Origin of the sequence: Paraburkholderia sp. BR10923 (assembly GCF_040948765.1) — a bacterium.
GTDB classification, from domain to species: Bacteria; Pseudomonadota; Gammaproteobacteria; order Burkholderiales; family Burkholderiaceae; genus Paraburkholderia; species Paraburkholderia youngii.
In genome coordinates this window covers 1-42,371 of sequence record NZ_JBFPKO010000040.1, presented here as the reverse complement: position 1 = coordinate 42,371, position 42,371 = coordinate 1, and the positions used below count along the sequence as shown (strand labels likewise).

The 42,371-nt window shown below is 61.5% G+C and carries 37 protein-coding genes; 21 read left to right on the top strand and 16 right to left on the bottom strand.

From position 1 onward, the window contains the following. Nucleotides 1-126, top strand: a 126-nt coding sequence (locus tag AB3X94_RS37865) for an Hsp20/alpha crystallin family protein (RefSeq protein ID WP_368612921.1), incomplete at its 5' end; no start/stop codon positions are given. A gap of 137 nt (nucleotides 127-263) precedes the next feature. After that, complete coding sequence (locus AB3X94_RS37860; protein WP_176111096.1) at nucleotides 264-824, top strand: Hsp20/alpha crystallin family protein; 561 nt, start codon at nucleotides 264-266, stop codon at nucleotides 822-824. 495 nt (nucleotides 825-1,319) lie between these two features. Here the strand turns inward: AB3X94_RS37860 and AB3X94_RS37855 are convergent, their stop codons facing one another. The 3 genes from AB3X94_RS37855 to AB3X94_RS37845 all read right to left on the bottom strand — a co-directional run bounded on the left by AB3X94_RS37855 (nucleotide 1,320) and on the right by AB3X94_RS37845 (nucleotide 5,091). Continuing rightward, nucleotides 1,320-1,817 carry a ferritin-like domain-containing protein gene (locus AB3X94_RS37855; RefSeq protein WP_368614220.1) on the bottom strand — a complete coding sequence of 166 codons (498 nt, stop codon included), beginning with the start codon at nucleotides 1,815-1,817 and terminating at the stop codon, nucleotides 1,320-1,322. A gap of 1,009 nt (nucleotides 1,818-2,826) precedes the next feature. Further along, nucleotides 2,827-3,444 (bottom strand): TetR/AcrR family transcriptional regulator, encoded by a 618-nt coding sequence (locus AB3X94_RS37850; protein ID WP_368614219.1) that lies wholly within the window; start codon nucleotides 3,442-3,444, stop codon nucleotides 2,827-2,829. A 183-nt stretch (nucleotides 3,445-3,627) separates the two neighbouring features. Further along, on the bottom strand, nucleotides 3,628-5,091 hold the full coding sequence (locus AB3X94_RS37845; protein WP_368614218.1) for an efflux transporter outer membrane subunit: 1,464 nt from the start codon (nucleotides 5,089-5,091) through the stop codon (nucleotides 3,628-3,630). 95 nt (nucleotides 5,092-5,186) lie between these two features. Between AB3X94_RS37845 and AB3X94_RS37840 the strand changes: the two genes are divergently transcribed. The 4 genes from AB3X94_RS37840 (at nucleotide 5,187) to AB3X94_RS37825 (ending at nucleotide 11,018) form a co-directional block, all read left to right on the top strand. Beyond that, nucleotides 5,187-5,804: a TetR/AcrR family transcriptional regulator gene (locus tag AB3X94_RS37840; protein ID WP_368614217.1), complete on the top strand. Its 618-nt coding sequence runs from the start codon at nucleotides 5,187-5,189 to the stop codon at nucleotides 5,802-5,804. Nucleotides 5,805-5,885: 81 nt separating this feature from the next. Next, entirely contained in the window at nucleotides 5,886-7,001 is a 1,116-nt protein-coding gene (locus AB3X94_RS37835) for an efflux RND transporter periplasmic adaptor subunit (protein ID WP_368614216.1), read from the top strand. Then, entirely contained in the window at nucleotides 6,998-10,138 is a 3,141-nt protein-coding gene (locus AB3X94_RS37830; RefSeq protein ID WP_176111090.1) for an efflux RND transporter permease subunit, read from the top strand. Before AB3X94_RS37835 ends, AB3X94_RS37830 begins: the two co-directional genes overlap by 4 nt. 73 nt (nucleotides 10,139-10,211) lie before the next feature. Further along, nucleotides 10,212-11,018 carry an oxidoreductase gene (locus tag AB3X94_RS37825; RefSeq protein WP_368614215.1) on the top strand — a complete coding sequence of 269 codons (807 nt, stop codon included), beginning with the start codon at nucleotides 10,212-10,214 and terminating at the stop codon, nucleotides 11,016-11,018. Between the two features lie 15 nt (nucleotides 11,019-11,033). Here the strand turns inward: AB3X94_RS37825 and AB3X94_RS37820 are convergent, their stop codons facing one another. Continuing rightward, a complete protein-coding gene (locus tag AB3X94_RS37820; protein WP_176111088.1) occupies nucleotides 11,034-11,204 on the bottom strand; it encodes a hypothetical protein in 171 nt (56 codons plus the stop codon). Nucleotides 11,205-11,551: 347 nt separating this feature from the next. Between AB3X94_RS37820 and AB3X94_RS37815 the strand changes: the two genes are divergently transcribed. Then, nucleotides 11,552-13,228: a methyl-accepting chemotaxis protein gene (locus AB3X94_RS37815; RefSeq protein ID WP_368614214.1), complete on the top strand. Its 1,677-nt coding sequence runs from the start codon at nucleotides 11,552-11,554 to the stop codon at nucleotides 13,226-13,228. Nucleotides 13,229-13,421: 193 nt separating this feature from the next. On the opposite strand, the gene AB3X94_RS37810 is transcribed toward AB3X94_RS37815, so the two are convergent. From AB3X94_RS37810 to rbsK, 4 genes are read right to left on the bottom strand one after another with little or no spacing between them, the layout of a single operon-like run. After that, on the bottom strand, nucleotides 13,422-14,519 hold the full coding sequence (locus AB3X94_RS37810) for a LacI family DNA-binding transcriptional regulator (RefSeq protein ID WP_368614213.1): 1,098 nt from the start codon (nucleotides 14,517-14,519) through the stop codon (nucleotides 13,422-13,424). 58 nt (nucleotides 14,520-14,577) lie between these two features. Continuing rightward, on the bottom strand, nucleotides 14,578-15,537 hold the full coding sequence (locus AB3X94_RS37805; protein WP_176111086.1) for a dihydrodipicolinate synthase family protein: 960 nt from the start codon (nucleotides 15,535-15,537) through the stop codon (nucleotides 14,578-14,580). Nucleotides 15,538-15,575: 38 nt separating this feature from the next. Continuing rightward, nucleotides 15,576-16,895 (bottom strand): MFS transporter, encoded by a 1,320-nt coding sequence (locus AB3X94_RS37800; protein WP_368591925.1) that lies wholly within the window; start codon nucleotides 16,893-16,895, stop codon nucleotides 15,576-15,578. Between the two features lie 53 nt (nucleotides 16,896-16,948). Then, entirely contained in the window at nucleotides 16,949-17,902 is a 954-nt protein-coding gene (rbsK, locus tag AB3X94_RS37795) for a ribokinase (RefSeq protein WP_368614221.1), read from the bottom strand. Between the two features lie 620 nt (nucleotides 17,903-18,522). Between rbsK and AB3X94_RS37790 the strand changes: the two genes are divergently transcribed. Both AB3X94_RS37790 and AB3X94_RS37785 read left to right on the top strand, forming a co-directional pair. Then, entirely contained in the window at nucleotides 18,523-19,386 is an 864-nt protein-coding gene (locus AB3X94_RS37790) for a class I SAM-dependent methyltransferase (protein WP_368614212.1), read from the top strand. Between the two features lie 433 nt (nucleotides 19,387-19,819). Then, nucleotides 19,820-20,626 (top strand): hypothetical protein, encoded by an 807-nt coding sequence (locus AB3X94_RS37785; protein WP_312883674.1) that lies wholly within the window; start codon nucleotides 19,820-19,822, stop codon nucleotides 20,624-20,626. Nucleotides 20,627-21,173: 547 nt separating this feature from the next. Here AB3X94_RS37785 and AB3X94_RS37780 read toward each other — a convergent pair. After that, nucleotides 21,174-21,566: a hypothetical protein gene (locus AB3X94_RS37780; RefSeq protein WP_368614211.1), complete on the bottom strand. Its 393-nt coding sequence runs from the start codon at nucleotides 21,564-21,566 to the stop codon at nucleotides 21,174-21,176. Nucleotides 21,567-21,743: 177 nt separating this feature from the next. Beyond that, a complete protein-coding gene (locus AB3X94_RS37775; RefSeq protein ID WP_368614210.1) occupies nucleotides 21,744-22,577 on the bottom strand; it encodes an NAD-dependent epimerase/dehydratase family protein in 834 nt (277 codons plus the stop codon). A gap of 157 nt (nucleotides 22,578-22,734) precedes the next feature. On the opposite strand from AB3X94_RS37775, the gene AB3X94_RS37770 reads away from it, so the two are divergent. After that, on the top strand, nucleotides 22,735-23,748 hold the full coding sequence (locus AB3X94_RS37770) for a LacI family DNA-binding transcriptional regulator (protein WP_246392254.1): 1,014 nt from the start codon (nucleotides 22,735-22,737) through the stop codon (nucleotides 23,746-23,748). Nucleotides 23,749-23,762: 14 nt separating this feature from the next. Here AB3X94_RS37770 and AB3X94_RS37765 read toward each other — a convergent pair whose 3' ends face one another. Further along, nucleotides 23,763-25,040 (bottom strand): MFS transporter, encoded by a 1,278-nt coding sequence (locus tag AB3X94_RS37765; protein ID WP_368614209.1) that lies wholly within the window; start codon nucleotides 25,038-25,040, stop codon nucleotides 23,763-23,765. A 496-nt stretch (nucleotides 25,041-25,536) separates the two neighbouring features. Here AB3X94_RS37765 and AB3X94_RS37760 point away from each other — a divergent pair, with 496 nt between their 5' ends. After that, entirely contained in the window at nucleotides 25,537-27,687 is a 2,151-nt protein-coding gene (locus AB3X94_RS37760) for a hypothetical protein (RefSeq protein ID WP_368614208.1), read from the top strand. Between the two features lie 846 nt (nucleotides 27,688-28,533). Beyond that, the gene (locus tag AB3X94_RS37755; RefSeq protein WP_368614207.1) at nucleotides 28,534-29,226 is read left to right on the top strand and encodes an alpha/beta family hydrolase; all 693 of its coding nucleotides are present in this window, start codon (nucleotides 28,534-28,536) and stop codon (nucleotides 29,224-29,226) included. Nucleotides 29,227-29,628: 402 nt separating this feature from the next. Here the strand turns inward: AB3X94_RS37755 and AB3X94_RS37750 are convergent, their stop codons facing one another. Both AB3X94_RS37750 and AB3X94_RS37745 read right to left on the bottom strand, forming a co-directional pair. Beyond that, nucleotides 29,629-30,585 (bottom strand): MFS transporter, encoded by a 957-nt coding sequence (locus tag AB3X94_RS37750; protein WP_368614206.1) that lies wholly within the window; start codon nucleotides 30,583-30,585, stop codon nucleotides 29,629-29,631. A gap of 577 nt (nucleotides 30,586-31,162) precedes the next feature. Then, the gene (locus AB3X94_RS37745) at nucleotides 31,163-32,488 is read right to left on the bottom strand and encodes a hypothetical protein (protein WP_368614205.1); all 1,326 of its coding nucleotides are present in this window, start codon (nucleotides 32,486-32,488) and stop codon (nucleotides 31,163-31,165) included. Between the two features lie 433 nt (nucleotides 32,489-32,921). Between AB3X94_RS37745 and AB3X94_RS37740 the strand changes: the two genes are divergently transcribed. The 5 genes from AB3X94_RS37740 (at nucleotide 32,922) to AB3X94_RS37720 (ending at nucleotide 35,061) form a co-directional block, all read left to right on the top strand. Then, the gene (locus AB3X94_RS37740; protein ID WP_368614204.1) at nucleotides 32,922-33,260 is read left to right on the top strand and encodes a YggL family protein; all 339 of its coding nucleotides are present in this window, start codon (nucleotides 32,922-32,924) and stop codon (nucleotides 33,258-33,260) included. A gap of 9 nt (nucleotides 33,261-33,269) precedes the next feature. Then, complete coding sequence (locus AB3X94_RS37735) at nucleotides 33,270-33,464, top strand: hypothetical protein (protein ID WP_176111075.1); 195 nt, start codon at nucleotides 33,270-33,272, stop codon at nucleotides 33,462-33,464. A gap of 36 nt (nucleotides 33,465-33,500) precedes the next feature. Continuing rightward, nucleotides 33,501-33,656 (top strand): hypothetical protein, encoded by a 156-nt coding sequence (locus AB3X94_RS37730; protein ID WP_176110687.1) that lies wholly within the window; start codon nucleotides 33,501-33,503, stop codon nucleotides 33,654-33,656. A gap of 476 nt (nucleotides 33,657-34,132) precedes the next feature. Then, complete coding sequence (locus AB3X94_RS37725) at nucleotides 34,133-34,555, top strand: HU family DNA-binding protein (RefSeq protein ID WP_368614203.1); 423 nt, start codon at nucleotides 34,133-34,135, stop codon at nucleotides 34,553-34,555. Between the two features lie 5 nt (nucleotides 34,556-34,560). After that, nucleotides 34,561-35,061, top strand: coding sequence for a ferritin-like domain-containing protein (locus tag AB3X94_RS37720; protein ID WP_368614202.1), 501 nt, complete (start codon nucleotides 34,561-34,563; stop codon nucleotides 35,059-35,061). Between the two features lie 205 nt (nucleotides 35,062-35,266). Here AB3X94_RS37720 and AB3X94_RS37715 read toward each other — a convergent pair whose 3' ends face one another. Further along, complete coding sequence (locus AB3X94_RS37715) at nucleotides 35,267-35,530, bottom strand: hypothetical protein (protein WP_176111072.1); 264 nt, start codon at nucleotides 35,528-35,530, stop codon at nucleotides 35,267-35,269. Nucleotides 35,531-36,241: 711 nt separating this feature from the next. Here AB3X94_RS37715 and AB3X94_RS37710 point away from each other — a divergent pair. Together AB3X94_RS37710 and AB3X94_RS37705 are read left to right on the top strand one after the other, a co-directional pair. Beyond that, entirely contained in the window at nucleotides 36,242-37,384 is a 1,143-nt protein-coding gene (locus AB3X94_RS37710; protein ID WP_368614201.1) for an ATP-binding protein, read from the top strand. 193 nt (nucleotides 37,385-37,577) lie between these two features. Beyond that, nucleotides 37,578-38,261, top strand: a complete 684-nt coding sequence (locus tag AB3X94_RS37705; protein WP_368614200.1) for an ATP-binding protein — start codon at nucleotides 37,578-37,580, stop codon at nucleotides 38,259-38,261. Nucleotides 38,262-38,495: 234 nt separating this feature from the next. Here AB3X94_RS37705 and AB3X94_RS37700 read toward each other — a convergent pair whose 3' ends face one another. Next, nucleotides 38,496-38,963, bottom strand: coding sequence for a response regulator (locus tag AB3X94_RS37700; RefSeq protein WP_176111069.1), 468 nt, complete (start codon nucleotides 38,961-38,963; stop codon nucleotides 38,496-38,498). Nucleotides 38,964-39,428: 465 nt separating this feature from the next. Then, the gene (locus AB3X94_RS37695) at nucleotides 39,429-39,653 is read right to left on the bottom strand and encodes a hypothetical protein (protein ID WP_368614199.1); all 225 of its coding nucleotides are present in this window, start codon (nucleotides 39,651-39,653) and stop codon (nucleotides 39,429-39,431) included. A 148-nt stretch (nucleotides 39,654-39,801) separates the two neighbouring features. On the opposite strand from AB3X94_RS37695, the gene AB3X94_RS37690 reads away from it, so the two are divergent. Both AB3X94_RS37690 and AB3X94_RS37685 read left to right on the top strand, forming a co-directional pair. Then, the gene (locus tag AB3X94_RS37690) at nucleotides 39,802-41,058 is read left to right on the top strand and encodes an MFS transporter (RefSeq protein WP_176111067.1); all 1,257 of its coding nucleotides are present in this window, start codon (nucleotides 39,802-39,804) and stop codon (nucleotides 41,056-41,058) included. A gap of 175 nt (nucleotides 41,059-41,233) precedes the next feature. Then, on the top strand, nucleotides 41,234-41,701 hold the full coding sequence (locus tag AB3X94_RS37685; protein WP_368614198.1) for a PRC-barrel domain-containing protein: 468 nt from the start codon (nucleotides 41,234-41,236) through the stop codon (nucleotides 41,699-41,701). Nucleotides 41,702-42,371 lie beyond the last annotated feature (670 nt).

Here is a 42,371-nt window from a genome sequence, read left to right as displayed (position 1 = left end):
TTCTCGATGAACGCCGACTTCGATGCGTCGAAAATCGAAGCCAATCTGAAGGACGGCGTATTGAAGCTGACGATACCGCGCCGCGACGAAGCGCGACCGCACCGGATCGAGGTGCGTACCGACTGAAGTCGGCCGGGGGAGGGACAGCAGTAGCAAGAAGCTGGATGCTGTCCTCCGGCCACCGCCTTTCGGCTGTCGAGTCGAAGCGATCGCGGCGCGGAGACCGGAATCCCGCTTCGTCGCTGATAGGAAAGGAGCACACGATGAACACTGATCCGAAAAAATGGAACCCCTTCAAGTTCCTTCGCGGAGGCGCCCGCAAATCCGATGCGGACGACACAGACGGTCGGCGCGCGGATGAGTGGCGGGCCGCATGGCCCGATATTCCACGACTATCTCTTCGCGAACCGTGGCGGGCCGTGGAGGAATTCTTTCGTGATCCATTTGCAGGCGGTGGTGCGTTTGAACGATGGTTTGGCGACTTCAGTTCGTCGCGCTTCCAGCCGCGCATCGACGTCGTCGACGAGGGGCAGGTGCTTCGCGTTACTGCAGAACTGCCCGGGATGGGACGCGAGGACTTGAACGTGAGCGTCGAGGAAGGGGCAATCGTGCTGCGCGGCGAGAAGAAGCAGGACGTGCGCAGCGAGGAAGATGGATGCTACCGGTTGGAGCGAGCCTATGGAAGCTTCGTGCGCAGAATTCCGATGCCGGACAATGCCGACCCGGACCACGCATTGGCAAAGTTTGACAACGGCATTCTTACATTGACCGTGCCGAAAACGGAACCGGCACGGTCCGCTAGTCGAACCATCGATATCGGTTAGCACCGACGCCAGAATTGCCCGGCCGCGGGTGACTTTCTGGCTGGCCGGGCCGTTAGCTCAATTGGTAGAGCAGTAGCGGTCTGTGCGCGATCGGGAAGCAGCGTGGCTTTACGAAAACCGTGCGTTGTTGAAAACCGCGGGCGATTCTTCACGCGCGTCGAATCCGTGAGTATCTTGACGCATGAGGGGTACACGCAAAGCGGCAGCTTGCGCTTATCAGATTCCACTTGTCGCGTCGATGTCGAATCGTCGCACCAGCACATATTCCGCAAATTGCGCATCGCTGTCGTGCAACGCCAGGCATAGAAGAAGGCCTGACCTGTCCGCGACGCGAATCGTCATGTGGATCAGCATCTTTGACCTGTTCGCTTGCCACGGGGAAGGGGAGCATCCGACCCACGGACGAATGTGATTGGCATGACTCGAAGGTAAATCACAAGATGGCGAGCACAGGCAGACCATTCGATCGGTACGCCTGCGCTGTGTCCTCATGGTTTACTGTTGCATAGCCTCCTTGTTACCGGCCCTTTCCGCAAACTCGGTAAGCTTGAGGTCCGTCGCCTTTTCTTCGTCCAGCGTCTCTTTCAGCAGTTTCACGGCTTCGGTGAAACCCAGTTGTTTGCCAATGGCGCACAGACTACCGTAGGTAGCGATCTCGTAGTGTTCGACCTTCTGCGCGGCAGCCACGAGGCCCGCATCCAGGACCGGACCTTTTTCAATCTCGTCGATCAGTTCCTGTCCTTCTTCTATCAATCCCTCCATCGCGATGCACTTCATTCTCTTCAGGCGGATGTCGCAGGTTTCCACCACCTCGTCGATCCGTTCGACCTGTCCTTGCGTTTCTTCAAGATGAGTCTTGAATGCGTCGCTCAGCGCCGGGTCGGAAGCGGCGCGGGACAGTTTCGCCAGCGCTCGCGTCAGTTGCTTCTCCGCGCTATAGATATCGGAAAGCATGTGCACGAACAGATCATCGACCGTCTTTCGCTGTGACATTTGTGAGCTCCTAAAAGGTTGTTCGGAGCCCTTAGCGGCGCAACGAGTATGCCCGAGACCGACCGACACCCATCCAGACCGGCTGCCGCAAGTGGATCGTGAATGGTCTCGCCGCAGCGACGTTTGCTGGACTCTCGGTATGTCTTCGCACAGGTGGAGAGTGCCGCATTCCCTGACCATCGCGAACACCGAAACATCTGTGGTCTACCGTGGAGGTCGCAAAAACCGCGCAACCGTGCCGGCAAATGCATCGGCTGCAAAGTACACCGACCCATAGACGGGGTGCTTCGGTGTCGAAATAGCCGATGTCGGTGAAGCGAAAGACCTGGCGATTGTTCACGTAGTCCTGAGGGCGGCGCTCAACCTCCACGCGAGCGTGGTAGTGAAAGCCTCTCTTCTCGGGTAACGAACGAATCACCCACTCCCGATGCGTCACCTGCCATGATACGTCGGTCATTCTGACTTATATGGACGCCTCCCCGATTGCCAGGTGCGACCATTCTCCGTAGTAAGTGGGTCTTCTACGCGGCGCAAACCGCGCAACCGGGTTGATACGTTCGACCATGAGCCATTAGCGCTGGAACCCGCATCAGTCGCGTCGCACGTCGTTCTCGCGACTCCATGCGGCGGGCCGATGTTCGATCGTCGTCATGTCCGCCGCGGCTTATGATTTCCACGAGCCGACGCTCATTGGCTGCAGTCATAGTCCTCTTTGGCCTCTACGCTTCGATGCATGTTTCGCAAGCAGTCCATGTGCCTCGGCGGTTCGCGTATGCCTGTCCGAAAGACGCGGTCAACGGCGCACACGCGTGCGCGGATTGTCGGCCACCCTCGAAAATAGGGACGTTTGCGCGGGATGCTTTCCTGGCTAGCACCCAGCGTGCGGGAGAGGTTACTGAAATCCAACTCGATTACGTCTGGTTCATCGTACGCGTAGATTGTTGTTTCGTGTCGTCGGGTACGGATTGATCATCCAGCTAGAACGGACCTTGCGCCAATCAAGGTTCACTCAGAACGATGGACTTGTGAACATTCTCGTAAGGATGTTGCTCACAACCGCTTCGGCTGAAGTCTTCGACAGCTCGTTGGGCATGGTAACGGTGAAATAGAGGACGTCGTCCATCAATGCGATCGTGGCAAGTGCCTGGGCGGCACAGGCGCCTGGCACTTGCATGTTGACGTGCTTGCAGAACTGCTCGATGAAGGAGGCGATCATATCGCGCTTTTCTAGCCAAAGGACGTTTATCTGTTGTCGGAACTTCGCGTCACGCATGGCATGCAGGCGTGCCTCGGCCCACATGACGTAGTTGTTGTCGTCGCGATAACGCTGCGCGTATAACAAGGTGAGCTGCTTTCGCAGGTCCTGGCTGGACGAACCGGCCTCTAACAGCTTCCGCAAGTTTTCCTGGATGTTCTGGTGATCGAGACGGAGCAGTTCGACGAACAGGTCGCTTTTGCTGTCGAAGTTCGAGTAGAACGCACCACGGGTATAGCCGGCCCGGGCGGCGATATCCTCTACGCTCGTGGCGGCCAACCCATTCCTGGCAATGCTCAAGGCCGCTGCATCGAGCAGGCGCTTGCGGGTCTGCTTGCGGGTTTCTTCCCGGGTCAATCGTTTGCGTGACATACGATAAGGCGGTGTAGACGAAACGCTGCGCTTCCAATTCTTGATGGCAAGTGACTGCAGGGACCTTTCGACAGGTAGCCGCTCCGCTGCGCGGGCGAAGCGGAGTCCTCATCAACGGCCATCGCAGAACAAAGATTGCGAAATTTCCGGCGCCGCTTTGCGTGCTTTCGGCGCGTGCGCTAGCTACCTGGTGGCGACCGTCGCTTCGGATTCGCTGGGTTGCCAACCACCCCCGAGTGCCTTGAAAGCAGCGACTGCTGCGCGCGCTGACTCCGTTTGTGCCTGCACTCGCGCATCGGAAGTGCGTAGCAGGCTGTCGTCGGCCTGCAGGACTTCAATCAGACTGACCACGCCTTTTTGATAGGCTGCAAACGAGGCAGCTCTTGCGCGGCCGAGCGAGTCCACGCCCTGCGTGAGCGCAGCAGCCTGTTCCTCGCGCTTGACCAGTGCCGAAAGAGCGTTCTCCACGTCCTCAGTCGCATGTAATGCGGCAAGCCGATAGGCAGCCAGCATCTCGGCCTCCTGACCCTTAGCCTGGCTGATCTGCGCATTGATCCGGCCGAAGTCGAACAAACGCCAGCGCAGACCCAGCACGCCGGCGGCCTGGCTGGCGCCGCTCGAGAACAGATTGCCGCTGGCCACGGATGTCGCGCTGCCGATCAGTCCACTGAGGGAGACCTTGGGGTAGTACTCGGCGATGGCCACTCCGATACGTGCATTCGATGCGGCGAGGTGTCGCTCGGCCACGATCAGGTCTGGCCGCCGCCTGAGCAACTCGCGCGGCGATCCGGTGGCTCCGATCTGCGGGGGGACGGGGATGTCGCCAGCTTCGAGCAACTCGGCCCGATGTACGCCGGGCTGCGCGCCGAGCATCACATCCAGTGCGTTCATGGCCGCGTCGAGGCCCGTCTCGAGGACCGGGACCGAGGCCTGGACCTGGGCAAGCGCCCCCTCGGCCTGTCTTACCTGAAGCTCGGCTGCCAACCCCTTGCCATACAGAAGGTTGATGGTGGAGAGCAGATCCTGCTGCGTCTGCACCTGTCGCCGCGCGACGTTCAGACGGGCTTGCAATCCGCGGATGCTGATATAGATGTCGGCGGTCTGTGCCGCCACGGCCAGGCGTGTGGCCGCGGCGCCGGCTTCCGAAGCCTCGTACTCAGCGAGCGCCGCTTCCCGTCCACGACGCAGGCCTCCGAACACATCCAGTTCCCAGCTCGCGCTGAGATTGGCTTCGTACTCGTTGCCGTAGCGGTCGAAACCGGGCGTCGAGTTCAAAACTCGCCCGAGGGGCGTTTCAACGGACTGGTAGACCCTGGCTGCCTGGCCGCTGACATTGCCGGAAGGCAGCAGCGCGGCATTCGCCGCCCCAAGTGCTGCACGTGCCTGGGTGACACGAGCAGAAGCTTGCGCGAGGTCAAGGTTCTGCTCCAGCGCAAGCGTGACGAATCGCGTCAGTTGCGGATCGCCAAACGCCGTCCACCAGGTGACGAGGTCCGCAGTGGCCGTTGCATGTCGCTGATCGACCGCTGTCTGGCCCATGAACCGCTCCGGCATCGGTACATCGGGCCGAACGTAATCGGGACCTACCGCGCAGCCTGCCGAAAGGCTGGCGACGATAAGCATGGCAAGGGTGCGTTTGGGCAGCATGAGCTTCTTCCGGGCGACGAGGACGAGTAAAGGTGACTATAATACAATGTAGTCACTTGTTGTCGGTTTTTGGGGGCGGCGGTAAGCTAGGAACCATGAAAAATGCAGCCACCTATCCCATTTCGGCCCGCGGCCCAGCTGACCATGACGTGCGCGATCAGATCGTTGCCGCGGCCACCGAGCACTTCAGCCGGTATGGCTACGAGAAAACGACCGTCTCTGATCTCGCCAAGTCCATCGGCTTTTCCAAGGCGTATATCTACAAGTTCTTCGAGTCCAAGCAGGCTATTGGCGAGATGATCTGCGCGAACTGCCTGCGCGAGATCGAAAGCGAGGTCAGAGCTGCCGTCGAAGAGGTCGACCGGCCGCCAGAGAAACTGCGGCGGATGTTCAAGGCGATCGTCGAGGCGAGCCTTCGCCTGTTCTCCCAGGACCGCAAGCTTTACGAGATTGCAGCGTCGGCCGCCACCGAGCAATGGCAGGCGACGCGCGCCTATGAAGAGCGCATCCAGAAGCTGCTCCAGGACGTCCTCCAGGAGGGGCGGCAAAGCGGGGACTTCGAGCGCAAGACGCCGCTGGACGAGACCGCGATGGCGATCTACCTCGTTTTACGCCCGTACCTCAACCCGTTGATCCTGCAGCACAGCTTCGATTACACCGAGGAGGCGCCGGCGAAACTGTCCAGTCTGGTGCTCCGCAGCCTCTCACCTTAACGCGCACCATTTGTGACCGTTGACTATATTGGTCACTAGAACCATAATGCGATCCATCATCCTTTCGTCGATGGGTCTTTCATGCTTGCGCGCCGCCTCGCTACCTCAGCCGTCGTCTTCGCCTTGCCGTTTGCGCTGGCCGCTTGCGGCGCAAAAGCACCGCCCGATCCGCGCACGGAGGCGCCGCTGGTGCGTGCCGCCATCGTTCGGGACGCACCGCCTGCCTCGCGCTCATTTACCGGAACCGTAGCCGCCCGGGTGCAGAGCGACCTGGGGTTTCGGGTCTCCGGCAAGGTGCTCGAGCGGCTGGTCAACGCCGGGCAGAGCGTCAGGCGCGGCCAGCCGCTCATGCGCATCGACCCCGTCGATCTGAAGCTGGCCGCGCAGGCGCAGCAGCAGGCCGTCGCTGCCGCGCGGGCACGGGCGCAGCAGACGGCAGAGGATGAAGCGCGCTACCACGATCTGCGCGGCACGGGCGCCATTTCCGCCTCGGCCTACGACCAGGTCAAGGCCGCGGCCGATGCTGCCAAAGCCCAGCTCAGCGCAGCCGCAGCCCAAGCCGACGTCGCGCTTAATGCGAGTCGCTATACGGAGCTGGTGGCCGACGCCGATGGTGTCGTCATGGAAACGCTGGCGGAGCCCGGGCAGGTCGTCAACGCCGGGCAGACCGTGGTGCGCCTGGCTCACGCAGGACGTCGCGAGGCCGTGATCCAGTTGCCGGAAACCCTGCGCCCTGAGGTCGGTTCCGTCGCGCAGGCAACGCTCTTCGGCAAGCAGGACGTCACGGTTCCCGCCGAATTGCGGCAACTATCCGATGCTGCGGACCCGCTCACCCGCACCTTCGAGGCTCGGTACGTGCTCGACGGCACGCTGTCCGATGCACCGCTAGGAGCAACGGTCACCATCCAGATTCCGGATGCGCGTCGTTCCGTGCAAAGCGCGCTGAAGGTGCCGCTTGGCGCCCTCTTCGATGCTGGCAAGGGACCGGGAGTATGGGTCGTCGACGGCGAGCCGCCAAAGGTCTCCTGGCGGGCGGTCACGGTCGAGCACGTGGATGACGACGACGTCCGCATCAACGGCCCGATCAAGCAAGGCGACCGGATCGTCGCGCTCGGCGCGCATCTGCTACGCGAAGGTGAACTGGTCCGTGTGGCGGGCCAGGCTCCCGTGACCGCAACCGAGGGAGCCCGTCCGTGAGCGAAGGTCGTTTCAACCTTTCCGCGCTCGCTGTGCGCGAGCGCTCCATCACCCTGTTCCTGATCTGCCTGATCTCGCTGGCCGGACTCGTTTCATTCTTCAAGCTCGGCCGTGCCGAAGATCCCGCCTTCACGGTCAAGGTGATGACCATCATCACTGCCTGGCCGGGGGCCACCGCGCAGGAAATGCAGGACCAGGTCGCCGAAAAGCTAGAAAAGCGCATGCAGGAGCTGCGCTGGTACGACCGTACGGAGACCTACACAAGGCCGGGCCTCGCCTTCACGACCTTGACCCTGCTCGACAGCACACCGCCTTCGGAAGTGCAGGAACAGTTCTACCAGGCCCGCAAGAAAATCAGCGACGAGGCAGGCAACCTGCCGCCTGGTGCGATCGGGCCGATGGTCAACGACGAATACGCAGACGTCACCTTCGCGCTGTTTGCGCTCAAGGCCAAAGGCGAACCGCAGCGCCTGCTGGTACGCGACGCCGAGACGCTGCGCCAGCGGCTGCTGCACGTGCCAGGGGTGAAGAAGGTCAACATCATTGGCGAGCAGGCGGAGCGGATCTATGTCGAGTTTTCGCATGACCGTCTGGCAACGCTGGGCGTCAGTCCGCAGGACGTGTTCGCCGCGCTGAACGGCCAGAATGCGCTGACGCCCGCCGGCTCGGTGGAGACCAGGGGCCCGGAGGTGTTCATCCGCCTCGACGGCGCGTTCGACGCGTTGCAGAAGATCCGCGATACGCCCGTCGTGGCGCAGGGACGCACGCTGAAGCTATCGGACATTGCCACCGTCACGCGTGGCTATGAAGATCCGGCGACGTTCCTGATCCGCAACAACGGCGAACCTGCCCTGCTGCTGGGCGTCGTGATGCGCGACGGCTGGAACGGCCTCGACCTGGGTCGCGCGCTGGACCGCGAGGTGGGCGCGATCAACGGCGGGCTGCCGCTCGGCATGAGCCTGACCAAGGTCACCGACCAGGCCGTCAACATCAGTTCGGCGGTCGATGAGTTCATGGTGAAGTTTTTCGCGGCCCTGCTGGTGGTCATGCTGGTGAGCTTCGTGAGCATGGGCTGGCGCGTGGGCCTGGTGGTTGCCGCGGCCGTGCCGCTGACCCTGGCGGTGGTCTTCCTGGTGATGCTCGCAACTGGCAAGAACTTCGACCGCATCACGCTGGGATCGCTGATCCTGGCGCTGGGCCTGCTGGTGGACGACGCCATCATCGCCATCGAAATGATGGTGGTGAAGATGGAAGAGGGCTACAGCCGCGTTGCCGCCTCCGCTTATGCCTGGAGCCATACCGCGGCGCCCATGCTCTCCGGCACGCTGGTCACGGCGGTCGGCTTCATGCCCAATGGCTTCGCCCGATCCACTGCGGGCGAGTACACGAGCAACATGTTCTGGATCGTCGGGATCGCGCTGATCGCATCGTGGGTGGTCGCCGTGGTGTTCACACCTTACCTCGGCGTCAAGATGCTGCCCGACTTCAGGAAAGTCGAAGGCGGCCACGACGCGCTTTATGACACGCCGCGATACAACGGTTTCCGTCAACTGCTGAAGCGCGTCATTGCGCGCAAGTGGCTGGTCGCCGGTTCGGTCGTGGGCCTCTTCGTGCTGGCCGTCCTTGGCATGGCGGTAGTCAAGAAACAGTTCTTCCCGATCTCCGACCGCCCTGAAGTGCTGATCGAGGTGCAGATGCCGTATGGCACGTCGATCGCCCAGACCAGCGCCGCCACAGCGAAGGTCGAAGCCTGGCTGGCGAGACAGAAGGAAGCGAGAATCGTCACCGCCTATGTCGGTCAGGGCGCACCGCGGTTCTACTTCTCGATGGGACCGGAGCTGCCCGATCCATCATTTGCCAAGATCGTGGTGCGCACGGACAACCAGGACGAGCGCGAGGCACTCAAACAGCGGCTGCGCCAGGCAATCGCCGATGGGCTTGCCCCTGAGGCGCGCCTGCGCGTCACGCAACTCGTATTCGGCCCGTATTCGCCGTTCCCGGTTGCTTACCGGGTCACGGGTCCGGACCCGGACAAGCTCCGCGGTATCGCGGAGCAGGTTCAGCAGGTGATGGATGCGAGCCCGATGATGCGCACCGTCAACACCGACTGGGGCACGCGCACGCCCACGCTGCACTTCACCTTGCAGCAGGACCGGCTGCAGGCCGTGGGGCTGACATCGAGCGCGGTCGCGCAACAACTGCAATTCCTGCTCACCGGCGTGCCTGTCACCGTCGTCCGCGAGGACATTCGCACGGTGCAGGTCATCGCGCGTTCGGCCGGCGAGGTCCGGCTCGACCCGGCGCGGATCGGCGACTTCACGCTGGCTGGCGCCAACGGCCAGCGCATCCCGCTGTCGCAGGTGGGCAAGGTCGACGTGCGCATGGAGGAACCGATCATGCGCCGGCGCGACCGGATGCCGACGATCACCGTGCGCGGTGACATCGCCGATGGCTTGCAGCCGCCAGACGTATCGACGGCGATCACGAGGCAGCTTCGGCCCATCATGGACAAGCTGCCGGACGGCTACCGCATCGAACAGGCTGGCTCGATCGAAGAATCAGGCAAGGCGACGACAGCCATGTTGCCGCTCTTTCCGATCATGCTGGCGGTCACGCTGCTCATCATCATCCTGCAGGTGCGCTCGATCTCCGCGATGGTCATGGTCTTTCTGACCAGCCCGCTGGGACTGATCGGTGTCGTGCCAACCTTGATCCTTTTCCGGCAGCCGTTCGGAATCAATGCGCTGGTCGGCCTCATTGCGCTATCGGGGATAGTGATGCGCAACACGCTGATTCTGATCGGCCAGATTCACCAGAACGAACAGGCCGGGCTGGCTCCGTTCAATGCCGTGATCGAGGCAACCGTGCAGCGTGCGCGACCCGTGATCCTGACCGCGCTGGCGGCGATCCTGGCGTTCATCCCGCTGACCCATTCGGTGTTCTGGGGGACGCTCGCGTATACGCTGATCGGTGGCACTTTTGCAGGAACGATCCTGACCCTGGTGTTCCTGCCGGCCATGTATTCCATCTGGTTCAGGATTCGGCCGGGCGATACGACTAATCTGCGCAGAGCCAGGCATGAGCAGGCGCAGCCTGCGAAAGAAATGCCGCAGGATGTGCTCGCTGCCAGGCAATGAACCTTGGTTGCAAGATCAATCGGAGCGGCTGATCCGCTATTTATCCCATTCACCTGCATCGAACGGAACTGCCATGTCGAATTCTAAAGTCGTCGTTGTTACTGGTGTGTCGTCGGGGATCGGACGAGCCACCGCGGAGAAGTTTGCCAGCCGGGGTTGCCGGGTATTCGGCACCGTACGCAACGCTACAACCGCGCAATCGATACCCGGTGTTGTGCTGGTCGAGATGGATGTCCGTAACGACGCCTCAGTGGAACATGCAATCCAGAGCGTCATCGCGGAAGCCACGCGCATCGATGTGCTTGTCAATAGCGCGGGCGTGACGCTGCTCGGCGCGACGGAAGAAACGTCGATTGCCGGGGCTCAGTCGCTATTCGATACCAACGTTTTCGGGATTTTGCGCACAACACGCGCGGTACTGCCGCACATGCGCTCGCAACGTTCGGGAAGAATCGTCAATGTGAGCTCAGTGCTGGGCTTCCTTCCGGCTCCGTACATGGGGCTCTATTCAGCATCCAAGCATGCCGTCGAGGGAATGTCTGAAACCTTGGACCATGAGGTGCGTAAATTAGGAATCCGCGTGGTGCTTGTCGAGCCTTCCTATACCAGGACCAATCTGGATCTCAATGCACCGCATGCGGCTTCCAAAATCGCAGCCTATGACGATGAGCGCGCCATCGTGTCCCGCGCGATTCAAAAAAATGTCAATGAGGCGCCGGCACCTGATGGCGTCGCAACCACGATTGTCGATTCCGCGTTGTCCGCATGGAGAATGAGGCGCACTCCAAAAGGCCAGGCTTCTCTCCTAAGCAAATTGCGTCGCTTCATGCCTGCCGGGCCCGTCGACGCAAACCTGAGAAAGACATTTGGACTCTCGTGAAGTCGCCTACCGATTTCACGTCGCAGCAGCCAGGTTGAAACGCGTCGCTCGCCGAGCCGGACCACTCGCGGCCACCGCGACATCGAGGAAGACGGTGCGCTCGGAAGGATTGGCGAACGGTCTGGCCTCAGAGCGGTCTTCCTCGTCAGCGCGGTGATAGACGACGTCGTGACCTCGCAAACTCATGTCTGGACTGCCAACCGAATTTAAAAATCGCTTTCGCGAATATCACGATTGATTTACAACGCCAGAGAAAATTGGTGTGGTCTCCTATATTCGCCGATCCTATTTTGTCTGATAAAAACGCGCTTAAACCATATCTAATTCCCGATAGAACAAATCAATATCGCGCCAACGTTTGCGCATTCGATAGGCGGGGCAATCCTGGCTTCAGTTCATTAAGTCTGCCGCCGTAAATGCATATGCGAGGCGCATCAGTTTTCACGGGCGCGGCCGCATACCGGTGCGTGACTCGGGCATCAAGAACGATCGCCCGCATTTACGTGTCTTTCCGTCGAAAATGGAAGCGAAAAATGATCCTGAATAACTTGTCTGTGAAGACAAAGCTTACGGTGGCTTTCGGAGCACTGGCCGTTGTTGTACTGATCGTTTCAGGACTCGCTTTGAAGGAGCTGAACGACGCGAATGACCGCTTTTCCGGCTACATCAATGGTATTAACGCACGGGCCACGGTGGCTGAAGGGGTCCGCACCGCAGTTGATGATCGTGCCGTGGCGGTGCGCAATCTGGTGCTGGTCACCACGCCTGAGGACATCGAGCTGGAAAAGGCCGCCGTCATCGACGCTGAACGCAGAGTCGAGGCTAACCTGGAAAAGTTCAATGCCATGGTAGCGGGCGCTTCCGACATGAGCGACAACGCACGCAGACTCGCGGCCGAACTTCCCAGGATCGAGGCGCTTTACCGCCCCGTGGCCCTGGAAATCAACAGGCTGGCGGTGAGTAATCAGCGCGACGCGGCGATTGCGGCAATTGATACCAAATGCAGGCCACTGCTTTCGGCTCTGATCAAGGCGTCCAACGAGTACGAGGACTTCACCCGTGAACGCGCACAACAAATGGTCCGCCAATCGAGCGATCAATTCGCGACTCAGCGGAATCTGCTGATTGCAATCTGTCTGGCTGCGCTCGTGCTGGCGGTCGTGGCAGGTGCAGTCATCACCCGCAGCTTGCTACGCGCTTTGGGCGCCGAGCCCGTGGCACTGGTCGAAGTGACGCAGCGCGTGGCCGGCGGCGATCTGAGCCCGGTGCTGGGGGCGAACAGTGCGCCGACCGGAAGCGTGCTCGCCTCGATGGGCAAGATGCAGGCTAGCCTCGTTCACCTGATCGGTCAGGTTCGTACTTCCGCCGACAGTATCGCGACGGGTTCGAGCCAGATCGCGTCGGGCAACGTGGATCTTTCCACGCGCACAGAACAGCAGGCTGCGTCACTGCAGGAAACTGCGGCAAGCATGGAGGAGCTGACGTCAACGGTGAAGCAGAACGCCGAGAACGCACAGCAGGCGAGCTCGCTCTCGGCCAACGCATCCGAAGTGGCGGGACGGGGCAACCAGGTCGTTGGCGAGGTGGTCGATACGATGAGCGAAATCAGGACGAGTTCCACCAGAATCGCGGATATCACCGGGATCATCGAGGGGATCGCCTTCCAGACCAACATCCTCGCACTGAATGCCGCGGTGGAGGCCGCCCGTGCAGGCGAGCAGGGACGTGGGTTCGCGGTGGTCGCGAGCGAAGTGCGCAGCCTCGCTCAGCGCTCGTCCAGTGCCGCGAAGGAGATCAAGGATCTGATCAACGCGTCCGTGCAGAAGATCCAGAATGGGTCGTCGCTTGCCAACGAGGCGGGGAAGACAATGGCGGAGGTGACACAGGCCGTGGCGCGGGTGACCGACATCATGGGAGAAATCGCAGCCGCGTCGACCGAGCAGAGCCGCGGGATCGAGCAGGTCAATCAGGCGATTACGCAGATGGACGAAGTGACGCAGCAGAATGCCGCGCTGGTGGAGGAAGCGGCGGCGGCGTCGAAATCGCTCGAGGATCAGGGCAGGCAGCTGAACCAGGCGGTTTCGTTCTTCCGTCTGGATTCCCAGGCCGCTGCGCACGCAACGGGCGGAGCTGCTGCCCCGGCAAGCGTCCCGGTAGCACGGCTGCGGACCGCGCCGCGAGCACCCCGGAATAGGGCAGCCTACACGTAACGTTGCGCTCGGGAGGCGGTAGATGTTGGCGAGATGCGGCTCGTGCGCAACCAAAAAGAGCGAGCCGCGGTACTTCTGAACCGATCGAATCCAGGCATCGCTGTAATGCGACGATGGTGCTGTTCGATCAGATTATCGAGCTACTTCGAAGAGCGCGCCTCCGTGCCCCTAGGCTGCAGGACATCAACAACACTCATCCCACGCACGGCCCGGTTGACCCGCGCACTTTCAATTCCACCGGCACGGCATACCCTTGTCGCGTCGGTCGTCCATCCAGCGCATCGAGCAGATGCTTCGCGGCGACCGTGCCGATCTCGCGCGTGTCCACATGCATCGTGGTCAGTGGCGGCCGCGCTTCGCGCGCGATCGCGAGATCGTCGAAGCCGGTGACCGAAAGCTGCTCGGGTATCGCGATGCCGAGTTCTTCCGCCTCCCGTAAGACGCCCAGCGCAATATGATCGTTGCCGCAGATCACGGCGGTTGGACGCGGCCCCGGTTGTTGCCAGAGCGCGCGCAACGCCCGCCGCCCAAAATCGAGCGTGGATTCACCCTCGATCAGATGCTCCGGCCGAACCGCGAGACCATGACGTTCGAGCGCGACGCGAATTCCCGCGAGCCGCGCCTGCACGCGGTCGTTATCCCGCGTCGGCTGGATGCAGACCGCGAATGACCGGTGGCCGAGCGCGACGAGATGCTCGGTGATCTGCTCATAGGCCGCGCGGTTGTCGAAGCCAATGCAATCGTGGGGGCTTCCCTCGCGCCACGCATAGAGCACGACGTAGGGCACGCGCCACACGCGCAGCGCTTCGAAGAGTTCCGGCGGATGCGCTTCGCCCACGACCGCGATAGCCTCCACGCCACGCGCGAGCATCGCGTGAACCTGAGAGAGCGCTTCATTGGGGTTGTAGTTCGAACATCCTAGAAAAAGCGTGATGCCGCGCGCGGCGAACTCCGCCTGCATGCCGCTCACCTGCGAGGCGAAGACCTGATCGTCGAGCGTGGGAATCACGATGCCCGCAATGTGACTGCGGGTGGACGCGAGCGCGCGCCCGGCCGCATTCGGAAACCAGTTCAGCTCCAGCGCGGCCTGTGCGACGCGCTCGCGCACGCTGTCGGACACCTTGCCGGGCTCGTTGTAGACGCGCGATACCGTCGCCGTGGACACGCCCGCGCGTTTTGCGACATCCGACAGGACAGGGCGGCCCGCGCCGCGGCGGGCGCGCACGCCGGCCGAACGTCCGGTCGGCGACGGTTCTTCGAGAGTGGAGGCGGAGTCAGAGGAGCGAGGCATCAACGGTGTGATTCGAAAAGAACGCCCGTCATCTTACCCGCGGCGGGGTGACGGATGGTCAAAACCCGGCGGCGATGCGCGAACGGAAATGCTCGGTGCCTTCGACGATTCGGTCGAGCACCGCGTCGAGCGCCCAGAAGCGCTCGCGCACGTCGTAGTCGATTGCGCGGCAACGAATCGACTGAAAAGTGCCGATCCGCTGGTGATACATCTTCGCGAGCGCCGGATAGCCGAGCGCCTCCGACACCGCCGCGAGTACGAGAAAAGTCGAAAGCTCGTGTGCGAGCGCCGGATTCTCGTCGGCGCGGTTGCGCAACCAGTTGTACAGGTCCGGATGAAAGTTCGTGAACACACCGTTGAAACCCGCCGAGCCGGCTTTCATCGCGTCCCACGCGATCGCGGCATTCGCGTTCAGGATCTTCAGGGGCGAGCCCTTCGCCAGCGCGACGCGGCGCTTCACGGTGTCGAGATCGCAGCTGACGTCCTTCAGCATCACGAAGCGGCCGGTATCGATGCACATCTTGAGCTCGTCGTCGGACAGCAGGCGCCGGTAAGGAGCGGGGCACTCGTACAGCCCCAATGGAATGTCGGAAGGAAGGCGGCTCATCAGGCGACGCAGGTTCGCCGTGAACGCTTCGGTGCCTTCGCGGCGCGGATCGAGCCGGTTCGTCACCAGCACGATGCCGTCCGCGCCCGTCGCCGCGGCCGCGTTCAGCTCCTCGGCTTGCGCCTCCGGATCGTCGCTGATATGGCCTGAGACCACGACCGGCGCACGGCCGGCGACGCGCTCGACCACGAAGCGGCCGAGCGCGGCGCGTTCGTCGAGGCTCAGGAATTGCATTTCGCTCGACTGGGCGACCGCGAAGAGCGCGTCCGAGCCATGCGCGAGATACCACTCGATCAGTCGTTCGAGCCCGGCATAGTCGATGGTCCCGGCGTCGTCGAAAGGCGTCAGCATGACGGGAACGATGCCTTCGATCGAGCGCGTCGAGCGCGGCAGGGAAGTGGGGAGGGTCATGTCGGTGTTGTCCTCTTGAGAATTGAAAATGACGCTTCTCAGGCGTGAGCGCGAGCCGGCGTACCCGGTTCGGTCTCGAACTCGATCGGCTTGCGCACGAGGAAGAGATAGCTCATTGCGCCGACGAAGGCGATTCCCGCGGCCGTCAGCAAAGCCGGCACGAAGGACCACGCCTGCGCGATGTAGCCCGTGAGAATGGGCGCGAGTGCGCCGCCGAGAAAGCCGCCGAAGTTCTGGATGGCGCCGAGCGAGCCGACGCGGTTGGCCGGTGCGGCTGCGGTTGCCAGTGCCCATGAGCAGGCTGATGCTGCATTGGCGAGAAAGATCACGACCGAGATGCAGACGATGGCGATCGTATTGCTTTCGACGAGTGCGGCCGGCACGGTGAACGCCACCATGCCGAGCATCGCGATGACGACCGCGTTGCGCCTGCTCGCCACCGGCGAGGCGCTCCTCTTCGTGATGAGGTCGGAGAACCAGCCTGCGCAGAGCGCGCCGAGAAAGCCGCAGAAGAAGGGCACCGAGGCCGCGATTCCCGTGTGCATCAGAGTCATGTGGCGCTCTGTCGTCAGGTAGCCAGGCAGCCAGGTCAGATAAACCCAGTTCAGATAGACCGAGCCGAAGAAGCCGATCAGCATCCCCCAAGTCGTGACGTTCGAGAACAGCGCGCGCCAATCGGCAAAGCTGAGCTGCTCGGCAGGCTTCGTCTGCGCGGCGTCGCCTTTGAGGTAGTGCAGTTCCTCTGCAGTGAGCGCAGAGGGGTTTGGATCACGATAGATAGCGAGCCAGATCACCGCAACCGCGAGACCGAGCGCGCCGGTAACGATGAAGGCCCAGCGCCAGTGAAATTCCACGACGAGCACCGACAGGCACAGCGGTGCGAGCGCCGTGCCGAGCGGCGACGCGGAATTGAAGATGCCGGTCGGCTTGCCTCGCGCACGCAGCGGAAACCAGTTGCTCACGACGCGCGCCGCCGACGGAAACTGCGGCGACTCGCCGATGCCGAGCACGATGCGCGCGACGACGAACCAGCCGAAGGTGGACACGATGCCGCCCGCGGCCTGCGCGAGCGACCAGATGATCAGGCCGACTCCGAGCAGCCTGCGCGGTCCGATGCGATCGACGAGGCCGCCGACCGGCAGTTGGAAGAGCGCGTAGCTCCAGGAGAATGCCGACAGCAGCAGCCCCATTTCCCCGAGCGACAGACCGAGATCCTTGCGGATCAGCGGATTCGCGACCGCGAGCGTGCCGCGATCGAGATAGTTCACGATGCCACTCACCATCAGCAGCGTCAGCGCCACGATCTGGGCGCGGCGCACGCGCGGAGGTGCCTGCTCGGACACGGGGGTTGGGTTCATGCTGTCGTCTCCATATTGTGTTGTGGATAGGCTGCGATCCCGCGCAGCCGGGTCTATCGAACCGTTGCCGGGAACGCGGATTGCGCCCGCACTTCGGCGTGGGTCGGAATGGATGCCTGCGCGCCTTGACGCGTGACGCTGAGCGCCGCGGCCTGCTGTCCGAACTCGATCGCGTCGCGAATGCTGGCGCCGCGCACGCGCTCGGCTGCGAAGCCGCCGACGAAGGTATCGCCGGCCGCCGTGGTGTCGATCGCATCGACGCGTGGCGCGGGCAGGTGACCTTCCTCCCCGGTTGTCGCGTACCAGACGCCCTCGGCGCCGAGGGTGACGATCACCGTCTCCACGCCTTTCGCACGCAGGTGCGCTGCGGCTTCACGCGCGGACGCCGGGCCATCGACGGGCACGTCCGTCAGCAAGTGGGCCTCGGTCTCGTTGAGAACCATATAGCTGACCTGCTGGTAAAGCGCGTCCGCAAGCGGCTGTGCCGGAGCCGGGTTCAGCAGCACCGGCGTGCCGAGCCTTGCCGCGACTGAAATGGCATGCCGCACGGTGTCGAGCGGGACCTCGAGTTGGCAAATCAGCATGCCGGCGGCGCCGATGGCGTCTTGCGCCGCATCGACGTGAGCGGGAGTAAGCGCGGCGTTGGCGCCCGGCGAAACGACGATCGTATTCGCACCGTCCGCGGCCACCGTGATGGCGGCGATGCCGCTCGACATGTCGTCCACCATGTGCAGGTGCGCCGTGTCGATGTGCTCGCTGTCCAGACGCGCGCGGAGATGAGCGCCGAAGTCGTCGTCTCCGATGCAGCCGAGCATCGCCACTGAAGCGCCGAGCCGCGCCGCTGCGACCGCCTGATTGGCGCCTTTGCCGCCGGCGAATGTGGCGAACCCGCCCCCGAGCAAGGTTTCCCCCCGCGCCGGCAGACGCTCCGCGTGCACCACGAGATCCATGTTCGCGCTACCCGCGACGATGATCCGGACCGAGGAGGGTGCTTCGCTGGAGCGCATGTTAGCGCTTACATTTTCAATTGTTTCCAAGGATGACATGCAATGAGGACCGGTGAAGGTTGCAATTCGAAACGTGTTAGCGCTTACATTACCCGCCAAGGCACGACGACGCAATCCAAAAGTCACGACCCTCGGGAAGTCCCCTAAAAAGCTGATGACATGGCGGCCATTCACTTGTCAAAGCCAGATCCAAATGTCGGGGGCGGGAGCGCGGAGGGGTTCTGTGACTGCGGCTACGCGGTCAAACGTCTCCGTTAGCAGCGCCCGTAACATGTCTGGCACTGGCTGAGTCTCCTCGTGAAGTACCCGGCTATCAGACTCTTCGTCCTGCCGTTTCTCGGCGAAATGTCGGATCATCAGGGGAGTAGAGATACCACCGAGTTCGCCAGGTGGCCGCCCGTTCCAATCGAAGTAAGGACGCTCCCGTTTCCAATCGGTAGGCAACAGCCCAACTTCGCCTCCGCGCATTCCGGCAATGATCAATGTACGCAATGCAGCGAAGCGAAGTACGTCCATGAACGTACGCGGCTCTTCGGTCATTACGATGCGGGTGAGGTTCGGCTCCCCCTTGCCTCGACAAAGGGTAGCTAGTTAAGAACGAATCAGAGCAAGGAGATGACATGGCAGAGCAAAATGCTTATCAGGTGACCGACTGGAATGGTCAAAGCGGGGAGCGCTGGGTCGCCAACCAGGCCCGGCTCGACGCTATGGTGGCGGTGTTCGGCCAGGCCGCGATAGAAGCCGCCGCGCCCGCGGCGGGCGAGCGCGTGCTGGACGTCGGCTGCGGCGCGGGCGCATCGAGTCTGGCTCTGGCCGCCCGCGTCGGCCCGGGGGGCCAAGTGCTGGGCGTGGACATATCCGAACCGCTGATCAGCCGGGCGCGCGCGCTTGCGCCACAGGATACGCCGGCCCTGTTCCGGGTGGCCGACGCCAGCAGCGCCGAGTTGCCCGAGGGCGCGTTCGACATCCTGTTCTCGCGTTTCGGCGTGATGTTCTTCGACGATCCGACAGGAGCGTTCGCCCATATGCGACGCGCGCTGCGGCCGGGGGGGCGGGTCGCTTTCGCCTGCTGGCGCGGCGCGGCCGAGAACGATTGGGTGCGCCTGCCGATGGGCGCGATCAAGGGCATCCTCCCGCCGAGCGCGCCGCCCGATCCCGAAGCGCCCGGCCCATTTTCGTTCGGCGACCGGGGGCGGGTGTCGCGCATCCTGACCGCAGCCGGCTTCGCCGATATCGCTATCGCGCCCTTCGATGCTTCCGTCCCGTTCGGAGAGGGCGGGACGCGGGACGCTGCGATCGACGACGCGGTGAAGATGACGCTCGAGGTCGGCCCACTGTCGCGCGCGCTCGTTGATCAGCCCGACGACATCCGCGCCCGCGCGTCGGCCGCGGTTCGCGCCGCCTTCGCGGGCCTGCCCGGCGAGCGGTCGGTGATGATCGACGGCGCGGCGTGGATCGTCATGGCACGCAATCCGGCACGCTGACAGGGATTAACAGGGGAGAAACCCCCTCGGTGGAGCTGGGCGTCTTTGGCCGCTCAGATTGATGTCCCTTCTGGCCGATGAACGAGCGCTCGCGTTGTGACAATCAGATGGCCTGTTGTGAAGCAGAGCCGACTCCTGAGCGGCCTGCCGGCCGCGCATGTGACCGGTAGTTTGTGGCCGGACTGAGTCCGAGGGGTCGGGCTCAGTTCGACTCACATGTGCCCTTCGACCCAACGCGATCACTACGGCAGCTTCCAAAGTGGAACAGCCATTCGAACAACGATCTTGGCCCCGAAGTTCTCGGCCTTGCTGCCGTTTGGGTTGCTGAACTGATGAAAGACGGATCGAGCCCGTGCCTACGGCCGCTGTCGCGCGGTCGAGTTTCCCATGTAAGGCTTTGCGATAGACTGCCTTGATCCTGGAGGGGTTTGTCGTGGCTGATCTCAAAACCGTGCTGGTCCGTTCGAACGTCGCTTGCACCCTTGTTTGCATGTCGCTCCTGGCGCACGCCGGGATGTCGTCAGACTCAGCCACTGTTCCCAATGCGATTGAGCCTGAAATTTCCGCCTCTGCAGATGTCCTGTCGACTCAGCCTTTCGTCGGCGACGACCCGGTTGCCATCAGGGACGCTTTGGCGGGCCAGAGATTCGATGCCGACTCGCGTTCGTTGAGCGCTCGCATCAGGAACCTGATCCACGTCCCTGTCCTTAAGGCGCCCAGCGAGCTCGACTCGCCGAAAGCCAGTCTCGAGCGCGACCTTGCTTTCGTCGTACCTGCGCCCTACGGAATCCGATATCAGTCAAAGACGCACCTGTTGACGGTAGACGTAGATCTAGCCGACGACAACAAGCCGGGAGCGATCCTACTCAAGAAAACCATTACCGGACAACGCGGTCGAGGGCTGGTGGTGGCGCCAGAGGCGAAGGCTAAGGGGTACATCCAACATATCGATCTGATTGTGCTCAAGTCCGGTGAACGGACCAAAACCAAGGTTCACGGACGCGTGACACTCTCGCAGGCGGCGTTCGACGAAGCGAATGGAGACTTCGCGATTGTGCTGATGTGCAGCATGGCGCCGCCTTACCTGACCGACCGACGCGAACATAGCGATCCCAGCAATGACGAGCCCACCGACATCACGACAAGAACCTCGACCCTTTACACCGACATTCACGCCATCTGGTTGGTGAGCCCGCAGCGGGGTATCGTGCTATCGAAGAAGCTGCGTCTGTCGAAGTAAAGAGCCATGGGCAACGCGTCGCTACACCCTCTCTCGTTCGAACGTCATCGGAGTCAGACTAATCAAATATCCGAAATCGACCCTCCGGTCAGATGACCTTCTCCAAACCGGTCAGTCAAATAAATCCAGTTTTCGCGAACCGGAGTGCCAATAAGCGGCCGTTGGCGACTTCACCCCATCGGCCATGAACGGCCGGTCGAGGTCGTCGTCCAGTTAGGCTGACCGAGGTTTCATCCGGCCTCGCTCAATGGCCGGTTTGCAGCGAGCAAATTTCAGAGGGCACTGCCTCGATGCGGCCAAACTGAGCCATTCCGGTATGACCGGCGAGCGTCGGCTTCCCGCCAGACTTCAGACCGAAGAGCGACATTTGAACAGCACGAAGAACTACGCGTTTCACTAATTGAGCGGTCTCGCACTTGCATGGAAGTCGTTCGTGTCTTCCTCCGAGCGAGCAAGGAGTATCCTTCCAGTGAGGCCGACGCATTTCGGTTTCGTCTCCCGGAAGTGCAACTGCCTGCAAGGCAGGTTTCAAGCGTCGAAGCACCCTTCAATGGAGAGTAGGCAGGTGGCCGTCGAAGGTTGCCGTGCGGCCAGACGGAAAAAGGAGGCAGGCATGAGCACTTGCAGCGAACCGCATCACGCACACCATGACCATCAACATGGCCCGGGCTGCGGACACACCGCAATCAAGCATGGCGATCACATAGACTATCTGCACGATGGCCATTTGCACCATCCGCACGGCGATCACGTGGACGAACACAAGATCGACGTTAGCGCAAAAAATCCGGACCAATGCACACCAGACTGCGGTGGCCATGAACCGGGCCACATCCACGGCCCAGGCTGCGGACACGACCCAGTACCGCATGGCGATCATGTCGATTATCTGGTTAACGGCCATCTTCATCACCCGCACGGCGACCACTGCGATGACCACGGTCCAGTGGAACTCGCCTGAGCGTTATTGAAGCGTGGGCGCGTCCGGGAGTGTCGTCGCCGCGGCCGCAATCGAAGTGCCGACTGTGGGCCCACGGGCTTGTGCAAACCCGACGACGGTTTGAAGTTGTATGCCGTTTATCGCGAGTTGGGGAGGCACGATCTTGCGAGCGCTGCTTCACCGCTTCGCCTCCATCGGCTCGCCGAGCACGAATGGGCCGCCCTGGAAGCGTTGCGCGGGGTCGTCGTGCGAGTCGCCCGGTGCAGTCGCGGGGAAACGTTCTGCAAACTGCGCAGCGCTGTCGCGCGGGTTGAAGCCGAGGAAGCTGGCTTTCGTATTGTCCCACCACTTGACCGGATTGTTCGACGCGCCGTACACGACCACGTGCCCGACGCGGTTCGTGAACAGCGAACACCGCACCAGTTCGATGAAGTCGCGATAGCTCAGATACGTGACGAGCATGCGTGGATTCTTCGGCTCTTCGAACGACGAGCCGATTCGCAGGCACACCGTCTCGATGCCGAAACGATCGTAGTAATACCGCGAAAGCGCCTCGCCGAAGCACTTCGTCACGCCGTAGAGGCTGTCCGGGCGCTGCGGCGCGTCGGTGTCGAGCACTTCGGTGACCGGATGAAAGCCGATCGCATGATTGGAGCTCGCGAACACGACGCGCTTGACGCCGTGCTTGCGCGCGGCCTCATACACGTTGTATGTGCCGGCAATGTTCGCTCCGAGCAAATCCTCGAACGGGGCGTCGATGGAGATGCCGCCGAGATGCACGATCGCATCGACGCCCTCGACGAGCTGCATCACCGCCCGCCGGTCCGCCAGATCGACGATGGTCGTTTCCTCATGTGGCGCGGGTTCGCTGAGCTTCGCGATGTCGCTCACGCGCACGACATCGGCCCAGTTGGCGAGCGCGCCGCGCAACTGGCGGCCCAGGTTGCCGGCGGCGCCGGTCAGAAGCAGACGCCGGAAGGGCTTGAGCGACGCTGTGGTTGTTTGGTTCATCAAGAAAAATTCCTGAAAAAAGATAGGTTGGAAAACGTTTTCCAAAACGACGGGCGATATGCAGCGCCAATTGTCGAGCGTATCGCCAGCAGCTGAGCGGTTTAACCTGGTGGCATTTGCCCGCTGCCCGCGTTTCCTGCGACAATCTGTTAACAAAATGGAAAACGTTACCTTCCGCATGAAAAAACTCTTTCCAACGATTCGTGACGTCGCCGCTGCGGCTGGCGTGTCGGTCGCCACGGTGTCCAAGTACATCAACGGTGCGCAGCGCTTCTCCGCGCCGGTTGAGGCGCGCCTGAAGGCGGCGATCGAGGAACTCGGCTACCGCTCCAATCCGCTTGCGCGATCGATGATCACCGGCCGCTCACGCACCATCGGGCTGACCATTCTTGACATCAGCAATCCGCACTTCACGAATGTCGTGAAGGGCGCCAACCGCGTCGCGCTGCGCCACGACTACACGCTTCTGCTCGTCGACACCGACGAAAACCAGGCGCGCGAGCGTCCGCTGATCGAAGCGCTCGCGCAGCGCGTCGACGGCCTGATCGTCAGCTCGCGGATACCCGACGACGAGGCGCAGTGGCTGCTCCATCTCGACAAGCCACTTGTGCTGTTGAGACGTAGCGATGCGCTGCCGCTCCCGAGCGTCGGCATCGACAACCGGCTCGCAACCTACATGCTCGCGCGGCATCTGCTGAACCTCGGGCATCGTCATATCGCCTACCTCGGTTTCGGGCAGGCGCGCATCAACGACGAGCGCATTCGCGGTGCGCGCGAGTGTCTCGAGGAAGCCGGCCTCACGCTCGACGTGTACGACGCTCACGCGCCGACCGCGCATGCAGGCGAGGACGCGTGCTCGCGCGTGATGCTCGGTCCGCGCAGGCCGCAGGCGGTGATCTGCTACAACGACCTGATCGCGCTCGGCTTCATGAAAGAGGCGGCGTCGCTCGGCATCAGGGTGCCGCACGAGCTGTCGGTGACCGGCGTCGACAACGTCCCGTACGGCGAGTACGCAGCGCCCGCGCTGACCACCGTCGACATCCAGAGCGAGAAGATGGGCGAGCTCGCGATGCAAAAGCTCATCGACGCGCTCGCGGGCCACTCGGTGGCCGGGCATTCGACGTTCGAGCCGAGGCTCATCGTCCGTGAATCGACCGCGGCCTGCGGCTGACACGCCTCGCGCCTTCACGCGTCGAGCTTCGCGGGCGTCATGCGCGGCGTCAGCATCTGCATCACGGCCAGGGCGACGAGGTAGGCAAGTGCGCCGATCGCGAACAACACCCAGTAATGGCCGGTGCGTTGCAGGACCTGCCCGATTACTTCCGAAAACAGCACCGCGCCGATCGAACCCGCCATCCCGCCGATGCCGACCACCGCGCCCAGCGCGCGCTTCGGGAACAGATCGGACGCCGTGGTGAAGAGGTTCGCGGACCAGCCCTGATGCGCTGCCGCCGCCAGTCCGACGATCGCGACTGCGCCCCAGAGGTTGTCGACTTGTGAGACGAACGCGATCGGCAGCACGCAGCACGCGCAGATCAGCATCGCCGTCTTGCGCGCGGCGTTCACGCTCCATCCTGAGCGCAGGAACGCCGAAGAGAGCCAGCCGCCGCCGATGCTGCCGAGGGTCGTCATCGCATAGATGCAGACGAGCGGCAAGCCGATGTGCTGCATGTCCATACCGCGCGACTCGTTGAGCCACTTCGGCAGCCAGAACAGATAGAACCACCACACCGGATCGGTCAGGAACTTACCGATCAGGAATGCCCACGTCTGGCGCTTTCTGATCAGTACACCCCAGCCCGGCGCGCGGGCATTCACGTTGGCGGCATCGAGCACCTCGACTTCGTCCTGCCCCTCCTCGAGGGAGCGCGGGTCGGCGGATCGGTAGAACGCGAACCATACGGCCAGCCAGACGATGCCAATCGCCCCGACGATCACGAACGCCGCGCGCCAGCCGAACGCCAGCGCGAGCGGCGGAATGATGGCGGGCGCGAACACCGCGCCGATATTGGCGCCTGAGTTGAAGATGCCGGTCGCAAGCGCGCGCTCGCGGCGCGGGAACCATTCGGCAGTCGTCTTGATGGCGGCCGGGAAGTTGCCGCCCTCGCCGATGCCGAGCAGCGCACGCACCATGGCGAAGCCGGTCACCGAGCCGACCGCCGCGTGCAGGACTGCAGCCACGCTCCATATCAGCATGGCGAGCGCGTAAGAAATGCGCGTGCCCAGCCAGTCGACGATGCGGCCGAAGCACAAGAGGCCGACTGCGTAGAACGCTGAGAAGGCGATCACGATGCGGCCGTACTGCACCTGGGACCAGCCGATGTCGTGCTGCAGCACTGGCGCGAGCAGACCGAGAATCTGACGGTCCATGTAGTTGATCACGGTCGCGAAGAAGAGCAGCGCGCACACCGCCCAGCGGTAGCGGCTGGCGGTGCGGGCGAGCCCGATGACGGCAGTATGCATGTAAGTCTCCGTTGCGCGGCGTCGCTCGTCGCGCCGCGCTATGTGTGATGGATGTCGGCGAGCGCCGAGCCCGCGACGCATGGCACTGCGGGCGGAGTTAGTCACGAGCAGGTCCAGTTAGGAAAACGTTTTTCTAAGATAGAAGATCTGTGACGCTTTTACTAGCCCCGTGGTTTACCTAGCCTTGCGCTTTAGGTAGCAAAAGTGTGACCATCCTGTCCTGGCGTTTAGTTAATCGTTTTCTTTGACGTCCGCCGCAGCCTGAATCACGCCGAGATGGTGCGACGTCGACGGCGATCGAGGGGACGCGGCGGGCGGAATATGGGTCGTTCATGTGTCGGCGCGAACAGAGTGAAACGACGTGAGCGGATTTTCGTAGGATTTCCTGACTTCCGTCGAACTGGTGCTCAGTTGCAAACCCAAGAGAACGAATAGCCAGATACGTTGGTGAGATTGCTAATTTCGGCGTCGATCCACTTACAATCGGGAGACAAAAATGCGTCCATCGCGAAAATCATCCGTTATGTTTGCGTTCAGTGCACTGACGCTTCTTCTCGTCAGTGCCTGCGGAGGCGGCGGGATTGACGCTGTGAAAAATCCGGTTTCTTCTGCACCTACAGTTTCTCTTCATGGAATTGTCTATGGAGCGACGGATACGAGCGTCCCTTCAGGCGCAGGGGTGCCCATCACCATGATGGGACAGATGAGAGCGCTTTTTGACCTCATCAGGAAGGCACCTGATTTCACGCAAGTGGTCATGGACTTGGGCGACGGCAGCCCAGTGCACGTGCTCGATACCAACACGGGCGATAAATTCCTGCCTGGCAAACTGGCGCTCGGTCTGTCGTACATATTGATCGATATGAAGGCGAAAGGGGATCCGAAATACGCGGATTACCTTGCGACGTATCAAAAGATAACGACCGCGATGATGGCGCAGACGAGCGGCGCCAGTTACACGTACGCAAATACGTCATGGGGCGAGTACTACTACCTCGTTGCGCTCAATAATTTCAAGGCGCACGGTATGCTCAACGAAGTCTTCAGTGACGCCATGCTGGCTACGCTGCAGAATCGCCTGACCTTTTGCGATATGTTCGGCGCGGATGCAAGCGGCACGAAAAATACGTGCCCCGCCGCAGGTGTGCCGATCGACGTTGCATCGCTTAATACCGCCCAGAATTACTATGCGGTTTCTTACGGTATTGCGGGGCTGAGACAGAAACTTGGATGGACCAATCCGACTTTCTCTTCCGCCACCGACCCGGCTGTGGCATCGATGGGCGCGCGGGACGCGCTTCTGTATACACTCACGAATCACATTAGAAGAGACTCGTCCGGCGGTTTTTCCGACGAGGCCTCGAATACACATACGACCTATTTTGATCAGGCACGCTTCGATCGATATAGCACGCTGCTCATTGGAGAAGTCGTTGAGCGCACGTTCGAAATGGGCAATGAGGCCAATCTAACACCTGAATTGAAATCCTATCTGCGCAAGTCAGTCGATCTGATTCTTCCCCAGCTCAACGCAGACGGGCAGGGTTTCAATTATGGCCGCTCCATCGGCCCATACGGCGACACAGCCTTCATGGAAATCCTGACCGCGGCGGCCAATGCCGGCGTGTTGACCGCGCAGGAAATGCAGGTCGCCTATTCGTTCATCTATAAGGCGGCTTACCGCTTTGACACTTTCTGGTACGACCCGACCCTGCCGACGCCGTCGGTGAATATGTGGGTCAAAGGGCGCGGAACCGATGCGTATCGCGGCAAACCTCGAGTCATGGGTGAGAATTTCAGTCTTTTACACCAGTACATGTATGTGAATGCCTGGTGGAACAAACTGGGTTTTGGCGGCAATGCACCCATGTCTGATTCCGACCTGCAAGCCTGGCTGGATGCGAGGCCGCATTACACGCTCACGTGGTACAACCTGCCCACAGATACGGCTCACCCATACAGCGCAGCGCTCATCACGGTGCGCGACGGCAAGCGCATCATCAATCTCAACCTGAACCAGGCACCCGACTACAATTCGTACACGCCCTATTACCCGACGCCGTTCTCCGACAACCTGATTTATGGCACAACGGATCAGGGCTATGCGTTGCTGATTCCGCAAGTTTCCTATAACGGGAAAACTTACATTCCGGTCACGTATTATAGGAACCTGAACGTTCAGGAAAATAACGGCCAGGTGGTCGTCTCTTTCGACACGACCAAGTTCCGGCAGGCCGTTAAGAATGCAACCTATGCCACGGATATCGACCTGCAGGTCCACACGGTCCTAACGTTTGGTCAAGGCACACTGACGCGAGCCGATACGCTGAATTCTGGAACGTTGACCGGCAACATCGCGGTCGAGACGGACTTCACGTCTTTTGCAGATGTCCAGCACGCCACAGCGGGTAGCGATGGTTACTCGGTTCGCTACTCCAATAGTAATGCGACCAGCTATGACACTACGGGTTTTGACAGTTGTGTCCTGTCTAACTTCGAGATGGCGGGCGGGGTCACCAATCCGCTGTCGACAACGCCGATTGGGCAACTGCATTCGAATTTCGCCTGTACGACGCGCCCCTTCGCACTCAACGCGGGCAGTGGCCGTACGTTCACCTGGACTCTGAAGTACTCCGGTTCGAATTGATCCTGTGAAGTGCGCCGGCCCTTATAAGGGCCGGCGTTGCCCTGCAAGGAAGTTTATTAGCTGAAAAGCTTGCTATGGTCGAATTTTCCTGATTTGTAATTTGATGTTCAACTTTCCTCTCACACAAAAGGGAGTGCTGTGCCAGTTGGTGTGTCATTCGCAGACGACTCATCGGGATCTGCCTGAAATATTGGTCGTCCAGCCCACTTCCAGATGCAGTTCGGGCAGCCCAAAGCCCGACGAAGGACTGTTCGTTACTCGAAAGCTGCCAATGGTCCGAGCGGTTCGACGGGCTGCAGTGGGTCGGGTTACGCCTTTTGCACCGCTCATCCGCCCGACGACCGTCGCGCTCGGTCGTCGGGCGCTAGCCGGCCCGCGTTGAGGCAATGCCACCTGCGATCTGCCCGCCGAAGACCGGTCATTGAGATTGAGCGGACGATGCCTTGGATGTCCGAATTGGATGGCGACCTCGACCGACCGCTTGTGGCCGAACCAAGAACTTTCTGCAGCCGGACATGCTCTTCCAGAGAGCCAGATAAATGAACTGCCCTTCGAAAACTTCCTTTGACGGTGATTGCAGTGTCGTAACAGCTCGCTGACAATGATGCAGGCGTGCTATTACGCAGATGTCTCAAAGCGCGGATCACGCTGCGTCCCACAGGTCGGGCTTGCGGTCGTCAACCGACACATCGCGACTGCGGCGCCGTTCACGATGGGCGCGCGCTCCATGGACCGGCCGGCAAACTCCGCCTGCGCAATGCCTTGCCGGAGGCCGCCACAAACGCTCCCCGATGCCTCATTGATGCAGAATCGGCGCTAAGGCCACAACGACACGACCTGAATACGATGGACGACCCAGAATCGCTTTCCATGGCACTGCCCGACGGCACCAAGGTCTCTGCGCTCCTCCGAGTGCCGGAGGACGCGCGAGCCCTGTATGTCTTCGCGCACGGTGCCGGGGCGGGCATGCAGCACGCCGGCATGTCGTCATTGGCCGACGCGCTTGCGGCGGCCAATGTCGCCACATTGCGCTACCAGTTTCCGTACATGGAGCGGGGCTCCAAGCGGGTGGACTCGCCGGCCGTGGCACATGCTGCCGTGCGGGCAGCCGTCGCAGCGGGCCGCCGGCGGCTGCCAGCCCTGCCGCTCTTCGCGGGCGGCAGGTCGTTCGGCGGCCGCATGACGTCCCAGGCCCAAGCCATCTCCCCGCTCGACGGCGTGCGTGGCCTCGCTTTCGTCGCGTTCCCGCTGCACCCGGCGGGCGCGCCCGGCATGGAGCGGGCACGGCACCTGGCAGACGTCACGGTGCCAATGCTCTTCCTGCAGGGCACGCGCGACAAGCTGGCCGAGCTTCACCTGCTGAGGTCGGTAGTCGATATGCTGGGGCCACGCGCCACGCTGCATGTGGTGGACGACGCAGATCATTCGTTCCACGTGCGCGCGTCCTCCGGTCGGACCGACGCGGAGGTCGTGCTCGAACTGGCACGGACGATGTCGGCGTGGTTCTTCGCCGAAGGAGAGTTCGTGCCCGTTACCTGAGCAAGCGCAGGAATGCTTGTAGCAGAGTCGGGACGGCGAGCCGGCGAATTCGCCGTGCTGCACTCCTCAATCCCTTCGCTATCCGCAGATGGTCTGTCGCATAGCCACAATAAGCGACGCCTGTCGCGTCAGCGACGTTTTCCCAGTGCCGAGTGAGTGAATTTGTCAGATCCGCCTGCGGTGATCCGCCTCCGGAATTCGCGGAGGGCATCTGCTTTGATTGGGCCGGCGCCGATCCGTGAGTGACCGCTTAGGGATGCGGGCGGAACCAGCCAGGCGGAGCGTCGAACGACGCGCATTGGCCGGTCACTGCCCGACGCGGTCGCCCGAAACCGACCCTCCTCGGCCGCTCAGTGCAACGATCGAAGGCGACGGCTTTCGATTGGTTACCGGCTGTTGAGACTAAGCATCAAGAGGTCGCAGAATCGCCCTTCGATCCTCGCCGCTTGCTGGTCGTCCTGCACGTCGTCGGGTCAACTGGCGTAGCGACAGCGCGTGCAGCAGGATCGAACTCGGCACCACGAAAGCAGGGGTCAGCACATACGGATAAGCGCCGGCGTTAATGCCTGGCACGTTCGGAACGATCAACTGGAAGCGGCCGGGCGAGGTTACTATCCCCAAGGTAACCGCGACGGCGAAATCGGCGAGGCCGAAGATGTTCCAGACGAGCGCCGCCTTCCGCCCTTGAACTGTACCGCTCGCCACCGCGATTGCCGCCGGCACGGCGAACAAGCCCGTCAGTACATCGCCAGTTCCCGCTGGCAATGCCACGAGACCTGGCAGCGCACCATGCAGCCAGGCAGCGAGAGCCCAACTGCCGAACACCCGGTAAAGCTGAAGAGCGACCAGCCAAGCCGCCGGCATCACGTCGAGCACCTGGCCGACCCGCTTCGAAAACAGCAACAGCGGCGCGCCGATGACCACCGGCAGGATGATCGCCAACGGCAGCAACGGCACCGTTGGGGGTGAGGAGCTCAGGTGAAAGACGCCGTGGATCGCGACGCTCCAGACGATCGCGAACCATAGTGTGTGCGGGATGATGATCGCAAGCCAGGTCGTGCGGCGTTGACCCGGCGTCAGGTCGGTGTCTTCGAGGCCGAGCCACAAGCCGACCGCGATGAACGCCTGGGCAATCAACTGGTGTGCCGTGGTTTGAGCGCCACTGTCCGGGATAATCGGTTGCCAGTAGATCAACACAATCCACAGGACCGTAAGTGGGGCGAGCCAAAGCAGGCTGCGCCAGGCGGGGCGTGGCAGGACGATGCCGGCGGAAACAGAGGCGGCGGTCATCAGCGGTTCTCCTGGTGAATTCAGGACTTCGTGGCCAATCAGGCCGGTCGCGCGATCGTATTCGCGCATAGCCATCAAATGCGTGAGACATTGCAAGCTCGTCACTCCTGACTGACACGTTAGGTGTAGCATCAATTTGCGTGAGCGACTATGCCTCACAATGTTGATGGGCTATGAAGCAGAACTTCACAGTCAGGCAGGGCGCGCTTGATCACCTGAAGAGCCGCCAGGCTGGCGATGGCGATGTTCCGGCAAAGGGATGACATGAGACAAAGAGCGTGATGGCCTGCGTGAATTCCACGCATGGGACCGCGTTCGACTAATCCCTGCTGCGTCGTCCTTTCTCCGGTAAAGGGCAGCTTCCGGAAGTGGAGGAGACGCTTGAGTATCCTGCAACCGTTGCACCTGAACGGCCGCTGATGGACGACTTCGTCCGACGACCGAGCGCGACAGTCGTCTCGAACGTGTGCTTGATGCGATCGGCATAAGTCGACCCTGTCCTGCCGTTCGACGTTACTGCAAAGGCGTCCGCTTTCGCAGTCCTTTCCGGCCGCTCGCGCCCGTCCTGGACGACCGCGCTCAATGTACAGCCGGCGGCGAGATCCTGCGTCGCCGTCAGGCGCTCATTCACGCCAACGCGAAGAGTTCAGGGTGCGTATCGCGATGCGTAACTCGCAGCACGCGCAGCCAACTGTGCTTGTCGTTCCGTCGCAGTGACGTACTTCGTTGTCGTGGGGAGAACGGTCTGAAGATCGCCAAGCTTCACAACCTTGACCGTCGCCGACGGACCCACCGAAGCAGGCGTCGTGGGTAACCCTTGCCAGCGTGGGTTAAGGAAGCCCAGGTGCAGTCCTGCCGTGTCAACCCAGTTGTAGACGCCTGGGTCTTTCGGCGATATCACGAACGTGTACGTGCCATCCGGGTTGGGCACCGCTTGCGCGTTGTTTAGCGTCTGGGTGTGATTGATGTAGTCGGTCGTGATCGTCCATCGGCCATAGGCCGGTGCGATGAAGTATTTTGCCCCACCGAGGTTGACGTTAAGGACCAGTACTTCGTCATCGGCAAGCTGGAATGCAGCATATGAGGCGGCCTGGTTTGCGAGGCGCCCCCCGGTGCCGCCAAGCGATGGCGCAGGAAGCGTGTTGACAGGCTGAGCGTACCCAAGGGCATTGTAGGCAATGAAGGGCGCAGCCGCAGCTGGAGTTTGCAGTGTCGCTGCCAGAGTTGTAGCGAGAGCGTCAGCGGTCTGTGGTTGCGTCGAGACTGACGGGGTCCGCTTTATCGCCAGGCTGTTGAATTGTTGTACTCCCCATTCGTTGATCGTATCGCGCACGAAGATGGATGCGGCTCCCGAGACGAGCTGGATTTGATTGCTGCCCCCGCTTGATAGCGAGCTGGCGTTGATGACGAAACTGCCATCTGCCTGTGTGGCGAGCTGGTCGCCGGCGAGGTTGGAAAGCGTTGCGCTGGTGCTGCTGTAGAGGCTGAAATTGAAATCGACAGGCTTTTGCGCGTGGACTGTTCCCGTTAAGACGTAGCTCGACGCAGGATCAACCGGGATCTTGCGGTATATGGTGTCCGGGTTATCAAAGGTTGTCCGCGATCCCGGCACGTTCATTCCGTACCAATTGTGCGGGGCTGCGAGAAACGAAACCACCTTCGGGTCGTTGGCATCGCCGGAAGCAAGCGATAGCGCGAAGGCGAACACACTTTCATCTACGGCTTCATCGAGGTTTGTCAACGCCTCATCCGATACACCGCCGGTCGCTCGAGCCGCCGCCAGCCAGTTGGCTTTAAGCGTAGCTTTTGCCGCAACGACGGCAGGCTCCTCAACAACAGCGATTGCAAGTTTCTCGGCTGCCAACTGATCCGAACTCGCCAAAGGGTTCGGGCTATCCGAAATACTGCCTCCACCGCAGGCCTCCAGAATGAATGGGAGCGCGGCCAAAGCTATCAAACGTCTATTGAACATGTCGAGCGTGTCTAAGTTATTGGAATTTTCGAACGCACAATCTATTGGACGTTAAGGAACAGCGGAACCAAGAAAAACGAATATGGAAAGTCATTTCTCCGGCTATGCGGCGTGCATTCGAACAGATAGCTCGGCGCCGGCGCCATGGCTCGTCGAGTTTTGCGGGGACGAGACAATCAGTTTCGGGGGGGGCCGTCTCCGTCAGAAAATGACTGGTTGGCACTCGCAAATGGCCACTGATGTGGTTGTTGCGACCGGCGCCTCCTGGGCCGAACTCTGCCCGGAGCGATCGGCCAGGTCAACCCTGAGCGGATCTCTGATCCGGGGCGGCGCCGGTGGCAACTTCGGGGTGCTTGATTACAGTTCCCGCCTCAGCCCGATGAGCCTAGTCTCGAAGGGCGAGAACCTCTTTGACTAAGGAAAACACACCTCGATGTCCAAACAACACAATCGTCGCCAACGCAAGAAGCTCCATCTCGGCGAATTTCAGGGGCTGGGCTTCGCTGTGTCCGCTGCGCTACGCGCGGGTGTATCCGCAGCGGAGGCCGAACTGGTTTGTGATGCGTTCATCAGTGAGTGTATCGAGGCCACCCGGCTGGCATATGGTGGAGCGATCGTGCACAAGCTTGACGGATTCGTCACGGCCTATGCCGGTCGGGCATCAGCGACGGAAGCGCAGCGCAGCGTCGTACGCGATTGGCTCGAAGCGAGGCCCGAACTGATGGCTGTTGACGTCGGGCCACTCGTCGACGCGTGGTACGGCCACGATTAGGAAAACACCATGGAACGAATCGTGGTGTCGGCCAGGTACGAGGTGGTCAACAACGTGAAACCGGTCGCCGGCCCCGTCGAGTTTGTTGCGCGTGTGGCTGAGGCTACGAAGGGAAACGACTTGGCCGCGCGAGCGCGGCGGGCTGTTGCCCGTCGATCGGGCATCCGACTCGCGGATGTCAAGATCCTCGTCATGTTGAGCTAAACAGGACGGAAAACGGGTGACTGGATGATGAGAAACATGTCTACCGTGCTTTATGTCCTGACGCTGGTGATCGTGATTACCGGCATGGATGTGCTGATTTTCAGGGACCGGTTCTGGGAACGGCTGATGGCGAACGTCGGGATTGTCCTGCTGTTCGCCGCCTTCTATCTGCGATTCATGAAGAATCCGTGAGTGCAGGGACCTACAAGAAGACGGAAAACGTAACGGAGGTCGCGGTGAGCAAACGACCGAATGTAGATAAGCCGACTGACCGGCTAAATCGAGCGCGCAGCTCGTTCATTAGCTACTTGGAAGCGACCGTAAAGCCACTTGTCAAAATCGACCGGAGCTGAGCAGAGGCTACTGCTTGCACGAATTCGGCGATCAGGCAGCAGCTAAAGCAGTCGGTGGCGGCGCGCCCACGCCTCGCCCGTTCCTTCGTCGGGGCGCTTCCTTTCGCCAGAGTCGCCGCACTGCAGCTATAGCGGTACTCAATCCCGGGAAACTACTGAGACAGAAATGGAGAAAGTAACCTGTATGAAGGGCTGATCTCATTGCGTGGAGAAACAACCATTGCTACGCTAGGGCCCAGCTTAAGACGGTGCAGTAACGCGCAGCGTCGTGTGCCGTCTTAAGCGGTTCTCTAAACCCGAAAAATGAGGATTTAAATGGCAAAGAAGACCGCAGACTCTTCAGCGAAGAAAACTGAAGCGAAAACCGCGGTGAAGAAGGAAGCATCGCCAAAGAAGACAACTGCCGCAACCGCGACACCCAAACCCCTGAAAGAGCAATTCACCAAGGCGTCGCTTGCGAGCCATGTTGCCACGCAGGCCGGTGTTGAACCGAAGCAGGCAAAGGCGGTGCTCGCCGCACTCGAAAGCACCATCCTCGGCGCCGTCCATAAGAAAGGGGCAGGCGAGTTCACGCTATCGGGTCTGCTCAAGATTGGGGTGCAGCAGGTTCCGGCAAAGAAGAAGCGTTTCGGCAAAGACCCGTTCACAGGCGAGGAGCGCTGGTTTGATGCCAAGCCGGCAACCGTCCGTCTGAAGGTACGTCCGCTGAAGAAACTCAAGGATGCTGCAGCAGCCTGAGGAGAATGCTCAGGCGCAACGAAGCCCGCTCTGAGCGGGCTTTTTTTGATTCTTTGGTCGCGGGTATCGAAGCCGACCGCATCTTCAGCGTAAATGGGGCGATTGACCCAGGAGACACTGACGTACCTGGCGCTTGGGGGAGAACTCTCCTTCTTGAAGAAACGCAAGGCCAGGTGGAACGTATAGATCAGGTCGTCGAGGCAACCGGAATACGCCTCAAGCGAATGAAATGCGTCGCGATGGAAGGCCTGATTGAGGAGGGCCAGGAGTTGATCGATGAGATTGAAAAAGGACCCGTGCTCGATGCGGGCCTCGTTGCCGCCGCACAGAAAGTCGAGCACTATGAAATCGCGGCTTATGGCGGCCTCTGCGCGATAGGCAAGCAGCTTGGCTTTTCTGAGGCCGTGACGCTTCTGAAGGAGACGCTGGAGGAAGAAAAAGCGACGGACCTCAAGCTGACTCAATTCGCGGAAAAGGCGGCCAACATGAAAACAACCAACGACTAAATAAACCTCTGGCCATCCTGCCCCAGCGCGTCGAGGCTTCGCTGCTTCGCAGCCTGCGCGATGCTCCCAGGTGGACTCGCCGCGCAGGCCCCGCGCCCGCCAGCCCACGGCTACGCCGCTGCGACGTTGCAAAGGACGTGGATCTATCACGTCGGCTGGAAATATCGCAGTGGCGCCGCTGCCGCAACGAGGCCTCCGGCCGCACTCACTGCTTCATTGTGCCGGTTGCGTTCGAGTTGGACGCGCCTTGAGGCGACATGGCGCTTTCGCGCTTTTGCATCAATGAGCCACTCGCCGGCTTGCTGTTGCCAACGCCCGCAGCACGGCCCATGCTCTGGCCAGCGGCACCCGGCTGCATGCTTTGAGCATTGTGATCTGCTGGCTGCACGTTGCCAGTATTTGTTTGCGCGAGTGCGCAAGTGCTAGCGATGACTGCAACTGCGCTCATTCCTGTCAGTATCAGCTTCATGACCCTCTCCATGTTTGAGAAGCGCCTTTGGCCCATCTCCGGCATATGAGCAGCATGGTTCGTGCCCCAAGCATGGACAAACGCACGCCTTGGCGCGAGCCCCGCGATTTTGCGGACGGACCGTCGCAGCTCGGACATGGCTCCGCAAACTGGCCTCTTTTTGGGGCTTCTGCTTTACGTCGGGATTCGTACAGAACGCCTTCTTCAATACTGGCAGGCTGACACCGGGAGCCGAGAGGAAGCCCAAGATGACCAGGCTGCCGTTCGCAGAGCCGGGTCGTGGAAAACACTGATGGTTTGCGTCCGGCGAATGGTGGGCCGTGCCATTCCTACATTGACAGCTCAGACCGGTCGTTCGCCGGGTCGGGTATGCGTGCGATGCGGGGCCATGGCCCCGCGCATGCCCTCCTTCAGGCGCGGTCAGCGTGCCTGCGTGGCGTAGCTTCGGACGGCCTGGGCGTCCTGAATTTCGACTTCCCGCCTCGGTTCCGAAAAACTGCTCGGCGCTGCATGACGAGCCGAATCGGGGAAAATGCCCGGTTCGCGAAGGTTGTCGTAGAGCGGAAGGCGGTCACGACGCGTTGATCAGCAACGCTGCCCGAAAGCTGGTGGCTGGCGCAGCGTAAACCCGATGGAATCGCGGGACGAATCCGCGCGTAATATAAATTCGGTAAAAAGATCTCCATAATTTCCGTTCGAACAGGAGCGGGCATGCGACTGGCCGACTTTATCTCGCGGGACATCGAGCCCATTCTGGCGCAATGGGAGGCCTTCGCGGCCACGCTGCTGCCGGCCGCAGGCAAGATGGGGTCGCTAGCGTTGCGCGACCACGCGCAGCAGATTCTCGAAGCAATAGCCACAGATTTGCGGACTTCTCAGACGAGGGAAGCGCAACGCGAAAAATCTTTGGGGCGGGCTCCAACGCTGATTGATGCGACGGAGACAGCGGCACAAACGCATGCCGTTCTGCGGGCACGAGGCGGCTTCAACATCAACCAGCTGGCTGCCGAGTACCGTGCGTTGCGCGCCAGTGTGTTACGTTTGTGGATGGACGATTGCCAACCTGATGCGCCATATCTGGATGACATCATCCGCTTCAACGAGGCCATCGATCAGGCGCTCGCCGAATCACTCGCTTTTTTCAGCACGCAAGTCGATCAGGCTCGCAATCTGTTGCTTGGGATGCTCGGGCACGACATGCGCAGCCCGCTTCAGACGATTCAGATGACAGCTTCATATCTGTCCGCGCTCAATGCGGGAGAGCGCGTGTCAGAGGCTGCGGCACGACTGGTTCGTAGTGGCGCTCGCATGCAGGGACTGCTCGATGACTTGTGCGATTTCAATCGGACGAGGCTGGGACTCGGTATCAACATCACACCGGGCGACGTTGATCTGGCGGACATATTTAACGATGAGCTGGACCAGTTGCGCGCGATACATCCAGACCGGCAGATCGAGCTCGAATCGCACGGTGACACTCACGGTGTCTGGGATGGTCCGCGTCTGCAGCAACTGCTGGGCAATCTTGTCCTGAATTCGATCAGATATGGCGCGCGCCACGCGCCGGTGCGTGTTGTGGTGACTGGCGAAGAGGCCGAAGTGCGCTTCGAGGTCAGGAACAGCGGACCCGCAATCGAAGGACAGTTACTTGAGCGGATCTTCGATCCTCTTCAGCGTGGCTCCGATCGTGAAAGCAGCCACGACGGCCAAGGCAGCCTTGGGCTCGGTTTGTATATCGCGAGCGAAATCGCCAATGCGCACGGCGGCGCGATAGAGGCGCGGTCAGACGAGGAAGAGACTGCTTTCTCCGTACGCCTGCCGCGCCGTGTCCAGGCAGGAGGCGAGCGTGAGTAGAGGGCGCGCCAGGACTTTGCCGGGAGGTGCGGTCATTGATCCCTGCTCGCGCATGGCCGATGCCGATGCATCCGACGTTGCGCGGGCAGGCACCTGCCCTCTGAAATAGACTCTTCGATCGCCCAGTATTTGTCGGAGAGCGGGATGCTCGCGGCCATCAAGGCACCGGAGCGGTTCGCGGCAAACCTGATGATTGGACCATCACCGGCTCGCGCAGATCGTTCAGAACCTTCTGAACAATGCAGCCAAGTACACACCGGCGGGTGGCAGGATAGCACTCGACGCCCGCTGCGAAGGTCAGGAGGCGGTCATCCGCGTCTGTGACACTGGGATCGGCATCGCACCGGAAAATCTTGCAGCAGTGTTCGGTATGTTCTCACAGTTGCCGGCCGGGCGCGCCCGCTCGCAGGGTGGCTTGGGCGTCGGGCTGTCGCTCGTCCGGGCATTGACGGAAGCACATGGCGGTACCGTAACCGCGGCCAGCCCCGGGTTGGGGCAGGGCAGCGAGTTTACCGTCCGGCTTCCGCTTGCACCGATCCAGGATCTTCCTAAGAGCCTCGCGCTCCCGACGATATCTGAACCTGATCTTCGGCGCCGCATCTTGCTAGTAGACGACAGCGAGGACGCGGCCGTCAGCCTTTCGATGCTGCTTGAGAGCGACGGGCACCAGACGAGAATCGCAACAACCGGCGCCGCCGCGCTCGTGATGGCATACGAATTTGAGGCCGAGGTGCTGCTCCTGGATATCGGCCTGCCGGACATCTCGGGGTACGACGTCGCGCGCCGCCTGCGTCACGGGCAAGCGCATGCTTCTTATCGCCGTCACTGGCTGGAGTCAGGAGCACGACAAAGGCGCAGCTTTCGAAGCCGGGTTTGACTATCATCTCGTCAAGCCGGTTGACTACGATCGGTTGGCGATGCTCCTGAACGGGATGCCGGGACACACCGGCATGATCCGGGCAGCGCGGACGGTGGCTGAACCTGCACACAGCGTACGGATGAGCTCTCCGTACGCCTGATTCGGATCGTATGCCAGAAATAGCCTCGCATCCGGTCGACAGGCCAGCGGCGGTGATGCTCCGAAAACCCCTTGTTGCTCTAATGCAGCAGATCACGGCCAGCACCCGGAATGAACGGCCGGCAAACGCGAGGCGGCGGGACAAAGGTATCTCAGGGCCGAGCTCACAGAGGCGCCAGACGAATAGTGAGCGCGCGCGGCGGTCAATCGGATCGCGACGTGAGCGTCGATAGCCTCTATGAGATCGCCCAGACTGACGGGCTTCCGAAGAAAACGGTTCCAGCATTGCGCGCCCCTCAGCGGCTCCGGCGCGGCCGACAGCATGAGCACTGGCATCTCATTACGTGCGGGATGCGCCCGTACCCAGCAGCTTAGTTGCGCTCCGTCGATGTCCGGCATCTCATAGTCCGTGATGAGGATCTCGATGGTATGGCGACGCAGGATATCCATTGCGCGCTGCGCATTGTCCGCCACGCTTACGCGGTGGCCGTGGCTCTCCAGCGCGATCTGCAGGGACCACAAGTTTTCCGGGTCGTCGTCGACCAGCAGTACATTTGCCACGATTCACCCTTCCACGCTTATTGCTTGTCGGCCGACCGCGCCATCGCTCGTCCGCTGCCGCTTCCGGTGCGTGGTAAGCCTTAATTGCCTTTGTCTTTCCTTCCGCTTCCGGCTCATCCTTCTCTGCGACGATCTCCGCGGCCTGCCTGCCTGCGTGCCGGGCGGATCGTTCACTACCGTCAAGCCGGGGACATGCCATGTTTAGCAACGACCGTGCACGAAACGCAGAAACCGATACGTCCTCCCGAGCGGCGGTGGACATGAGCTTGAGTTGATTGCTACCAGAGTTCCTCAGGGTTCCGTCAGAATGAAGCCCGGCGACCGGGCGATGGTTTATGCGTTGCCGCGTGGGTAAGCGGCAGCGCAGCATTGCCGGGGGAGAACGCTGTCTCGTGGACAGCAGCCCGGTCGCATCCAGGCCGGTACGCCTCGTCTCGACGTCCGGCGACTCCACGCCCGCGCGAGCTACTCGCGCCCGACTGCTCTGTGTACCTGCTGCGGCACGCTGGAGCAATAACTGCTTGACGCGCCCAGCACCTGCATTTCACCCTTGCGTAAGCTCGACATATGGCACCTACTGGAGTCGAACGCGAAATTGAGCGGTTCATCGGAACGTTCTGTTTGATCGTCCGAGAAGCGATCGCAGCCAGGTGCCGCATTCGGCACGCGGCTTGCCGTCAGCTTGCTCATTGCCGCACGTCGCTTCGAGATACGGGAACTAGCGCAACGCTCGTCGATTCCTGCTCGTGCGGTGTTCCCGGTATCCCGCTGGGACTCGCTCCGATCGAGCATGCTGCACCCCCATGCTGACGCCTCTTCGATCCGGATGGAGATCGCAATGATTCATGAGCGCCCCCGCGACTACGCCTTGTGGATTCTCACATCTGCCTACCTGTTGAGTCAGTTTTTCCGCAGCTACGTCGCAGTGATCGCGCCTCAGCTAATCGCGGACTATGGCTTCACGCAGAAGATGTTTGGGTGGTTCGCGGGAGCCTTCTTTCTTGCCTTCGCCCTTATGCAGATACCGCTCGGCCTTGCATTCGACCGCTTTGGCGTGGGCCGGCCAACGACGATCTGCATGGCTGTGGGAACGGCCGGCGCCGTGGCGCTTCCCGCTACGCACGACGCAACGGTCGCGCTCGTGTCGCAGGCCGCGTTGGGCTTCGGATGCGCACCGATCTTCATGGGACTGCTCAATCATGTCCTGGTCTCCGGCGGCGGGCAGCGGCAGGTAAGAGCGGTGACGATTGCAAGCGCCATCGGCATTTTTGGCGCACTGATCGCGGCGCTTCCGTTGGCGTGGGCCACGTCGAAACTCGGCTGGAGGCCGGCGATGGGTATCGCTGCGGCCGCAATGGCCGTGATCACAGCGGCGGCGGCTGTTACCCTTCTGGGGGTTCCGCGCCCGGTGCCGAAAAGAGAACGTCTTGAGCAAGGGCAGATCGGCGATGGCGGCTCGTCGCGCAACGGTGCATTCGTCACGCTGTTGCCGGTCTGCTTCGCAATGTCGGCCGGCGGGACGTTCAGAACTTCCTGGGGCGGTCCCTTTTTCGCGGACGTTTTTCATCTGAGTACCATTGCGATAGGGCGGGTGATGACCGCTGCGAGCGTGACGGCGCTATTCGTATCGCTCGTCATTCCGCTGCTCGTGCGAAGATTTCCGCTGAAGACACTGGCGCTCTCCGGGATGTCGCTCGGCGTGCTGGCCGCGGCGCTGCTCGTTGCAATGCCGTCGTATAGCGCGCTTTTGAGCGCTTCTCTTGTGTGTGTGCTATTCAGTGTCGGCGCGATTCATCCGCTGGTGATGTCGCAGGCACGGTCCATTTCCGCCGCGCACAGTCTTGGATTGCGCCTCGGCATACTGAACAGCACGGTATTTCTCGGCGTCGCCGTGACGAGCAATTGCTTCGGGTGGCTCGCGCAGAGTGGAACCCGACAGGGGCTGTCAGCCCCCGACAATTTTTCGCGACTTTTTCTCTTCACGATGGTGGTCCTCGCGGTTGGCCTTGCGACATACGTCTTCAGCCCTGGCGCGGCCGGCGAACAGCGCGGACCGAATGCGGCGAAATTGTCCGGTTTCGACAATCGTGCATGAGTGACCGGCAAGCGGCGATTGCGGCTCATGCCCTGCGTAGCCAATGTCTGCCGGCTTTGCCGGGGCGCCTTCATCGTAGCTTCGCAACACCCCTCCCGGCGCGCCGGCGCTGTGTCGCCTCGCGAGCGGGCACAGCTGTTGCGACGCTCTTACCGCATAATCTGTGGAGGACATCATGAGCACACTAGACCCGCAAGGCGCCGCGTCCGGCGGAGGGGCCGAGATTGTCGGTGGCGGCAGGGGCGATGGCCCCGGTCCGGAGGTTATGGCCGCAGCGACGCTCAAAGGCACGCAGGTGATTTCATCGGACGGCGAGGACGTCGGTAAGATTTCAGACATCATGCTTGACGTGCGCAGCGGCAGGGTTGCATACGCGGTTCTATCCGAAGGCGGATTTCTTGGGATGGGCAGCAACCTGCATGCGATTCCCTGGAACGCACTCACCCTTGATACGGACGCGGAGTGTTTTCGCGTCAGCGTTGCTGCCCAGCGAATCAAGGATGATCCCGGCTTCGACAAGGATCACTGGCCGGCAATGGCGGATGCGTCGTGGGGCAACACGCTTCATGAGTACTACAACCGCGACCCTTACTGGTCGCCGACGCGCCGCGGGGTTGACGAATTGCCGCCCACTGACATCTGAAAACGAGGCGTAGGGGAGCCAGCCGCGCGCGCTGTGCCGCCCGGATGCGTCGGGGCCTGCGGAAAGTTGCCCGCGGGTTTCCGGCGCTGTGGGTTGTACCGTTCGGCCCACAGTCCGACGTCGTTCGCGACCGCCAGCACGCGTTAGAACCGGCCGCGCCACGGCGCTGATTTCGAGCCATGAGTCGAAGCAGCTGTTCGCGCCGCTGTTGTAGCAGGCGCTCGCACGTCGACTGCATCGCTGAGGCCCCTGCCGTCCGACCGGCAACAGGATGCGGCTCATGTATCAAGCCGAGCGCTTCCAATCCTGATGTTTTATCCAGCGCCGCGGGAAGCCTCGCTTGCGACTTCGCTCCAGGCCATAACAACCTGGGGGTACCAGCACCGGGGCGCTGAAAATCGTCCGTCCCGAGCGCGACGGACGATCGCAACGCATTCAATGCCAGAACAATGCGATCAGGATGATGATCGGAATCGGCACACCGAGCAGGTAGAGAAGAATCGAGCGCATGAAAATCCCCTTGTTGAAGTGACGAAAGCTCGCCTTAGGGCTACGCTGAACAAGCAGCTGAATTTGCGACGTGTCGGCGATGTAGAGGTGTTCAGGTCGTGAAGCCGACGGTCATCCTTTGGTTTTTGGCCCTTGCGGGCATTGCACGCGGGCGTTTGCC

Coding starts and splice junctions, on each gene's coding strand:
- AB3X94_RS37860 (WP_176111096.1), top strand. CDS start 264: ATGAACACTGATCCGAAAAAATGGAACCCCTTCAAGTTCCTTCGCGGA.
- AB3X94_RS37855 (WP_368614220.1), bottom strand. CDS start 1,817: ATGTCACAGCGAAAGACGGTCGATGATCTGTTCGTGCACATGCTTTCC.
- AB3X94_RS37850 (WP_368614219.1), bottom strand. CDS start 3,444: ATGTCACGCAAACGATTGACCCGGGAAGAAACCCGCAAGCAGACCCGC.
- AB3X94_RS37845 (WP_368614218.1), bottom strand. CDS start 5,091: ATGCTGCCCAAACGCACCCTTGCCATGCTTATCGTCGCCAGCCTTTCG.
- AB3X94_RS37840 (WP_368614217.1), top strand. CDS start 5,187: ATGAAAAATGCAGCCACCTATCCCATTTCGGCCCGCGGCCCAGCTGAC.
- AB3X94_RS37835 (WP_368614216.1), top strand. CDS start 5,886: ATGCTTGCGCGCCGCCTCGCTACCTCAGCCGTCGTCTTCGCCTTGCCG.
- AB3X94_RS37825 (WP_368614215.1), top strand. CDS start 10,212: ATGTCGAATTCTAAAGTCGTCGTTGTTACTGGTGTGTCGTCGGGGATC.
- AB3X94_RS37820 (WP_176111088.1), bottom strand. CDS start 11,204: ATGAGTTTGCGAGGTCACGACGTCGTCTATCACCGCGCTGACGAGGAA.
- AB3X94_RS37815 (WP_368614214.1), top strand. CDS start 11,552: ATGATCCTGAATAACTTGTCTGTGAAGACAAAGCTTACGGTGGCTTTC.
- AB3X94_RS37810 (WP_368614213.1), bottom strand. CDS start 14,519: ATGCCTCGCTCCTCTGACTCCGCCTCCACTCTCGAAGAACCGTCGCCG.
- AB3X94_RS37805 (WP_176111086.1), bottom strand. CDS start 15,537: ATGACCCTCCCCACTTCCCTGCCGCGCTCGACGCGCTCGATCGAAGGC.
- AB3X94_RS37800 (WP_368591925.1), bottom strand. CDS start 16,895: ATGAACCCAACCCCCGTGTCCGAGCAGGCACCTCCGCGCGTGCGCCGC.
- rbsK (WP_368614221.1), bottom strand. CDS start 17,902: ATGCGCTCCAGCGAAGCACCCTCCTCGGTCCGGATCATCGTCGCGGGT.
- AB3X94_RS37790 (WP_368614212.1), top strand. CDS start 18,523: ATGGCAGAGCAAAATGCTTATCAGGTGACCGACTGGAATGGTCAAAGC.
- AB3X94_RS37775 (WP_368614210.1), bottom strand. CDS start 22,577: ATGAACCAAACAACCACAGCGTCGCTCAAGCCCTTCCGGCGTCTGCTT.
- AB3X94_RS37770 (WP_246392254.1), top strand. CDS start 22,735: ATGGAAAACGTTACCTTCCGCATGAAAAAACTCTTTCCAACGATTCGT.
- AB3X94_RS37765 (WP_368614209.1), bottom strand. CDS start 25,040: ATGCATACTGCCGTCATCGGGCTCGCCCGCACCGCCAGCCGCTACCGC.
- AB3X94_RS37760 (WP_368614208.1), top strand. CDS start 25,537: ATGCGTCCATCGCGAAAATCATCCGTTATGTTTGCGTTCAGTGCACTG.
- AB3X94_RS37755 (WP_368614207.1), top strand. CDS start 28,534: ATGGACGACCCAGAATCGCTTTCCATGGCACTGCCCGACGGCACCAAG.
- AB3X94_RS37750 (WP_368614206.1), bottom strand. CDS start 30,585: ATGCGCGAATACGATCGCGCGACCGGCCTGATTGGCCACGAAGTCCTG.
- AB3X94_RS37745 (WP_368614205.1), bottom strand. CDS start 32,488: ATGTTCAATAGACGTTTGATAGCTTTGGCCGCGCTCCCATTCATTCTG.
- AB3X94_RS37740 (WP_368614204.1), top strand. CDS start 32,922: ATGTCCAAACAACACAATCGTCGCCAACGCAAGAAGCTCCATCTCGGC.
- AB3X94_RS37735 (WP_176111075.1), top strand. CDS start 33,270: ATGGAACGAATCGTGGTGTCGGCCAGGTACGAGGTGGTCAACAACGTG.
- AB3X94_RS37730 (WP_176110687.1), top strand. CDS start 33,501: ATGTCTACCGTGCTTTATGTCCTGACGCTGGTGATCGTGATTACCGGC.
- AB3X94_RS37725 (WP_368614203.1), top strand. CDS start 34,133: ATGGCAAAGAAGACCGCAGACTCTTCAGCGAAGAAAACTGAAGCGAAA.
- AB3X94_RS37720 (WP_368614202.1), top strand. CDS start 34,561: ATGCTCAGGCGCAACGAAGCCCGCTCTGAGCGGGCTTTTTTTGATTCT.
- AB3X94_RS37715 (WP_176111072.1), bottom strand. CDS start 35,530: ATGAAGCTGATACTGACAGGAATGAGCGCAGTTGCAGTCATCGCTAGC.
- AB3X94_RS37710 (WP_368614201.1), top strand. CDS start 36,242: ATGCGACTGGCCGACTTTATCTCGCGGGACATCGAGCCCATTCTGGCG.
- AB3X94_RS37695 (WP_368614199.1), bottom strand. CDS start 39,653: ATGAGCAAGCTGACGGCAAGCCGCGTGCCGAATGCGGCACCTGGCTGC.
- AB3X94_RS37690 (WP_176111067.1), top strand. CDS start 39,802: ATGATTCATGAGCGCCCCCGCGACTACGCCTTGTGGATTCTCACATCT.
- AB3X94_RS37685 (WP_368614198.1), top strand. CDS start 41,234: ATGAGCACACTAGACCCGCAAGGCGCCGCGTCCGGCGGAGGGGCCGAG.